The following is a 46,516-nucleotide window of genomic DNA, read 5'->3' as shown; positions in this document are numbered from 1 at the left end:
GCCTGAGGATGCGGCTGCCTTGTGGTTGGCCGACAACTGTGCCCGTTGGACTGGATGGGCTTCAGCCGATCAGGGTGTCTGCCCCGAGGCCCCGGTCGCTGCTGAAACGCTCTACGACTATGGGGTCACAGATGACACCATCCGGATCGGCGCTATTGCTGACCTCAGTGGAATTTTTGCCCCACTGGTCATCCAGATCATTGATGCCCAGACTTCCTACTGGGACATGGTCAACGATCACGGTGGTATTGACGGCAAGCAGGTCGAGTTCGTCGTACTGGATAACGGCTACGACGTGCCGACCCACCTTGAACGCTACGAAGCGATGAAGGACAAGGACTCTGGCGTGGTGTTCCTCAGCCAGTCGACCGGCTCGCCCCACACGGCGGCGATCGCCGAGGCGTTGGTTGAAGACGGCCTGGGAGCTATTCCGTTGTCGTGGTATTCGGGTTGGCCTGATCCGGCGTTTGGCCAGAACGTTTTCGAGTCATACACCAACTACTGCTATGAGTCGATGAACGCTGTGGACTGGTTGTCAAATAATGTCGTTGAGGGTGACACCAAGCTCGCCGTCATCTCCTACCCGGGTGAGTACGGGCAGGATGGCGCGACCGGTGCCAAGATGGCTGCTGAGGCCCTTGGTATTGAAGTCGTCTATGACGGAGAAGGAGCGGCCATCCCTGGTGCCGATCAGACGCCTGTCATTGCAGGCCTGATTGAGTCGGGGGCAAATCTGGTATGGGCAACTGTGGGGCCAGGGGTGTTCGCCGAGATCTTCGGCGGTGCCGCTGCTCAGGGGTTCATGCCGATCTGGTCGGGTAACTCGCCTACCTACAACTACGTGCTTCTGGCCACGCCGTTGGCACCGGCGCTCGACGCGGTCTACTACCAGTCGAGCTATGTGCCGACGTGGAACACCGGTGGTACATCAGGCATGGAGACGATGGTGGCAGAGCTTCAGGCACGAATCCCGGACAAGCCTCTTTCGGATGTCTACGCAGTGGGTTGGACTGAAGCCATGGCTACGCACCAGATCCTTGAGACCGCAGCTAACAACAAGGACATGACCCGAGCCGGCGTGATTGTGGCGGCCAATGAGACGGTCGTGGACTATCAGGGCCTTGCTCCCAACCAGGGTTACGGCGGCGAGGTGAATGACTTCATCGTGAGGGAGTCGTACATCTTTGACATCCAGGCCGACCTATTTGATGCTGAAGCCACTGTTGCCGGTGGCGGAAGCACAGGTTCGGTAATGCTGGGTGGCGGTCCGATCATGTCGGACCAGGCCCGCGATCACGTCTATGAGGGCGCCTGCTTCTCAGCTGGCTGATCCCCTGTAGAGGAACCGAATACTGATGGAACGAGGGGGTGGCCGACACACCGGCCACCCCCTCAGTCCACAGTGGCAATCGAAAGATCACCACTAGAGGCTCTTGATGCTTGAAGTCGCGAATTTGGAGGTCGTATACAACGAGGTGATCCTCGTCCTTCGCGGCCTGTCAATTGAAGTGCGAGATGGGCAGATTGTCGCTCTCCTGGGAGCCAACGGTGCCGGAAAGACCACGGCTACCAGAGCCATCACCGGATTGTTAGACGTTCATGAGGGCAAGGTCACCAAAGGAACCGTCACTCTTGATGGTGATCGCATCGACGGTCTAGAACCGGCACAAATTGTGCGATTGGGGATCTCGCAGGTGATGGAAGGTCGCCGTGTGTTCGCCGAATTGACGGTTGACGAAAATCTCGTGACCGGGGGCATTACCAGTAACGACCGCAAGGCAATTGCCGAGTCACACGAACGGGTGATGACAATGTTCCCCATTCTGGCCGAGCGCCGTAATTCGACGGCGGGGTATCTATCGGGTGGTGAACAGCAGATGCTGGCCATTGGTCGAGCCCTAATGTCCAACCCGCAGTTGCTGATCCTCGACGAACCATCCCTAGGCCTTGCTCCCAAGTTGGTGGCACAAATCCGTGACCACATCGTCGAGATCAACCAGTCTGGGACCAGCGTCCTTCTTATCGAACAGAACGCCAACATGGCCCTGTCGATCGCGGACTATGGCTACATCATGGAGACCGGAAAGGTTGTCATGGATGGCGAGGCGGCCAAGCTCCTAAAGGACGAGGACGTAAAAGAGTTTTATCTGGGCCTGCACGGAGACGAGGGTGAACGCAAGTCGTTCCGCGATGTGAAGCACTACAAGCGGCGTAAGCGGTGGCTGTCGTGACCGAATCCCGGCTGGCCGACCCGCTTCTGGAGGTTGACGGCATCAGCCTGTCGTTCAAGGGCGTCAAGGCCATTACCGACGTGTCCTTCCAGGTAGGCACGGGAGAGCTGTTCGCCATAATCGGTCCCAATGGGGCCGGCAAGACCTCGATCTTCAACAGCATTAGCCAGGTGTACCACCCTCAGACGGGCGACATCCGGTGGAAGGGCGAGTCGATTATGGGTAGCCGCCCGGACCGGGTGGCCGAACGGGGCATCGCCCGTACGTTCCAGAACATCGAGCTCTTCCCGCACATGACGGTGTTGGAGAACCTCCTACTGGGCCGTCACATTCGTATGGAGCGGTCGTGGTTGGCCGGAGCCCTGTGGTTCGGGCCGGCTAAGCGCGAAGAGATTGATAACCGGCGGGCCGTAGAGGACATCATCGATTTTCTAGAGATCGAGCAGTGGCGTAAGCACCCGGTGGCGCTGCTGCCGTACGGCTTCCAGAAGCGCGTGGAACTGGGTCGGGCACTGGCTATGGAGCCCGAGTTGCTCCTCCTGGACGAGCCTGTGGCCGGAATGAATCTGGAGGAGACCGAGGACATGGCCCGGTTCATCCTCGACATCCGGGAGGAGCTCGGTATCACGATCGTCCTGGTGGAGCACGACATGGGCCTGGTCATGGACATAGCCGACCGGGTACTGGTGCTGGACTTCGGACAACGGATTGCTGAGGGCTCGCCGGCTGATGTGCAGCGAGACCCTGCGGTGATCGCCGCCTATCTAGGCGACGAAGCAGGCCTGGCTGCAGCCGGCTCCTGACCAGGGCCAGCGGAGACTCAACGGTGACTGACGAGCTCCGCGCTGATCCGTTTCTGGAGCGGGCCACCGAGAAGGTGGCCGATGCGCTGCCCGATGTCGACCTCGACCTCTTCCGCCTCTCGTTCGTCCTCACTCGGGCCGCTAACCGGTTCAGTCGCCACGTCGAGTCCACCGTGCACCGTCCCCGGGGCTTGACCACTGCCGGCTTCCGGATCCTGTTCACCCTCTGGTCCAGCGGACCCCTTCCCGCTCACCGGATCGCCCTGTTGGCCGGCTTGTCGAGGGCGTCGGTATCCAGCGTGGTGAACACCTTGGAGCGAGACGGCCGGGTGGAGCGGACGCGCGGAGATGACGATCGGCGGGTGGTGACCGTGTCACTGACGCCGTCCGGTGAGACTGCTGTGCGTGAGACTTACGAAGGCCAGTACGCGCTTGAGCAGACTCAGTACGAAGGCCTGTCCCCGACCGAACGCGCTGCGCTGGCCGAGGCGTTGGCGACGCTGATCGCCACCCCGTTGGGTGGGGGCGTTGGGGAGTTGGCCTAGAGGCGCACCCGGCTGCTGTCTGGGTCGTAGAACGGGCGGAATGAGGCGGTTGCCGGAACTCGGGTGCCGTTCACGTCGACTTCGAAGGTGCCTTCGATTACCTGGGCGCGGGGGGTGTCGGGCTCACATCCCACGTAGCCCATGCCCAGGGCGCCGCCGATCGTGTGGCCGTACATGCCCGAGGTAATCCTCGAGACCAGGACGCCGTCGCGGTACACGGGTTCGTCGTGGTAGAGCAGCGGCGCTGGATCGTCGAGGCGGAACTGCACGAGGCGTCGATCCACCCCGGTTTCGCGCTGGGCCATCAAGGCATCGAGGCCGATGAAGCCACCCGGCTTGTCGAATGCGACGCCCCACGACAGGCCGGCGTGGAGGGGGGTGTCCTCCTCGGCAATGTCGTCGCCCCAGTGGCGGTAGGCCTTCTCCATGCGCAGTGAGTTCATGGCGTGGTAGCCGGCCGGCGTGAGACCCCGTGGTTCACCGGATTCCCAGAGTGCGTCGAAGGCCCCGAGGGCGAACTCGGTGGGTACGTACAGCTCCCAACCCAGCTCCCCCATGTAGGTGCGGCGCACGGCGATGGAACGGGCGTAGCCGAGGTCGATTTCCTGGAGGGTGCCGAACGGGAAGGCTTTGTTGGACAGGTCGGCGTCGGTCAGTGGCGCCACGATGTTGCGGGCCTCGGGTCCGAAGACGCCCAGGACGGCCCAGGCGGAGGTCACGTCGGTGACCGTCATGCGGGCGTCGTCGGGGGTATGGCGCGAGATCCAGTCAGCGTCTTTGATCTGGGTAGAGAAGGCGGTCACCACCAGGAAGCGGTGGTCGTCGAGGCGGTTGACGGTCAGGTCGGCTTCGATGCCGCCCCGGTCGTTCAGCCATGTGGTGTACACCGACGTGCCTGGTTCGACGTCCACGTCGGCCGACGAGATCCGGTTCAGCACGGCGCAGGCGTCCGGTCCCTGGACGAGCAGCTTGGCCAGCGAGGTCTGGTCGAACAGCGCCGCGCCCTCTCGGCACGCCCGATGCTCGTCGGCCGAGTACTCGAACCAGTTCTGGCGACCGAATGTGTACTCGTAGGTCGGCTCCACGCCCTCGGGGGCGTACCAGTTGGGTCGTTCCCAGCCGCCGCCTTCGCCATGGCAGGCACCGAGGTCGGCCAGACGGTCGTGGAACGGCGAGTGGCGTACACCGCGGGCCGTCTCGACCTGGCGGAATGGCCAGTGCATGGCGTACAGCAGGCCGAGGGCCTCCACAGAACGATCGTGGAGATAGCGCCGGTTGGTCTGGAAGGGTTGCATGCGTCGGACGTCGACGTCCCACAGGTCCATTGGTGGCCGACCGTGGACCATCCACTCGGCCAGTACCTTTCCGGCACCCCCGGCTGACTGCATCCCTATCGAGTTGAACCCGGTGGCCACCCAGTGGTTGCGAAGTTCAGGGGTCTCGCCGAGCAGGTAGCGGTCGTCGGGGGTAAACGACTCTGGGCCGTTGAAGAACAGTCGGATGCCCATGTTCTCGAGTACGGGAAGGCGTTCACAGGCCGCCTCATAGACCGGGGCGAGGTGGTCCCAGTCCTCGTCTAGCTGCATGAACGGACGGTCAGTGGGAATGCCGGCCATGCCGAACGGCTTAGCCACTGGTTCGAAGGCCCCGACCATGAGCCGACCGGCCTCTTCCTTGACGTAGATGCAGTTGTCGGTGTCGCGCAGCACCGGCAGGCCAGAGGGCAGATCGGGGATCGGTTCGGTCACCAGATAGAAGTGCTCACAGGCGTGCAGCGGAATGTTGACTCCCACGTCACGGCCCAATTGGTGGGACCACATGCCGGCCGCGGTGACCACGTGCTCGGCGTCGATGGGTCCCTGGTCGGTGTCGACGCCGACCGCCTGGCCATCGGTGGTGCGGATGTGTTCGACGGATACGCCCTCGAAGATCCGGGCGCCCCTCTCCTTGGCCACGTTGGCCATGGCCATGGTGGTGTCCACTGGCGAGGCCTGACCGTCGCCGGGTAGCCAGACACCTCCCACGATGCCGTCGGGGTTCAACAGCGGATAGCGGGCGCACAGGTCGTCAGCGGATATGACTTCCACCTCAACGTCGAACGTGTTGGCCATGCCGGCACCGCGCACCAACTCCTCCATGCGTTCCGGGTTGTCGGCGACGCTGAGCGATCCGACCTTCTTGAAGCCGGTTGCATGTCCCATGTCGCGCTCGAGGGACTCGTACAACTCGGCGGAGTAGGCGGCCAGTCGGGTCATGTTCTGGGTGGCCCGAAGGCAGCCCACGAGGCCAGCGGCGTGCCAGGTGGTGCCGCTGGTTAGCGTGTTGCGTTCCAGTAGGACGACGTCGGTCCAACCCAACTCGGTGAGGTGGTAGGCGATGCTGGCACCCACGATGCCACCACCGATGATGACGACCTGGGCCCGCTCGGGGATCTGTTTGGCCATGTGGAGGGACTCCGGGGATCTCGGGTTGCCGGTGTTTCCGCCCGGTTGGGGGGTCGTCGCTCCGGGCCCTTGCTGTTAGAAGACTTAGCGATTACGTTACAGGCTCTAACGTCAGTGACGCCAGTCACCTACGACCGGTCCGCGCAGTGTACGACCGCATCCCCAGCGGAGGATCCATGAGCACCCATCGAGAACTCGCCCAGAAGCATCTCGTACCCCACTTCACACCGAAGGCGGCATGGCAGAACGATGCCCTGCCCATCATCGAACGAGCTGAGGGCTGCTACCTCTACGACGCCGACGGAGTCGAGTACCTCGATGGCCTAGCCGGTCTGTTCTGCGTGAACATCGGTCACGGTCGGCCCGATCTATCGAACGCGGCGGCCAAGCAGATGAACAAGCTTGCCTACTCCACCAACTGGGGGTTCGCTCACCCGCCAGCCATTGAGGCCGCGGAGATGATCGCCGGCTTTGCCCCTGGGGATCTGAGCGAGACGTTCTTCGTGAGCTCGGGGTCCGAAGCTGTGGAGTCGGCCATCAAGTTCGCCCGCAACTATCACCTGGCCCGGGGAGACGAGGCTCGCTACAAGGTCATCTCTCGTAACTGGGCCTACCACGGCACGACGCTGGGGGCGCTTTCGGTCACCGGTATCCCCAAGTTCCGGGATCCGTATCTGCCGATGCTGTGGGACGGCACCCGCCATGTCTCCAATACCCGTGAGTGCACCTCTCCGGTCGGCACCCCGGCCGCAGAACTGTCCTGTGTGCAGGCCATCGAGGAGATGATTCTGGCCGAGGGCCCCGAGACCATCTCGATGGTTATCGGCGAACCGGTTCAGAACGGTGGTGGTGCCCTGGTGCCGCCCAACGGCTACTGGCAGGAGCTTCGTCGCATCTGCGACCGGTATGGCGTGTTGCTGGTGGCCGATGAGGTCATCTGCTCGTTCGGTCGGTTCGGCCACTGGTTCGCCAGCGAGCGTCTGGACGTGGTGCCCGACATGATCACCTTCGCCAAGGGCGTTACTTCTGCCTACCAGCCGCTCGGCGGGGTGGTCATCCGTGGCCAGCTGGTCGAGGAGCTGTTCGACTCGCCCATGGGTTCGTACGTGCACGGCTCGACGTTCGGTGGGCATCCGGTGGCCACTGCGGTGGCCGTGGCCAACATGACTGCCATGCGTGACGAGGGCGTGTTGCAGCATGTGCTGGACAACGAGGGCTACTTCACCGAGCAGTTGCAGGCGATGGGTGGTGCCCATCGGTCGGTCCGCGAGGTTCGGGGCACCGGCTACTTCTACGCCGTGGACCTTTGCGCTGACTCGGCTGACGACCGCGACCTCAGCCCCACCCAGGAGACCGGCCTGCGGGGCGGGGCGTTGGGCGGCTTCGTCCGCGAAGAGCGGATGACGGTGCGGCCCGATGATCGTGGCTACACCGGCCTGACCATCTCGCCACCGCTGGTCGCAGACCGTGCGATCATCGACGACCTGGTGGCCCGGATCGACCGGGTGATCGACCGGGTCGATGCATGGCTGGGCGACAACGACTAGACCGACAGGGATCGGTCGGGGAACGACACCGGTACTGAGGGGGACCGAAACGTGAAGAATCTTTCAGTCGAGGGGCTGGGCATGGTCTACGAGTTGCCGAAGGGTGGCTCGGTTCAGGCCTTGCACGACGTCTCGTTCGACCTCGAGGCCGGGCGGTTGCTGACGCTGCTTGGGCCCTCCGGGTGCGGCAAGACGACGTTGCTCAACATCATCGCCGGCTTCCTGGCTCCCACGTCGGGGTCGGTAACCCTCGGTGGCGACCCCATCAGGGGGCCCGGCCAAGAGCGGGGCATGGTCTTCCAGCAGGGCGCCCTGTTTGAGTGGCAGTCGGTGGCTCAGAACGTGGCCTTTGGACCCCGGATGAACCGAAAGAAGCGATCCGAGACCAACGAGTTGGTCCAGGACCTGCTGGCCACGGTGGGTCTGCAGGGCTTCGGCGACAAGGCGGTCTACGAACTCTCCGGTGGCATGCAGCAGCGGGTCGCCCTGGCCCGATGCCTCGCCAACGATCCTGAGATCATCCTCATGGACGAGCCGTTGGGTGCCCTCGATGCCCTCACCAGGGAGAAGATGCAGAGTCTCATCCTGAAGCTCTGGCAGGAGACGGGCAAGACGATCGTTCTGGTCACCCACAGCGTGGAGGAGGCCCTCTACCTGGGTGATCGCCTCTTCGTGATGGCTCCGCGTCCGGGTCGCGTGGAGCGCGAATACGAGTTGCCGTTCGCGGCCAAGGGGCTCCACGTCGATCCCCGTGAGATGAAAGCCTCGCCCGAGTTCATCGAGAAGCGCGAGGAGTTGCTGTCGCTCATCTGGGAGATGGAGGAGCAGATCATGGGCCACGATGGAGGTGTGTCGTGAGCATCCCCAGCAGGCTCGCCGGCCACGCGGGAGCGGTTCGCAAGGGGGCCAGTGGCCGCAAGACCGTGACCTTCGGCGATGCCTCGGAGGTCAAGGGTTCCCCGCTTTGGAGCGTCGCCTCACTGCTGTTCGTGGCCTTCATCTGGTGGTGGATCAAGAGCGGAACCGAACCGATGATCAACGACCGGACGTTCCCATCGATGCGTCAGACGTGGGACGCCTTCGTCGAGTTGGCGACCGACGGTTACCGCCGGGTCAGCCTGTGGGACCACACGTGGGCCAGTCTCTGGCGGGTCCTCAAGGGTCTCGTCTACGGGGTGATCGTGGGTGTGCCCGTCGGTTTCGCCATGGGCCTGTCCAACCGGCTACGGGGCATCTTCGACCCCATCGTCGAGTTGCTGCGTCCTGTGCCACCTCTGGCCCTGCTGCCGCTGTTCATCGTGTGGTTCGGCATCGGCGAGGGTTCCAAGGTCAACCTCTTGTTCTTCGCTGCGGTATGGATCATGGTCATCGCGGCTCGGGCCGGGGTACTCGGCGTGCGGGGCTCGAAGGTCCACGCCGCCTATTCCCTGGGTGCCAACAAGTGGCAGATCCTGCGGTACGTGATTCTCCCCAACGCGCTGCCAGACATATTCACCGGCATGCGGGTCGCCCTCGGTGTGTGCTGGGGAACCCTGGTGGCCGCCGAGTTGACCGGGACGACCACCGGCCTCGGAGCAATGATCTTTGCTGCCTCGAAGTTCTTCCGGATGGATGTCGTAGTCGTGTCGATCATCGTCATCGGGGTCATCGGTGTGGCCATGGACCTGGCCATGCGTTTCCTGGAGCGGCGCCTCATCCCTTGGCGTGGCAAGGGTTGAGCTCATCCGGAGATTCCCGCCCGGTGAGTTCCCCGGGGAGTTCAAACGTCCCGGCGGTTGTTTCCGGGTGGTACGAGCTGGCTGCGACAGATCCGGCGCGGGTGGTGCTGGCTGATCTAGGTGACCCCCGAGCCGACTTCGCGGCCATCCAGTTGGTGGACGAAGAGCTTGTGCAGCCCGTCCATCCGATCGTGGACCGTAGCGACGGTCAACAGGCCGAAGCGATCGCCAGGGCCGAGGATGCAGGCCTAGACGTGAGCGACCCGATCGTGGCGGCCACAGTGCTGGTGCGATCCGGAGCAGCTGACGCCGCGGTGGCCGGGGCCACCCGGTCGACGGCCGACGTCCTAAGGGCCGGACTCAAGGTTCTGGGGGTGGCCCCCGGAGTGGAGATGGTTTCGAGCTGCTTCCTGATGGTTCTGGCCGATGGCCGGTTGGTGGCCTACGGAGACTGCGGCGTGGTGCCCGACCCCGATGTGTCCCAGTTGGCCACCATCGCCTCCTCGACGGCCGACACCTGGACCGGGTTGGCCGGTCCAGTCTCCGGGGGCGGTTTACCCCGGGTGGCCATGCTCTCTTTTTCGACGAAGGGCAGTGCCGAACATCCCCGGGTGGACAAGGTGCGGGCCGCCACGGCACTGGTCGCCGACCGGCGGCCCGATCTGACCGTCGACGGAGAGCTGCAGTTCGACGCGGCGATCGTTCCCTCCGTGGCGGCCGTCAAGGCCCCTGGGTCACCGGTGGCCGGCGCGGCGGACGTCTTCGTGTTCCCCGACCTGGACAGCGGCAATATCGCCTACAAGGTCACCGAGCGCCTCGGCGGCGCCCGGGCCTATGGGCCGCTCCTCCAGGGGCTGGACGGGATCCTGCACGATCTGTCGCGGGGCTGTTCGGCGGCTGACATCGTCGACGTGGCGGTCATCGCCGGGCTGCAGGCGCGCTCAAGCGGCGCTATCGGCACCTGATTGACCGGAATACGGGAACAGGAGACGTACCGGTGTCGCTGTCTGCCGTCTTCCTCGTGCTGGCCTCGACGGTCCTCCACGCCGGTTGGAACGCCCGCCTGCATCGGGGGGGTGACCCAGAAGTGGTCATCGCGCTGGCCTACCTCTTCGTAGGGATCGTGCTGCTGCCCGCTGCGGTGGTCGACCCACCGGGCGAGGTGATGGGTTGGGTGCTGGCCTCGTCGTTGGCCCAAGGCCTGTACATGGGCCTGCTCGGTTCGGCCTACCGGGCGGGGAGCCTCAGTGTGGCCTACCCGATCGCGCGCGGCACGGCCCCTCTGCTGGTCGGCCTCGGGGGTTGGCTGCTCCTCGACGAGACCCCGTCGGCGTTCACGGCGATGGGTCTGGTCGTCCTGGTCGTCGGCCTGCTCTCGCTGGCCGGGGTGGGAACACAGCGTCAAGAGCTTCGGGCTGTAGTGCTGGCCGCGGCGACCGGGTTGTGCACGGTGGGCTACTCCCTGATCGATGCACGCTCTGTCGATCTCACCGGGGCCATGGGCTACATGTCGGTGATCATGATCATCAGTTCGGTAGGTGTCCTGACGGTGAGGCGTCCCGGCATGGACCGGGTTCGACCGGTGCTGGGCCATGCCGCGGTGGTGGGCGTCGGGCAGGGCGGGGCGTACGGCCTGATCCTGATGGCCTTCCAGCAGGCCCAGGCCGGGCAGGTGACCGGACTCCGTCAGGTTTCGGTGGTCCTAGGCGTGCTCATTGCCCGGGAATCCCTCGGCCCACGGGCCATGTGGGGTGCCGTGCTGGTGACCGTTGGTGCCGGGCTGGTGGTGTGGTGAGCAACATGAAGAGAGAGATGGTGTTGCAGTAAATGTGGCTCCCTCTAACTGGCACGTGAGAGTCTCTAACACTAGGGTTCGACCATGAGCCGCCGGACGTTGGACACCGATCAGGTCGTGGATTCGGCGGCTGCACTGGCCGACTCCGAAGGCCTTGATGCCGTGACCCTCACCCGGGTGGCCTTGCTGCTCGGGGTCCGTCAGCCTGCCCTGTACCGGCACATCGACAGCTACGACGCCCTCGTCCGGGCACTCGGACTCCGGGGCCGTGAGATCCTGGCAAGCCGACTCGGCGAGGCCGCCGTGGGTCTGGCTGGCGACGACGCGGTTCGGGCCATGGGTCGGGCCTGGCGGGCCATGGTCGGTGACCACCCGGGCCTCTACGCAGCCACCGACCGCTACCCGTGTGCCGGTGACGCGGAGCTGGAAGAGGCCGTTGAACGGGTCGTAGCCGTTCTGGGTCAGGCGCTGGTCGCCTATGGGCTGGCCGACGTCGACCGGGTGCACGCCGCCCGGTCGATGCGAAGCGCCCTCCACGGCTTCGCCCACCTCGAGTCCGGTGACGGCCACCCTCATCCCGTCGACCTCGACGAGAGCTTCGACCGCCTGGTCGACCTGTTGTGTGCCGGTATCCACCAGATGGTCCCAGGGGCCTCGTGACTCGCCTCGGATTCGTCCTCGACTCCAGCAGTTGCATCGGCTGCCATGCCTGCACGGTGGCCTGCAAGAGCGAGCACAACGTGCCGCTGGGTGTGAACCGCACGTGGCTCAAATACGTGGAGACGGGCACCCACCCCGACACCGACAGGCTGTTCTCGGTTATGCGGTGCAACCAGTGCGAAGACGCTCCGTGCATGACCATCTGTCCCACGTCGGCGCTGTATCGGGCCGACAACGGCGTGGTCGACTTCCAGGACGACGACTGCATTGGCTGCAAGGCATGCATGAACGCCTGCCCTTACGACGCCATCTATCTCAACCCCGAAACCAATACCGCCCACAAGTGCAACTTCTGTAACCACCGGATCGAGGACGGCCTCGAGCCGTCGTGCGTGATCGTGTGCCCCACCCAGGCCATCCGGGTGGGCGACCTCGACGATCCGGGCAGTGAGATCAGCCGGCTGCACGCCGACGGGGGCCTGGTGCGGTCGCCGGAGCAGAACACCCGGCCCAAAGTCATCTACAGGGGGGCCACCGCCTCGTCGTTGGACCCGCTCGCCTCAGCCATTTCCGACGACGGGTTGATCTGGGCCGACACCACCCCCGGTCACTCCACGCCCACACCGGTGGCTCTGACTGTCGCGCCCACCAGGGACGACGGCGAGCCCATGGCCCGAACCGCCTACACCACCCAGCACCCGCCGGTCTGGGGTTCGATGGTGTCGGGCTACCTGGTGACGAAGGCCATTGCGGCGGGCGTGATGCTGGTCGCCTCGCTGTTGGTGGTGCTAGGCCACGGTGACGAGCGATCGGTGGTCAGTGTGGTTCCGCCGCTGGTGGCCGGAGTCTTCCTGGTGCTGACCGGCGTCCTGCTGGTCGGTGACCTCAAGCAGCCGAAGCGGTTCTGGTACCTGCTGATGAAGGGCAACTGGACCTCGTGGCTGGTCAAGGGGGCGTGGGTGCTGGGCGCCTTCGCCGTCTGTCTGGCCGCGTGGTGGGTGGCCGGCCTGGCTGATGCCGGTGGTGTGCTCCCGGTGCTCGTGGTGCCAACCGTGCTGCTGGCACTGGGTACCGCGGGCTACACGGCCTTCCTCTTCGGTCAGTGCGAGGGTCGTGATCTCTGGCAGGAACCCCTGTTGTTGCCCATCCTGTTGGCCCAGGCCGTCATGGCCGGTGGGGCCTCGTGGTCGCTGTTCGATCAGTTCCTCGACGTGCCGTCCCACGAATCAGTCAAGTGGCTGTTTCTGGCTGGTCTGACGGCCAACGCCGCCCTTGTCGGCGCCGAGTTCCGCGGTGGCCACTCCCGACACGTGACCATGGCGCTCGCTGACCTGCGTCATGGGGACCAGAAGAAGCGGTGGCGCGAGTGGCTCTTCTGCACTGTGTTCGCGATGTTGTTCCTGAGTCTGGATATTTTGCTGGGCAATTTCGTGTTCGACTGGACCGGCCCAGTCCAGCCCATTGTTCCCCTGGCTGCGCTGTACGGCCTGTTCGCCTACGAGGACGCCTACGTCCGGGCCGGCCAGTCGGTCCCCCTCTCGTAGCTACCGCCTCCCTTGACCTCACCGGAGCCTGAGATGACCGAGACCCTGTCCGCCTACCCGCCCGAAGAGTCGTGGGACCACGTCGAGTCCCTCGACCCGACCGCCTGGCCCACCAAGGTGCGTCGCGCCCATCGTCTGGTGCCGACCACCTGCTTCAACTGTGAGGCCAACTGCGGATTGCTGGCATGGGTGGACAAGGACACCGGAAAGATCACCAAATTCGAGGGAAACCCCGTGCATCCGGCGAGCCGCGGCCGCAACTGCGCCAAGGGTCCGGCCACCATCAACCAGGCCGAGGACCCCGAGCGGATCCTGCATCCCATGAAGCGTGTGGGCGATCGGGGCGAAGGCCTCTGGGAACAGATCTCGTGGGATCAGGCGCTCGACGAGATCGGTGATCGGATCGGCACGGCATTACGCGAGGACCGCCACGACGAGATCATGTACCACGTTGGTCGGATGGGCGACGACAGCTACATGGAGCGGGTCCTCCACAGCTGGGGCATCGATGGCCACAACAGCCACACCAACATCTGTTCCAGCGGTGCCCGGGTGGGCTACGCGTCGTGGATGGGCTTCGACCGCCCTTCGGCCGACTTCGCCAACGCCGAGGTCATCTTCCTCATCTCGTCGCACCTCGAGGCCGGCCACTACTTCAACCCGCACGCCCAACGGATCATCGAGGGCCAGAAGAACGGCGCCACGGTCATCTGCGTCGATCCGCGACTCTCCAACACGGCGGCCAAGGCTGACCACTGGATGTCACCGTGGCCCGGCACCGAAGCGTTCATGCTGCTGGCCATTGCCCGGCTGCTGCTGGTCGACGACACCTGGGACGCCGACTTCTTCGAGCGGTGGGTCAACTGGGAGACCTTCCTCACCGAGGCCCGACCTGACCTGGAGCCCAACTTCGCCAACGTTCGCCAGGCCCTCATCGACCAGTATGCCGAGTACACCCCGGCCGAGGCGGCACGGGTGTGCGGCCTCCACGAGGACCAGATCCTCGAGGTGGCCAAGGTCATCGGCGACGGCCTTGGAAAGTTCGCGTCGCACACATGGAGGGCCTCGTCAGCCGGCAACGAGGGTGGCTGGATGGTGGCCCGCTGCCTGCAGTTCCTGAACGTGCTGACTGGATCGGTCGGCACCGAGGGTGGCACCAACGCCAACGGGTGGAACAAGTTCATCCCCGTCACCCCGATCCACCCCAAGCCCCAGGCCCGGTGGAATGAGATGCAGTGGCCGATCGAGTACCCGCTCAGCCACCATGAGCTGTCGATTCTGCTGCCCCATTTCCTGAAGGCCGGTCGGGGCCGCATCGATACCTACTTCACCCGGGTCTACAACCCGCTGTGGACCAACCCAGACGGGTTCACCTGGATGGAGGTGCTGCGCGACCCGGAGCTCGTCGGCTGCCACGTGGCGCTCACCCCGACATGGAACGAGTCAGCGTGGTTCGCCGACTACGTGCTGCCAATGGGCATAGCGTCCGAACGCCACGACGTATCCAGCTTTGAGACCCACAACGGGCGATGGATCGGTTTCCGCCAACCCGTGAACCGTCGCCATCGCGAACTAGAGGGCGAGACCTTCGAGCGCACGCATGAGGCCAACCCGGGCGAGGTGTGGGAGGAGCAGGAGTTCTGGATCGACCTGTCGTGGCGGATCGACCCCGACGGGGCGCTCGGCATCCGCCAGCAGTTCGAGAGCCAGACTGATCCGGGCGCCCCGCTCAGCCTCGACGAGTACTACTCGATGCTGTTCGAGGGTTCGGTCCCCGGGCTGCCCGAGGCAGCGGCCAAAGAGGGTCTGACCCCGCTGGAGTACATGCGACGCAAGGGATCGTTCGCCCTGCCAGGCGACCAGACGCAGGTCTACGAGCGGGAGGTGTCCGAGGACGACCTGAACGGAGCGGTACGCGATGCAGCTGGCGTGTGGCGACGCCCAGGCACCGCTGGCTCGCACAACTCGCTAGACGAGATCACCGGCCACATGCCATTCATCGGAGACGGCTCACCGGCCGTGGACATCGACGGGGAGGCGAAGTTCGGCTTCCCGACGCCGTCCAAGAAGTTGGAGTTCTTCTCAGAGACCATCCGGGACTGGGGTTGGCCCGAGTATTCGATGCCTGCGTTCATCCGTAGCCAGGTCCACTGGGAGGACCTGGACATGACGGCCGGAGAGCGGATCCTCGTGCCGACCTTCCGGATCCCGACGCTCATACACACCCGGTCCGCCAACAGCCAGTGGCTCAATGAGATCAGCCATCGACACCCGCTGTGGTTGCACCCGGGGGACGCCGAACAACTGGGCATTGACGAGAACGGCCTGGTGCGAATCACCACGCGGACCGGCCACTTCGTGATCCAGTCGTGGCGGACCGAGGGGATTCGTCCCGGAGTGGTGGCGGCCAGCCACCACATGGGCCGGTGGCGCCTCGAAGAGGATGAGGCCCGATCCTGGGGGGCCGGCAAGGCGTCCATCGGACAGGACGACGACGGTCGCTGGCGCCTGCGGCGCGAGCATGGAGCAGAGGCCTATGAGAGCGACGACCCGGACACCGGCCTGATCTGGTGGACCGACACCGGCGTGCACCAGAACCTGACCTTCCCCGTGCAGCCTGACCCGATCAGCGGGATGCACTGCTGGCTGCAGCGGGTCACCGTGGGTCCCGCTGAGGAAGGCGACGCCTACGGTGACGTCGTGGTCGACACCGCGGCCTCACATCGAATCTTTGAGGAGTGGTTGGCCAAGACCCGGCCCGGGCCCGGACCAGGGAACCTGCGGCGCCCACTATGGATGGCCCGTCCGGTCAAGCCACAGGCCACCGCGTACAACTACGACGCCTGAACGCCGGGTCGCTACAACGGGCTGGTCGCCCGGCGGTCAGCATCCCGTCGCTCTGCGACAAACGGGCGACCTGTAAGTGGGCCTAGAGGTAGGCGTTGGCTGAGAGGTCGGCGGGCACTACCGAGTCGACGACGGCTCGCAGGGTGGCCTCGAACAGGGAGGGTAGATCGGCCGGTTCGGCCAGCGCCTCGAGGGTGGACAGTTCGAGGCCAGTGGATTCCGCTCCCCCCAGCACTGACGTCCTCCGCAGGGACGAAGGCGTCCGGTCATCGATGAGGGTGGCCACGATGAACCCTCCGACGCAGGCTGTGATGGCCCGCATGGCGTCCCGGGCCGTCGGGCCGACCACACCCGCATCCTGAAGTTCGCGGGCCATGGCCAACTCCAGCTGGCGGGCGTGCAGTGACGAGGCACCGGCCGCCGCGGCTAGTCGGGTGACCTCCCGGTGGTCGACCGCGCTGCTCCAGATCATCCGGGCCACGGCCTGCACTCGGTCGCGGGCCGTTTCGCCCTCGATTTGTTGCTGGGCCAGACGCTCGCCGTGGCGTTCGACTAGCGCGGTGACCAGGTCGTCCCGGTTGCCGACGTGCCAGTAGATAGAAGTGGTGGCTACACCCAACTCAGCTGCCAGTCGACGCATGGTCAGGGCACTGGCGCCCTCGTCCTCCACCAGAGCAATGGCCCGGTCGAGGATCTCGCCGGCATCCAACCCGGCTCGACGGCCCGGACCGACATCGCTTCCGGAACTCTGGGGAACTGCTTGGTGAGGTGGCTGGGTGGCCATGAGATCTCCGTCGTCCGCCCGGGTTGCCATCGGACGTGTTCTCTGCGACAGTGTACAAGAGATCATGTGACGCTGTCCAAGGAGGGTGGTCGTCCATAGGCACGGGCAGGGCCCGGGGGAGTACACGATGGAACGGGAAGTCAGCACAGGAAGCGAGCCGTACGTCGTCGTCTCGTCGGACACCCATGCCGGTCTGCAGTGCGAGGAGTACCGGCCCTACCTCGAATCATCGCTGCATGAGGAGTTCGACGTCTACGTAGCCGAACGCCACCGGCATCGCCAGATTGCTGAAGAGGTTAACGCTGAGTTCATCGCCGAATGGGAGGGCGATAACGAGTGGGGTCTGCAGGGTGCCTACGACCCCGAGGTGCGTGATCCAGTGCTGGACGCCGACGGGGTGGCCGGGGAGATCATCTTCGCTGACGGTGATGCGGTGACCGGTCAGGAGTCGCCGCCCTTCGGTGCCGGTCTGGCCGCCGGCCAGATAACTGATGCCCGCCAGGCCTTCGGCGGCGCCCGCGCACACAACCGCTGGTTGGAGGAGTTCTGTGCCACCGACCCGGTACGTCGGGCCGGCGTAGCGCTGGTACCTGTGGTCCACGACGTGGACGAAGCAGTCAGAGAGGTCGAAGCACTGGCCGGCAAGCCCGGTATCCGCGGCGTAATGGTCCCGACCCTGTGGCATGGCCACCCGCCCTACGGCTCGGACCACTACGACCGCTTCTGGGCGGCGTGCGCCGATGCCGGCCTGGTGGTCCACACACATTCGGGGGAAGCCGACTTCGACGCCTACGGCGACAACGTGGCCATGTACATCAGCGAGGTCCCGTTCTGGACCCACCGGATCCTCTGGCAACTCCTCTTCTCGGGGAAGTTCGACAAGTTCCCGAACCTGCGGTATGCCGTGGTGGAGTGTGGGTCTTTCTGGGTAGGCGACCTGCTGTGGAAGGCCGACGTGAACTTCGGTGCCAGTTTCAAGATCAAGAAGATGGGTTCCCGGATGAAGGGCCTGATCTCCCGCCTGCCGTCGGAGTACTTCGGCGAAAACGTGTTCATCGGCGCCTCGACCATGTCACGCGAGGAGGTCCGTCGCCGCCACGTCAACGGTATCGATGCCCTCATGTGGGGGACCGACTACCCGCACCCCGAGGGGTCGTGGCCCAACACCCGGGCCCGCCTGAGGAACGACTTCCAGGATGCGACCATCGAGGACACCCGTCGTTTACTGGGCCTGAACGCGGTTGACTGCTACGGCCTCGACGAGGCCGGCCTGCAAGCCGTGGCCGACCGGATTGGTCCTACCCCCGCAGACCTGGGACAGTCGCCGAATGTGCGCACTGCTTCCGACGCCACCCGCACCGCCCGTTGGTGGCTGGACGAGTACGGCTGCGAGATGCAGTACGGCTGAGACCAGATTTCTGAGATTGGCGCCCTGGTACCGATACCCGGGCGAGTAGGGAAACGGAGGACGAACAGTGTCCGAGCAGAGCAATCAGGAGCCGAACAGGTCCGACCACCACGTGGTCATCTCGGCGGATACCCACTGCGGTGCCGCCCTGTGGGACTACAAGGAGTACCTCGAGAAGCGGTACCACGAGGACTTTGACGACTGGGCCCGCAGCATCGAGGAGGGTGAGCGGCGGACCGCTGAGGTGTTCAAGGACGCTGAGCGGTCACCCCTGAATGTGGGCGTCGACGGCGACCCGGCTGTCGACGGAAACCGCAACTACGACTCCGACCGTCGCCTGCGCGAGCAGGAGGCCGATGGGGTGGTGGCCGCGGTGCTGTTCCCTAACACCCAACCGCCCTTTGCTCCGGCGGCAGCCAGTCAGTTCGAGGCCCCCGCCTACAGCGACAACTACGGCCACCGGTGGGCCGGCCTGAGGGCTCACAACCGGTGGCTGCTGGATTTCGTATCCGAGGCACCGGAACGGAGGGCCGGTATCGGTCAAATTTTCTTGGGCGACGTCGAGGGGTCGGTGGCCGAGATCGAGTGGGCGGCAGAGAACGGCCTGCGAGGCGGCATCCTGCTTCCTGGCACGCCGCCTGATTCGCCGTTTGAGCCGCTCTACTCAAAGGCCTACCGACCTATCTGGGCTGCCGCCGAAGCGTGTGGTATGCCCTTGAACCATCACTCGGGTGGGGCCACCCCTAACTTCGGGAACCATTTCCCGGCTTCGTTGGCCATGTTCATGCTGGAGGTGACCTGGTGGAGCCAGCGGGCGCTATGGCACCTGATGTTCTCGGGCGTGTTCGAGCGCCATCCGGACTTGCAGTGGGTGAACACCGAGAGTGGGACGGCCTGGGTACCGGACACCCTGGCCCGTCTCGATGACTTCTACGACCGGATGAAGACCTCGAAGTACGGATCGGAGGCCATCTTTGGCGGTGCGGCCGTCGCCGAGATGTCGCTCACCCCGTCGGAGTACTGGCAGCGCCAGTGCCACGTGGGTGCCAGCTTCCTGCGACCCACCGAGGCCGCCGTGGTGCGCCAGATCGGTGTCGACAAGGTCATGTGGGGATCGGACTACCCCCATATCGAGGGCTCGCATCCCAATACCGATGAGCACTTGCGGCTCACATTCGGAGAGATGACCGCTGACGAGGCCACGCAGATCCTGACCACCAATGTGGCGAGGCTGTACCGGTTCGACGTTGCGGCCCTGCAGGCCCTGGCCGACCAGCACTGTCCGACCAAGGCCCACGTGGCGTCAGGCATCGCCTACGGCAATATCCCCGAGACCGCCAAGGGCTGCCCTGGCATGGCGCCCCAGAATCAGGTGCAGGTGGCATGAGTGGCCTGACGCCGTTGGAGGTTGCTGACTCGGTCGCCGTGGTCACCGGTGGAGCTAATGGCATCGGGCGGGGCATCGTCCGGGGTCTATTGGAGGCCGGTGCCACCGTGGTGGTGGCTGACATCGAACAGGACGTGCTGGACACGACGGTGGCCGCCCTCTCAGCCAGCCACCCCGGTCGGATCACCGGTGTGGTCACCGACGTCATCAATGACGCGTCCACCGACGCACTGGCCGACCACGTCTACGCCACCCACGGTCGCTGCAACCTGCTGTTCAACAACGCTGGCGTGGGTTCAGGCGGTGGTGGACGGATGTGGACTCACGAGCCCAACGATTGGCGTTGGTGCTACTCGGTGAACGTGTTCGGCGTGGCCAATGGCGTCATGTCGTTTGTGGGACGGATGCTCGAGTCGGGTGAACCTGGCCACGTGGTGAACACGTCGTCCGGCGACGGGGGTTTTGCCCCGGTTCCCAACGCCGCGGTATACGCCTCATCCAAGGCAGCAGTCAGTTGTCTGACCGAGGCTCTTGCTCACCAGTTGGCCGAGGACTCCGAAGTGGTCGGTGCGTCGGTTTTCTACCCGTCAGGGGGCCTAATGGACACGGGTCTGTTTACCTCCTACCGGAACCGTCCGACGGAACTGGAACGGGTGCGGGGAGGTACCGGTCGGGCATCGATGACCTTCACTCAGATGAAAGATCTTCTAGAGAAGGCGGGCCGGGAGATCAAGGTCGCCGACCTTGACGAGATGGGTCGGTGGGTCGTGGAGTGCGCGTCACAACGTCAGTACGTGATCGCCCGGGATCTCGATACCACCATCGACCTGCTCCACCGGCGGGCCGACGCTATCGACCGTCGGGACCTCCCACCCCACCACCAGATGGGACTCTGATCCCCCGACACGTGGACTGGGAAGACCCCTCTCAACTCAGCTGGCGTTGGAGCCCCCCAGTGGGTTGACCAAGCCCTCGTCGTTGGCCGGACGGCTACGGGACAGGAACGCCCCGGCATCAGCCAGCACGAACTGTCCAGTGATGCACCGGGCCAGGTCGCTGGTGAGGAATACGGCCAGTCTGGCCAACTCATCGTGTTCGACCATGCGCCGCAGAGGTGTCGAGGCCACCAGAGCGGTCACTCGTTCCTTGGTGAACGCGGGGGCCACCATTTCGGTGAGTGTGGTCCCGGGGGCCATGGCATTCACCCGGATCCCATTCGGACCCAACTCGACCGCCATGGTGGTCACCAAGTGGTTGATGGCGGCCTTCGCCGCGGCGTAGACCGCGTTGTAGGGCGCCGGCCGGGTGGTCTCACCCGATGTCACGAACAGGATCGACCCGTTGGTGCTGGCCTGCAGCATGGCCTCGGCCTCGGCACGGGCGCACAGGGCAGCCACGACCAGGTTCTGGTCGACGATGTCGCGCCAGTCGTCGGCCCGGTTGGCCACGAAGGGCTGTGGTCGTCGCCCTGGGGGCAGCATTCCGACGTTGTTGACCGCGAGGTCCAGTCCGCCGAGGTGGTCGACGGTGGCGGTAACCAGAGATTCCACGGCCTCATCGTCCCGGCAGTCGGCGGGCACAGCCACTGCTCGACCCGAACCGTCTGACGTTCCGGCCTCGGTGTTGATCTCCGCGACGACGGCCTCGGCCCGCTCGGGCACCAGGTCGTTGACGGCCACGTCGGCCCCAGCGCGAGCCAGCCAGCGGGCGATCTCTCGTCCGATGCCGGCACCGGCACCGGTGACCAGTGCACGTCGGCCACCATGGTCAATGGTGATGGTCATGGGTTACCTCCCGTGGTGACGGTGAGCAGCGTCAGTACCTCGTCGACCACGCCATCGGCCCGCCGCCGGATCTCGTCAGGGTCGACGCCCCCGATCGGATGAGCCACCGAGACCACCCGCAGGTCAGCCAGGCCCAGGTCGTAGGCCGTCTGGTCAGCCAGTTCCCGCAGGGCCCCAGTCGCCACCAGGACGGTGGGCCGGCCAGCTGCTTCGAGCTTCACAGAGTCGTGGACACTCCACGACGTACAACTTCCTCAATCAGCGGTGCCGGTGAGGATCACGTCGACCTCCTCAGCTAGTAGGTCGAGAACCTGATCCCCACAGGGAATGGCAGCGTTCTTGGTTGCCGTGTGGACCACGGTGGCTCCGGTGCGCTCAGCGAGCCGCTTGGCTAGCTGCTCGAGCAGGACGTCGGCGTTGGGCTTGCGGTTGTCCAGGATGCCAATACGGCATCCGGCCAGCACCGTCGGCGAAGGAGCCCGCTGGGCTGGGGGCGTGGCAACGTCGCCGTCAGGCCGGTGGATCAACATGAGTCGAGACCTGCTTCTGGACAGGTGGTCTTCGAAAGGATGGGCAGGGTCACGCTTTGGGTCATGCCCCAACTGGGAATCACCGAACTGTGTTTGCCGGGTCCACCAACCACGAGGATCCGGATGTTGTCCGGGTGGGCGGTCATTGGAGCGGGGTCGTGGTCGCCAAGCCGTTCCATCCATGGTTCCCAGGCTCGGAGGGTGAATGCCCGCTTGAGTTCGGCGGCCGGAAGGCGGGCCTTCTGAAACAGGTAGGACACCACGTCACGACGCGACCAACCGGCATCGGCACATGTGGCGGCATGCTCCGGGCAGAGCGCCACCAGGTACTCGCCCTGGCTGATGCAGGCGTTGTTCTGGGCTGTGGTGGCCATGGCCGAGGCCACCTTGTCGAGGATGCGTGCCGGGTCGTCGGATTCCATGTCATGCACGTTGTGGGGCGCCTCACCGCAGTGCACGGTCACCGCCGAGGCCGTATCCACGCCGATGGTTGTCGGGTAGGCGGGCCACGGAGAGGCGTCGACATTTTCTGCCACGCAGTAGCCGTATTTGGCTGGGCTGCCCTGAGTGGAGGCGTCGCCGTCCCCGGGCGTGGCTCCAGCCACATGGAGGAGCACCAAGCGCATGGCTCGACCGGTAGCGGCGTTGGCCCGGTTGCCGGGACCGAAGGCTCCGAGGCCGCCGTGGTAGCCGGCGGTGCGGGCTATTTCGCCGTGGACGATCAGCAGTGGCGCCACGCAGTGGGTCGTCGCGTTCACCCCCCGTAGGTTCAGCTCGGGTTGGGACAGTGCCCTGACGGCGGCTTCCAGGACGGGGAGGTGCGCTGGGAGGCAGCCGGCCATCACCGCGTTGATGGCCAGGGTTCGTCGGGTGGCCTCGCCGAAGCGGGGGGGAAGTACGGCGATGACAGCGTCGCCGGGGTTCCCGGCCAGCATGGCATCGACCCGCTCGGGGGTGGGGGCGATCACGGGGAGGCCGTCCCCCCAGCCGTGTTCAGCTAGTGCATTCACTAGGTCGGCACCGTCGTCGACTTGAAGCAGGACGGAGGTTGGGTCGTTTAGACTGTCTACATTCATCAGACTCAAGTCTGACAGATGTTGACAGAGTCGGCAACAGGGGGTTGAATCGACGGCTATGGCGGCGCGCCGGGGAGTCACGTCAGAACAGGTGGCCGAGGCCGCACTGGCGATGCTGGACGAAGCTGGTCGTCTCGAAGCGGTTCGACCTTCTGCTGTGGCAGATCGACTGGGCATTCGCAGCCAGTCTCTCTACGCCCACGTAGACGGGACCGCTGGACTGCGTCGCCTGCTAGCACTGTTGTGCCTCGACGAGTTGGCTGGTCTGGTCACGACAGCGGCAGTTGGCCGCTCGGGACGAGACGCGGTCGAGGCCATTGTCCGAACGCAGTTGGACCACGCGTTGGCGCACCCGGGCCGGTCCGAGGCCACGGTCCACCCACCAGGCAACGATCCGGAACTGGTGGCGTCAATCGAACGGGCTGGCGGACCACTTCAGACCGTGCTGACCTCGCTAGGCCTTGATACCGAGAATCGAGTCCACTGGGTCCGTCTGCAACTAGCCATCACGACCGGGTACGCCGCACTAGTGCGCGACGGCCGACTGACCTTGTCGCCGGAACCGTCGACCACTGTCGACCATCTAGTGGGTGTGCTCCTTGACCGATTGGAAAGCGTTGCGTGAGTCAGCTGGACGGGTCGGTGTCGATGATGAACCATGGGACGACCTGACGGCCGAGCGTATGGCGGCTCGATCCCTGTTCGAGTCGACGGAAGGACTCAGCCCCAGGAAGACCACCCGCGCCCGCCTTTCTCCTAACTACCTCCCGGGGAGAGTTCACTGAGCGGGTCCTTGGGATGGCAGCACCACTCCCAAGCGCCTACGGTTTGACAATGGATGGCGTCCCAGTGGGTCGTCGGCAGACGAGGACCAAGTCTGGGGGGACCATGGCCAAAGGAAATCCGCACCGTTGGACGCTCGCCGTGTTGGTGGCATTGGCCTTGATGGCGGGGGCCTGCGGTGGAGGCGGCACTGACGGGGCGGAACCGGCACCAACCACTGCTGGAGCAACGACGACGATTGCGTCGACTACGACGGCCGTTCCGGCGACCACAGATCCACCGGATGAGCCGCTAGACGCAACGACGACGATTGCGTCGACTACGACGGCCGTTCCGGCAACCACAGATCCACCGGATGAGCCGCTAGACGCAACGACCACCACTGAGGCCCCGGCGGGAACGACCACGACGACTACTGAGGCGCCGATCGTCCTCACCGATTCGTTCCGGGGTGTGACCGCCGAGACCATCAAGGTCGGGTTTGCCTCGATCGACTTCGAGAAGTTCACGGAGACCTACGGGATCCCGCTGCCGTATGCCAACTATGACGACATGGTGGACGCCTATGTAGCCCACATCAATTCCACCGGTGGCATTCACGGTCGCATGATCGAACTAGTCCACAGCCATTTCCTACCGGTGGGTCCGGTTTCGGCCGAGACGACGTGCGTCGAGTTAGCCGAGGACCACAGGGTGTTCGTTGTCCTCAATGGCTTTGCTGGACCTGGCGCCGAGAGCACGAACCTTTGTTTTCCTGGGACCTACGACACGATCCTGATCGGGGGTAAGCCAACACCCGAACAACTTGCGGAATCAACTGCACCATGGATCTCCTACGACATGAGTCTTGGAAGGAGGGGTAGGGCATTCGTCAACCTTCTTCGTGAGACCGGGCGCCTCGACGGTCTAGGACCGATCATGATCTTCGGCGCCAATGCCGAGTACGAAGCGATCATGGCCGACACCAAGGCAGCACTGATCGAAGTGGACATGCAGGTGCCGATCAGTGTTGCAAACACGAATACCGGCGACGAGACGGCCACTATTGCCTTTCTCGAGGTTCTGCTTGAGCGAGCTCGCTCAGAGGCTGTATCCACGATCATGTTTGTTGGAGAAGCCAACTATGCGATGGAATACCTGTTCCGGCTGGGTGACGAGTTCACCGTGCTCATCTTGAACGGTGACTCAACCAATAGCTGGATGGATAGTCCGCCGGAAGGTATCGAGAGCGCCGGCCAGTTGCTGACCAACAGGGCGTTCGAATCATCAGAGGATCCGGACACTGCCGAGTGCATGTCGATCATCGAACCTGCTCTCGGCTTGGAGGTTCTCTCCCCTAACCTCCTTGAGCCAGGCCAGACGAACTACTGGGCCGGATCCATGAACGTCTGCAAGTCCTTCGAACTGTTCCGCTACATCGCAACGGCAGCAGGTCCGGACCTCACCAATGACTCATTTAGGGAAGCGGCCGAATCTCTCGGGACATTTTCGGTCACCGCTCAGCCCTACAACTCGATTGGTCCTGGAAAGGCTGATGCCCGCGACACGCTCAGTTTGGCCGAGTGGTCCCATGAAGAAGCGATCTGGATTGCCCTTTCCGATCCCACCAACGTCCGCTGACCCGGTCCGGCATCGGTCCCGGCGGCGTGAACGGGAAAGTGAACGGGAAAAGAGCCGATGCCCGGGCCGTGAGACCCGGGCATCGTGCAGGTGGCGGAAGGTGTGGGATTTGAACCCACGGTGACCCGGAGGCCACAACGGCTTTCGAGGCCGCCCCATTCGTCCGCTCTGGCAACCTTCCACCGGCGAGGCTACTGATGCGCTGGAGGCCGGCCAACCGGCGGGTTCAGCGTCGTTCGGTGAAGAAGTCCACCAGCAGGGCCGAACACTCATCGGCCCGTACCCCGGCGGTGACCAGATGCTCGTGGTTCAGTCGGGGGTCGGCGGCGAGGTTGTAGAGGCTGCCCATAGCACCGGCGTCATCGTTGGCTGCGCCCCAGACCACGTGGCCGACTCGGGCCGCCCACGCCGCGCCGGCACACATCGGGCAGGGTTCCATCGTGACTACCAGAGTGGCTTCGGAAAGGCGCCATGTCCCGGCGTGGGCCGCTGCGTCCCGCAACGCCAGGACCTCGGCGTGGGCCGTCGGATCACCTGTGGCCTCACGTTTGTTGTGTCGTCGGGACACCACCTCGCCGTCGATCACCACCACAGCACCGATCGGCACCTCGCCCTCGGTCCCTGCCGCCTCGGCTTCGGCCAGGGCGAGGCCCATCCACTCGTGCAGCTGGTCAGCGGATTCGAACTTGGTGGAGGTCATGTGGTGACGATAGGGGTCGACGATTAGCGGCAGACGACCGGTGGTCAATGCCGGGTTGTGGAAATGGGCAACACCCGTTCTCGAGCGTGGCGGCCAGGTGACCTGCGGCACCTCAGAGGTTCCGCTGAGAGCTGCTGCCTTCCGGCCCTGACTCGATTCACAGGCTCCGATCGCACAGGACCCGACCGCCACACTCCAGAACGGGTGTCCGGCAACGATACCCTTAGCGCCCGGATCCCGGCCCCGGCCGGTTCCCGGAGGGATGCGAGAGCGGACGATTCGGCACGCCTGGAACGCGTGTGTGGCTTCACCGTCACCGTGGGTTCGAATCCCACTCCCTCCGCCGAATCCCCTCCTGTCTGACCCTGGTGTGGAGCTAGCGCGGCCTTCCAGAGTGTCCCGTCACCGCCCGGTTGTAGGGTCGGCGCGTGGCCTACACCTCCCTCTACCGCCGGTATCGACCGCAGCGGTTCGCTGAGATGCGGGGCCAGGAACACGTGGTGGCCGCCCTGCGAAATGCGGTGGCCGGGGAGCGGGTGCTACATGCCTATCTGCTGAGCGGGCCCCGAGGCACTGGGAAGACAACAGCTGCCCGGATCCTGGCCAAGGCACTGAACTGCACCCAGCCCGAGGCTGGTGAGCCGTGTTGTGCGTGTGCCTCTTGTGAGGCTGTGAACGCCGGGACGTCGTTCGACCTCCACGAGTTGGACGCTGCGTCCAACAACAAGGTCGATGACATGCGCGAACTGCTGGCCAAGGTGGCTTTGGGAACTCCGGGACGCACCAAGGTGTACCTGCTGGACGAGGTACACATGCTCACCTCGGGTGCCGAGAACGCACTCCTCAAGACCCTGGAGGAACCGCCCGACCACGTGGTGTTCGTACTGGCTACCACCGAACCCCACAAGGTGGTCGAGACCATCCGCAGTCGTTCCCAGCACCTCGAGTTGAACCTCCTCCCGGCCGAACAGCTCGAGGCACTGGCCCGTGACGTGGTGGCCGACGCCGGCCTCGACGTGGACGAAGCGGGTATCTCCCATGCCGTGCGTTCCGGGCGAGGCTCGGCGCGAGACACCTTGTCGGCACTGGACCGCGTGGTGGCGGGCGGGGTCACCGACGACGACAGCACCACCGATGCCCTGCTGGCTGCGCTGGCTGCCGGTGACGCTGGTGCGGCCCTCGGGGCACTCGCCGCAGGTATTGCACGGGGGCGAGAGCCCCGGGTCACCGGTGAGGCGCTGCTGGCGGCCCTCCGGGAGGCCTTCCTGGTCTCGATGGGGGTGCCGGCCACGCAGTTGGCCGAGGCCGACCGTGTTCGCGCCGAGGCGTTCGCCGAGCAGGTCACCCCGGTGGTCATTACCCGTTCGCTCGAAGCCCTCGGCTCGGCGCTAGTGGCCATGCGCCGTTCGCCGGACCCCCGGGTTGACTTGGAGGTGGCCCTTGTCCGTCTGACTGCCGGCGCGGCCACTGGCGCGGGCGCGGTTCCCACCACGGCCCAGGGAGCAGACGATGCTTCCGCGACCATCGCCGCTCTCACTCGTCGGATTGAACGGCTCGAGTCGACCCTGGAGTCGGCGCTGAAGTCGACAGGTGGGTTGCCGCCGGAGACCTCAGCGCCGACGTCAGGTTCTGCGTCGCCTCCACCCCCAGCACCCCCAGGACGACCTGCACCGCCAGAACCACCGGCAACTCCGTCTCTACCGCCTCTGCCGGCATCGCGATCGGTGTCGGGTCCGGCTGCTGAGGGACGGGCTCGGCTCGCTGAGGCGCGGCCGAGCGCGTCGCCCCCTCCTCCGCCCACCGATGAACCTGCCCCTGTCGCGGCTCCCGCCGTGGCCTCCGTGGGCGGCGGGTCTGTTCCACCCCTCGAGGAACTTGCTGGGGCATGGGCTGGCGACCTCCTTGAGCAGATGAGCCGTAAGGGTCGGGCACGCTTCTCCGCTGGCCGGTTCATCGCGGTTGAGGACGGCACCGCGGTGATGGGGCTACCCAACGAGCCACATCGGAAGCGCTGCGAGGACCTCCGTGGCGAGTTGGAGGCTGTTTTGGCGGACCGGTTCCAGACGACGCTTTCCGTCCGGCTGGTGGTCGATGACGGCTCTTCTGATGGGATGCCGACCGGTGGAAAGACGGCGACTCCTGAAGCCCGGACCCCCCAGGCTGATGATGAGGTCGACCTGTCCGCCCTTGTGGATGCGGACGCGGCTGAGGGTTCGGCCGTGGAACGACTCACCGAGGCGTTCCCGGGGGCTGCCCTGGTCGAGCCGGACTGACCGGACCGGGGTCGTCGAGGTGTACGCAGATGCCGTCCAGGCGGTGATCGACGAGTTGGGACGTCTGCCCGGCGTCGGACCCAAGTCGGCTCAACGTCTGGCCTTCCACCTGATGAAGCTCTCGGTCGAGGACACCACCCGACTCACGGTGGCCATCGACGAGATGAAGGATCGGGTGCGATTTTGTGATCGGTGCTTCAACATCGCTGAGGCTGAACTCTGCCCGGTGTGCGCGGACGATCGCCGCGACGGATCGATCTTGTGCGTGGTCGAGGAGCCTCGGGACATCGTTGCCGTGGAACGAACGGGCGAGTTCGGTGGTCGTTACCACGTACTCGGCGGAGCCATCAGCCCCATCGAGGGGATCGGCCCCGACCAGCTTCGGATCCGGGAACTGCTGGCCAGGCTGGACTCGGAGGGCGTAGCTGAGGTGATCCTGGCCACTAACCCGAACATCGAAGGGGAGGCCACCGCGATGTACCTGGCCCGTCTCGTGGGGCCATTGGGCTTGGTGGTCACCAAGATCGCCAGTGGGCTGCCAGTGGGGGGCGATCTGGAGTACGCCGACGAACTCACGTTGGGCCGGGCGCTTGAGGGTCGTCGTCGGCTGGACGGGGTTTGAGCCGGTGTTGTGTCGTGAACCCAGCTATCTGGACCAGTCGACGCCGTATCAGATCCCCGATTGGATGCCCTGTGGACACCTGGTGGATGACGGGGCCGGCATACGACCTTCGACACGGAAACGCCCCCCCGGGGGCCTTTGCCACGCCGAGGGGCCGTCTCCGAGTTGGGTGGAGGGGTGGTTCCCAACTATTGCAGTTACGTTACAACATTGACAAGATTGTGACAAGTCAGGCCAAAATGCCCCGCAGATCGTCACAAAACAGCCAGATTGAGGCCGATCGGAGGGTCCGAGGCCCGGCCGCTGGGAGGGGGAAGTTATCCACAGTCCTGTCCACAGGACGGAGTACAGCGCTGTGGATTACCACGGTCGGGGTTGCTGTTTCGACCCTCGGCACCTGAGGACGAACCGGAAACCGAACCAGACAGGAGGCACCTCGTGCTGCTAACCCAGATCGACCATGTGGCCATTGCCGTTCATGACCTTGAGGCGGCCATCGACTACCACCAGCGGGCCTTCGGCGCCGAGGTCCACCACCGGGAGGTGGTCGAGATTGATGGTGTCGAGGAAGCGCTCCTCAAGATCGGCGAGTCCTATCTCCAACTAACCACTGGGACCCGACCCGGTTCGGCCATCACCACATTCTTGGCCAAGCGGGGTGAGGGCATCCACCATGTCGGCTACCGGGTGGACGACTGCGCTGAGGCGTTGGCTGCCATCGTGGCCGCCGGCGGCCGCGCAATCGATCCTGAACCCCGACCGGGGTCCCGAGGAACGACAGTGGCCTTCGTCCATCCCAAGGGATCGTTCGGCACCCTGATCGAACTGGTCCAGGAAGGGATTCAGGAGTAGGGGGGTGACGGTGAACGATCCCGGCCGCATCCCGGTCGTCCATCTCGTAGACGGCACCTACGAGCTCTTCCGGTACCACTTCGCCGTGCCGTCCCACATAACGACCGAGGGCGTCGAGGTAGCGGCCACCCGGGGGGTGCTGGGATCGATGCTTGGTCTGCTGGCTGACGGCGCTACTCACGTGGGAGTGGCGACCGACCGGGTGGTCGAGTCGTTCCGCAACGACCTGTTCGACGGCTACAAGACGGGCGAGGGAACGCCTCCCGAGCTGTTTGCTCAGTTCCCGCTATTGGAGGCTGTGCTGGAGGCGGCGGGCTTCACTGTCTTCGCCATGGTGGCTCACGAGGCCGACGACGCGATGGGTGCCGCGGCGGTACGGGCCGGCGCCGACCCTCGGGTCAGTGCCGTGCACATCTGCACGCCGGACAAGGACCTCGCCCAGGTGGTTGACGATGCGGCGGGCATTGCCCAACTGGACCGTCGACGGGAGGTCCTCTACGACCAGGCGGGCGTCGTCGAAAAGTTCGGCGTCGAACCGACCTCGATACCCGACTGGCTGGCCCTGGTCGGCGATACCGCTGACGGCATCCCCGGTCTTCCTGGCTGGGGTGCCAAGTCCTCTTCGGTCGTGCTGGCCCGGTACGGCCACCTCGAATCGATCCCGGCTGACGCCGAGGACTGGGATGTCACGGTGCGGAGCGCCGCCAAGCTGGCTGCCACGTTGGTCGAGCGGCGCGACGACGCCGAGCTCTACCGGCATCTGGCCACCCTGGACCTCGATGCCCCGGTCATGGACGACGTGGAGGACCTCCGGTGGACCGGCCCAGCCGACCACCTTGAGGCGGTGTGCGCCCACATCGACGCCCCCCGTGTTGCCGAACGGGCCCGTCGGCTGGCCGCCGAACGCACCTGACCAGTAGCAACTGGTTTAGTCGAGCCCGGCCAGCACCCGTCTCAGTCCAGCAGCGAGAGAACCTCGGCCACCGTTTCCACCCGCTTGACGATGCCGCGGTTCTCAGGCTTTGCGTAACCCGCATCCACCATGGCGTCCAGGAACGCCTCGAGGAGGGACCAGTAGCCGGGTGATCCGGGTGCGCCTCCGTCTAACAGGGCAACCGGCTTGTGCCGATCGTGGAGGCCCAGCTGGGTCCAGGTGGCTGCTTCGAACAACTCCTCGAGGGTGCCGTACCCGCCGGGCAGGCAGCAGAAAGCGTCGGATCGGGCGTACATGATGCGCTTTCGCTCATGCATGTCCGCCACCTCGATGCGCTCGGTGAGGCGACAATGTGGCATCTCATCGCCGAACAGGCCCGACGGGATCACACCGATGATCCGGCCACCGGCATCCAACACGGCCTCGGCCAACGCACCCATCACCCCAATCCGCGAACCCCCGTAGACGAGGTCGATTCCGGTTGCGGCCATGGCCCCACCCAGCTCTCGGGCGAGGTCGGTCGCCGAGTCGTCGGTGCCGGAACGGGAACCGCAGAAAACGCCGAGAGCTCGCCTCCCAGATGGGGGCCTACCGGTTGTCGTCGTGGCGTCATTGTCGAGGGCCATGACCGGACCGTACCGGTCTGCTTTCGGACAGGACGACCGCGTTCTGTACCCTGTGGCGACCATGGCCGATCACACGATGTCCGAACGTCTCGACGGTTTGAACGAACGCCGCGAGTCGGCGATCCACGCCGGCCCCGAGCGGGCCGTTCAGCGCCAGCACGACAAGGGCAAGATGTTGGCCCGCGAGCGGATCGAGTACCTGCTTGACCCGGGGTCCTTCCACGAGCTCGACATGCTGGCCCGCCATCGGGCGCATGAGAGCGGCATCGAGGAGCGGCCCTACACCGACGGGGTGATTACCGGGTGGGGCACCATCGACGGCCGCAAAGTCTTCCTGTTCTCCCAGGATTTTACGGTGTTCGGCGGGGCGCTCGGCGAGGTGTTCGCCGAGAAGATCCACAAGGTCATGGACCTGGCACTCAGCGTCGGCGCGCCGTTCGTCGGCCTCAACGACGGGGCTGGGGCCCGTATCCAGGAGGGCGTGGTAAGCCTCGACGGTTACGGCGGGATCTTCTGGCGAAACGTCCAGGCCTCGGGGGTCATCCCGCAGATCAGCGTGGTCCTCGGCCCGTGCGCCGGAGGAGCCGTGTATAGCCCGGCCATGACTGACTTCATCTTCATGGTCCGTGAGAAGTCCCACATGTTCATCACCGGTCCCGACGTGGTCAAGACGGTCACCGGCGAGGAGGTCACCCTCGAGGAACTTGGGGGTGCCGGCAGTCACTCGACGAAGTCCGGCGTGGCCACCTTCGTGTGTGAAGACGAACATGAAGTGCTCGACGAGGTCAAGGCCCTACTGGCCCAACTGCCGTCCAATAACCTCGAGGAGGCCCCGCTCGTCGAGACTGATGACCCCGGTGACCGCCTGTGTCCCGAGCTGAACGACCTCATGCCGGACAGCGCCAACGTCCCCTACGACATGCGGACCGTTATTGAGACGGTGCTCGACGACGGCTACTTCCTCGAGTACCACTCGGCCTGGGCCGGCAACATCGTGTGCGGCTTCGGGCGACTCGACGGTCGCAGCGTCGGCGTGGTGGGAAACCAGCCCATGCATTTCGCCGGGGTGCTCGATATCGAGGCCTCAGAGAAGGCGGCCCGATTCGTTCGCACGTGTGACGCGTTCAACGTGCCGATCATCACCTTCGTAGACGTACCCGGCTTCCTCCCCGGGGTCGATCAGGAGTACGGAGGAATCATTCGCCACGGGGCCAAGTTGCTCTACGCCTACTGCGAGGCCACCGTGCCCCGCATCCAGGTCATCACCCGCAAGGCCTACGGCGGCGCCTACGTGGTCATGGACTCCAAGTCAGTGGGTTCGGACCTGTCGCTGGCCTGGCCGAGTGCCGAGCTGGCTGTCATGGGCCCGCAGGGAGCCGTGGAGATCGTCCACCGCCGGGAACTCCAGGATGCCGCCGACCCCGACACCCGCCGGGCTGAGCTCATTGACGAGTACACGGAGAAGTTCGCCAATCCATACGTGGCCGCGGAACGGGGTTACGTAGACGACGTGATCGACCCGGCCGACACTCGGGTCAAGCTGGTGGCCGGACTCCGGATGTTGGTGACCAAACAGGAGGAGTCTCCTCGCCGCAAGCACGGAAACGTGCCCCTCTAGCGGGCGGCGATCGAGGAATAGGTCATGGAATCTGAGCAGTCCGCGCAGTCAGGCATCCGGGTTACCGCGGAGGGTGCGACCCCTCAGGAGTTGGCGGCCATCCTGGCGGCCGTCGAGGCGCTGTGGCCGAAGTCGGGTGTCGATGCGCGAACGCCGCCCGATCCTGGGGTCTGGCGCTTCTCGGGTCGGTGGTGGCGAGCTGGCGACTTGCCGATTCGCCGGTCCCGTACCGGGCTGGGCTCCTAGATCGGTTCACCCGGCCAGCAAGGGCCGGGCACGGTGACCAGGTCGGCGAGCCGCTCCAGGTAGCGATCCCTGTCCATCTCGCTGGCCCCCATTCGTGCCAAGTGCGGCGTGCACCACTGCACGTCGATCAGGCGATGGGTTTCGGTTCCCATGAGATCGACGAGGTGGTGTAGGGCGACCTTGGAGGCGTCGGTGCGTCGGTGGAACATCGACTCGCCGGCAAATAGGCCGCCGACCGCCACCCCGTAGAGCCCACCGGCCAGGCCGCAGTCGTCCCAGGCCTCGACCGAGTGAGCCCAGCCCAGACGGTGGAGCTCGGTGTAGGCCCCAGCGATGCGTTCATCGATCCAGCCCCGGTCGCGTGTCGGATCAGCGCACGCCACCACCACGTCGGCAAACGCCGTGTCGACACGCACCTCGTAGCGGCCTAGCGAACGCCTCAGCGATCGGGACACCCGCAGGTCGTTGATCTCGAGCACGCCCCGGGGATCGGGCGACCACCAGGCCATGGGGCCATCCGGTTCCACGGGCATGGGAAACAGGCCCGACCGGTAGGCCGTCAGCAGAGTGCCGGGGTCTACGTCGGCACCTACGCCGACCACCCCGTTCTCATCAGCCGTATCGGCCCGGGGGAACGTCCAGGTACTGGCAGGCGGCTCGACGGGCGGACGCGTCCCGGGCATCGGCACGATCCGGCCTCGTAGTGTCGGGTGGGGTCAGACCGGTCAGTCGGCTTCGATGGTGACCGAGCGGACGACCACGTCCCGACTCGGGCCACCGCCGTACTGCGAGGTCTCGTCCACCTCGTAGAGGCCCATCATCGCTTGTAGCACTGCCGTGCCGGCCTCATCGGCGTGGCCGAAGACGATGTAGGTGCCCTGGGCGTCCAGCAGCGAAGTCCGGGATCCGGTGGCGAAGAAGAACTGGGCGCCCGAGCTGTCTGGGCCGGCCGAGCGGGCCATCACCAGATCGCCGGCCTGATAGGTGAACGGGCCTAAGAGTTGGCCCGAAGTGGTGGCGTAGTATGCGCCGCCTTCATCGGGGATGGTGTAGCCGGGGCCCCTGTCGGACCAGTCATTGGTGGTCGGTGCGCCGCCCTGGATGATGTCGATCGACGGGTCGAACCGGAACAGCATCGTGGCGTCGTAGTAGCCGAACCGTGTCAGGACCACGAAGTTGTTAACCGTCTCCGGGGTGCGGGCCTTGTCAAGGGCGACCCGGATTTCACCCTCGGTGGTGTCGAAGACCGCGGTGTAGGAGACACCGGGGGACAGACACCAGGAGGGGCGACTGGTGAACGCCAGTCGCGGGGCGTCGGACTTGTCGTCTGCCGGGCAGTCGTCAGGAACCGGCAGGGCCACTGGGTCATCGCCCCCTGACCCGGCGGTGCCCACGACGACGAAGGCCAGGCTGCCCACCATCATCAGGGCCAGCACGCCGGCCACCACCCGGACGGTGGTCGAGCGCTGTTGCCCAGAACCTCGAGAGCTGGGACGTCGGGACTTCTGGACCATGGATCGGCACCCTACCGACGAAGACCGGGAGCGGATCGATCGGACCGGTGCCCACCAGGAACCTGCAACAGACGGCGCATGGGGCGCCGGTAGCGTGGAGCCCCGTGGCACTCATCGTCCAGAAGTTCGGAGGCACCTCGGTCGCGGATGCGGATCGCATGCGCGAGGTAGCCGATCACGTTGCCCGAACCGTGCGGCGTGGCGACCAGGTGGTCCTCGTGGTCTCGGCTATGGGCAAGGAGACCGACGAGTTGCTGCGGCTGGCCGGCGAGGTGTCGGTTACCCACCCGGGCCGTGAGATGGACATGCTCATCACGGCCGGTGAACGCAAGGCCATGGCGCTCGTATGCATGGCCCTGCACCACATCGGGGTGGACTCCGAGTCGTTCACCGGCAGCCAGGCTGGCTTCCTGACCGACACCAACCATCAGAACGCCAAGATCGTCGATGTCCGGCCCGATCGTGTCCGTGCGTCGCTGGATGCCGGCCGGGTGCCGGTGCTCGGTGGGTCGCAGGGCGTGTCGACCGACAATGACGTGACCTTTCTGGGGCGTGGCGGATCCGACACAACGGCAGTGGCCATCGCCCACGCCCTAGGCGCTGATGCCTGTGAGCTCTACACCGACGTGACCGGGGTGTTCACCACCGATCCCCGGGTCGTGCCCACGGCTCGACGCATGTCCGCCATCTCCTTTGACGAGTTGTTGGAGATGACGGCGACAGGTTGTCCCAAGCCGGCCATGCGGTCGGTTGAATACGCGCGCACCCACGGGGTGCGCCTCCACGTCCGTTCCGCCTTCACCTGGCAGGAGGGGACGTGGGTCGACGAGGAGGTACCCGAAATGGAACAGGCCATCGTCTCGGCGGTCACCCACGACACGTCTGAGGCCAAGATGACGTTGGCCGGCGTGCCCGATCAGCCCGGGGTGGCAGCCACGGTGTTCCGTGCGCTGGCCGACCTCGAGGTGAACGTGGACATGATTGTGCAGAACGTGTCCGCTCAGGGCGTGACCGACATCTCGTTCACCGTGCCCCACGCCGATCTGGCACGGGCCATGGAACATACGAAGCGTCTGGCCACCGAGGTTGGGGCCGGCGGCGTGACGTCGGATGACTCGATCGCCCGAGTAAGCGTGGTCGGTGCCGGTATGCGGTCCAACCCCGGCGTGGCCGCCACCATGTTTGAGACGTTGGCAGCCGCCGAAGTCAACATTCAGATGATCTCGACGTCGGCCATCCGCGTGAGCTGTGTGGTCGATGGCGAGCGGGTGGAGGATGCGGTGAGGACCCTCCACGATGCCTTCGGCTTGGCTGAGGCCTAAGTCCCGTCTCTCCGATCCCTCCCTTCACCTAATGGGCGATCACCTTCCCTGGTGCACACACGATCTTGAGGGCGTTCCCATGAGGACCAATCCACGATCGGCGCTAGTCGGTCTCCTGTTTAGCGCGCTGTTCGTGATCTCGGCCTGTGGTTCGGGAGCCACTCACGGCGGTACGGTCGCGGCCGATGCCGACCCCGGGACCACCGAGGCGGTCTCGACCACGATGCTGTCGGTGTCGACCACCACGGTTTCATCGGACGACGCCCGTAGCGGGTTTGTGTCCGATGTGTCGGCTGCCGCACCGATTCTCGAGGGTCTCACCGAGGCCGACTTGGGGTGCGTGGCTGACCGTCTGCTGGTCGAGGTGGATCCGGCTGAGGTAGTGGCCCTAACCCGAAATGGTCCCCGTCCCGACCAAGCGTCCCTAGCGGTGGCCGCCCTTCGGGACTGTGACCTAGTGGTCGCCGTGGTGGGCCTGGGCATCGGCCAGTCGCTCGCCGCCGATCCCGATGCACCGCCCATCGAACCCGCGTGCATGCTCAAGGGGGTTACGGCCGATGACCTCGTTCCCTACCTGGAGGAGCGGTTCGAGACCGGTGTGGTGAACCTCGACGACGACGAGGCCATGGACCTTTTGTTGGACACCCCGGTGATGGCCAACATGATTCGATGCTCGGCCGAGGCCATGTTGGACATATCGACCGATGCCCCGGCGGTTTGTGCCGGTCTGGCCGAACACCTCGGGCTGATGATGGCCACCCTCATGGAAATGGAACCAGAGCCGGGGGCCGAGCCGGATCCGTTCGCACTGGTGGGCGTCTTCCGGGTGACCGACGAGGTCTTTGCCTGGCTGGTCGACGAGGTCCCTCCGGATCTGCGGGATGACGCCAAACTGGTACGGGAGACCACCGGCCGGATCGGGACCCTCATGGCTGAGGCTCTCGGGGACCTGGCTGAAGCTTCCGAGGACGACCTAGCGGCCGATTCCGCAGCGAACGAGGCACGGATGGCGGCCTTCCTGGGGATGATGGCCCGTGTCGCGGCGGACCTTGAGGCAGACATGGACGAGGTGGACCCGGCAGCCGCACGCCTTCGTGACTGGACGATCGCTACCTGTGGTGATTCCTCGTCGATGTTGTTCGAGTTCCTGACCGGCATGTGGGGCTGATGTCGGAAGGTGGCGCGGCGGTGATCAGATCCGTCTTACGAACTGTGGTGCCGGTCTTGATCGCGCTAACCAGTCTGGTGGTATCGGCGTGTGGTGGGGGGTCGACACTGACAGCCCCACCCCCTACGACTATCGGAGAGACCCCGGCTACCACGTCGGCGCCCGCGACCACTGAGGCCCCCCCGATGACGGTGACTCCGAGCACCACCGTGCCTGCCTCGACGTCGATGGCGCCGTCGACCAGCGTTGCCCCGACCACCTCGTTGGCTGGCGGACCGATTCCCGAGGCGGCCGCTGGTTTCTGCGCTGAGTTGGCCGTCGAGTCCGGCGAGTTGATCCTCGAGGTGGAGCGGGTGCTGCCCGACGACGGCCTCTTGGATCCACGCAGCCAACACGCCCTGTTGCTGGCCACCCGGAACCTCCTGGCGTGGACCAACAACCGGGTGCCCGCCGAGCTCCGAGCCGACGTGGGCCTGTTGAACCGGGTCTACGCCGATCTGGGAATCCAACTGGACCGCCTGAACCCCGAGACGGTTACCATGCCGCGCCTTCAGGCCCTGGTCTTCACCTACGTGCTCGACTCCCAGATGGTCGAAGCCGGGGACCTGGATCTGTCGGCCCAACGTCTGGGGGCCTTCGTCGATCAGGCCTGTGGCCGCGGCTTTCCGATCATGGAGTCGATGCCAGACCTTTTCGCACCCGTTTCCAAATAGACGAGGATCCGTCTGGCCTCGGCCTGCGAATCTCGGGCAGGCACGAGACGGACGGTGGATAGCCTTATTTCCATGGACATCGCCATTGTCGGCGCCACCGGTCAGGTCGGGGGCGTCATGCGCACCCTGCTCGCCGAACGCGCCTTTCCGGTCGGAACCCTCCGGTTCTTCGCCTCAGCCCGATCGGCGGGTTCCACAATTGCCTGGAGCGATCGCGAGATCGTTGTAGAGGACACGGCGACCGCCGACTGGTCGGGCATCGACGTAGCCCTGGTGAGCGCCGGGAAGACGGCGTCGATGGAGTTTTCGCCGCAGATGGCCGCGGCAGGCGCCACGGTGATCGACAACTCGTCGGGTTGGCGAATGGACCCCGACGTGCCCCTCGTGGTTCCCGAGGTCAACGCCCACGAACTCGACGACATCCCCAAGGGGATTGTCGCCAACCCGAACTGCACGACCATGGCCGCCATGCCGGTGTTGGCCCCGCTGCATGCCGAGGCGGGCCTGCGGTCCCTGACCATCGCCACCTACCAGGCGGTCTCCGGTGCCGGTCTCGCCGGTGTCGCTGAACTGGCCTCCCAGGTCAGCGCGGTGATCGACGGCGCGTCGGGTTTGGCCCATGACGGTCGGGCGGTGGCGTTCCCCGAGCCGTCGTCATTCCCCTCGACCATTGCGTTCAACGTATTGGCCCACGCCGGGTCGTTCGTGGAAGACGGACGAGGTGAGACCGACGAGGAGCAGAAGCTCCGTAATGAGAGCCGAAAGATCCTGGGCATCCCGGACCTCGCGGTGTCGGGGACATGCGTGCGGGTGCCGGTCTTCACCGGGCACTCGTTGACCGTGCACGCTGAGTTCGATCGCCCCATTTCACCGGAGCGGGCCACCGAGCTGCTGACTGGGGCTCCGGGCGTCGTCTTGTCCGCCGTGCCCACACCGTTGGATGCGGCCGGAGTGGATCCCACCATCGTGGGTCGCATCCGGGCCGACGAAACCCGCACCAATGGTCTGGCACTCTTCCTATCCAGTGACAACCTTCGCAAGGGTGCGGCGTTGAACACCATCCAAATCGCCGAGGAACTCCACCGCCGACGAGCCTGAACCCGATTCCGGCCTATTGCCGGGGCCGGTCTATGGAGGGTCCGTCACATAGCGGGCCATCGCCTCGTCCAGCGACAAGCCCAATTGGTTGGCCAAGCTGGCCAACCAAGCCATCACGTCGCCCAACTCGTGGAGCTGCTGCTCGGTCGTGCCCTTACGGGTGGCCTGAGCCAGCTCGCCGAGTTCCTCGCAGAGCCAGGCCACGGAGGCCGGGATTCCCCGAGCCCGGTCGACCTCGCCGTAAAGATCTTCCACCAGCGTCTGCACTTCGGCAAGTTCCACAAGGCGGACGGTACCGGTCGCCGGGCAGATCAGCGGGCATCCACCGATCGCGCGTGTGTTCGATCCACACTCAACGGGTGTCGACCGATGATTTGGAATCTGAAGGCCTCCTCCCAAGAGGTCAGGCGACCCAGGTCATGCGGGCCCTCGACGCGCTCGACGAGTTAGAGGCCGCGGCGATCAAGTTGGTTCGGGCCGAGTTGGCGGCCGGCCCGGCGATCGACGGTCTGATCGCGGACCCGCTCACCGAAGGCACCCGGCTGGACAGTCTGTGCATCGTGGACATCATGGCCGCCGACCTGCTGGCAGCACTCGGGCGGGGCGACACCGTGCGCCACCTGGTCGACGAGGCGCCTCCGGGCAGCGCCCGTGACGCACTGGCCCGACACCTGACGCGTTCCTAAGACTGCGTTCCGACCCGGTCGGTCGGGCTAATCCGGACTACCGGTGATCAGACCTCGGGCTAGGGCTGCGGAGGGACGAGGCGTGCCAGGTCGTTGACCGCCTCGGCTCCCGGAAGGGCCAGCAGCCCGACCGGAGGAAGCAGCAGCTTGCGGTCGCGCGAGCCGCCACCGACCACTACCCGGTTCCGGGCCATCACATCGGCATCGATCCAGATAGGAACGGTGCAGCCGTCGGGCAGCCCGAACGGCGTGACGCCACCGATCTGCATGCCAGTCAGGGTCGCCGTCTCGTCGGCTCCGGCGAACGAGGCCTTACGGGAGCCCAGCCGCCGGCGGACGGTGCCGTTGACGTCGAGGCGGTGTGTGGCCAGCACCAGGCAGAGGGCGAAGGGCCTTTCCTCGCCTTCGCGGGCCTTGCCGGCCACCAGGATGGCGTTGGCTGAATCTGCGGGGTCGATGTTGTAGGCGGCACAGAAGTCGGCCGTGTCGGCCAGGGCGGGATCGCACGCCATCACCTCGTGTTCGATATCCAGTGCTGCCAACTGGTTGAGCACCGGATCTGACGCGTTGTGGGGTGGGGTCATGCTTGCCTCGGGGGTTCAGGGTCGACCTCGCGGGCCGGACCGGTCAGTCCGTAGAACACAGATGCCACCACGATGACGCCGCCGATGAACGTCGGGGTAGCCGGTACTTCGTCGAACCACAGCCAAACCCACAGCGAAGCGGCGACCGTCTCCACGGGTGTGAAGAGGCTGACCTCGGCAGGTGGGGCGTGGCGGGTGGCCGTCGACATGCACAGCCGGGCGATCGGTCCGAAGAGCCCGCCCATGGCCAGCGTGGCTAGCAGAGCCCGACGGTCCAGAAGGTTCGTATCAGCCGGGACGGCGGTGAGCAGGAAGGTACAGGTGGCGGTGACGGCGACCACCAGGGTACGGGGCAGGTTGGGATACTTACGCCAGAGCACGAGGTTGACGGCGAAGACCATGATGGCTAGCAGGGCTATCAGGTCGCCGGCGATGCCCCCGCTTGCCATCGACCCTCCGACGATCACCACGATGCCGATCAGGGTCAGGCCAATTGCCCGCCAGGTTCGCATCGAGGTGCGCTCATGGAGGGCTATCCGGGCCAGGACGGCAGCGAAAATGGGCCCCGAGGCGATAATGGCCACCACGTTGGATGTGGCAGTCAGGGTCACCGCGGTCAGGAATGACGTGGTGCCGACCGCGCCCAGCAGCCCGGTCGCCAGGAGTGGGCGTCGCCACCGGACCAGCTCATGTCCAAAATCGCGACCGATGTTCCGGACGGCCAGACTCCAGGCCACCGGCGAGGAGAAGAGGCCGACCATGCAGGCGATAGTCCAGCCGTCGACCGCAGAGTCGCGTTCTGCCACCCGAACCAATAGGGCGTCGGTGGAGACCAGGAACATCCCGGTGAAGGCCAGCAGCAGGCCGAGGGGTCGTCCGGATCGGGGGATCCGGTCCCTGAGGGACCGCACGGTTGGTGACCTAGTCATCGCCGGACGTTAGTGGCGGTCGCGTTCGCCACCTGCTGTCCGGGAGTCGGCGGGGCTGGCAGTATGCGAGACGATGCGACGACCAAACGTTCTGCTGGTGACCCTGGACCAGTGGCGTGGTGACTGCCTTTCGGCGGCTGGCCACCCATCGGTGTCCACCCCGAACCTGGACCGTCTTGCCGCGGAGGGGGTGCGGTTCGCTTCGCACTTCGCGCAGGCAGCGCCGTGCGGACCCAGTCGGGCCAGCTTGCTTACCGGCACCTACCAGCACGTGCACCGGTCGGTTCTGAACGGCACCCCGCTGGACGCCCGCTTCACCAACGTGGCCCTGGCCATGCGGTCCGCGGGGTACGACCCGGTGCTGTTCGGCCACACCGACACCACGGTCGACCCGCGCACCGTGCCCGCGGGGGATCCGAGGCTCGGGGACTACGAGGGTCCGCTGCCCGGGTTTCGGGTGGGGCTTGACCTACCCGAACATCGGGAACCCTGGTACCGGTGGCTGGAGGCCCGGGGTCACGACGTGTCGGATCGCGAGCGGTTTCTGCGCCCCCGAGACGACGTGGCCATCCCGGTGGGTCGGGGGGCGTCGTGGCCGCCGCCACCGTTTGCCGCCGAGGAGACCGAGACGGCGTTCCTGGTCGGGGAGGTGATCGACGAACTGGCTCGGCTGGAGGGCGTCGGCGACCCGTGGTTTGTCCACGCGTCGATCTACCGGCCTCACCCACCGTTCACGGCGCCAGCGCCTTACCACGATCTCGTTGATCCAGCGACAGTGCCCGATCCTCTCGTGGACGGCGGAGTCGATACCCATCCGTTCGTGGCCGCCGCGCGCGCCTTCGGTGCCTATCGGCCGCCGGGTGACGACCTTGACCTCCGGCAGGTGCGGGCCACCTACTACGGGATGATGGCCGAGGTCGACGCCCAGGTGGGCCGCCTCCTCACGGCTCTGGACGATCTGGGGGCCACCGACGAAACCGTGGTGGTTGTGACCTCGGACCATGGCGAGATGCTCGGGGACCACGGCCTCATGTCAAAGTTGGGGTTCCACGATCAGGCGTTCTACATCCCGTTGATCGTCCGCGCTCCTGGAGGCACCGGAATCGAAACGGCCTGTATCGGTGGGGCGGGCCAGGTGGTGAAGGACTTCACCGAGAACATCGACGTGATGCCCACGGTGCTCGACCTGGCCGGTGTCGAGGTGCCCCGGCAGTGTCAGGGCCGGTCACTGCGGCCCTTCCTCAACGGATCGGTTGCCGACGGTGGTCTGCCGGACGGCTGGCGTACCGCTGCGCATTGGGAATTCGACTTCCGGGCGTGGGCTGGTTCCAGGGAGTTGGATGGACTGGACGGTCACCTGTGCAACCTTGCGGTGCACCGGGACCACCGAGGCAAGTACGTGCACTTCGCCGGGATGGCGCCGATCTTCTTCGACCTTGAGGGTGATCCGGATGAGTGCGAACCCCTTAGCGACCATCCGTTGATGGCCGGGTACGCGGCGGCTCTCCTGGACTGGCGGATGGCCACCGACGAGCAGGAACTCTCGGACCATCTGGCACTGCCCGGAGGAATGATCGTCCTCGGCACCTGACCGTCGGATAGCCACGGTCGGTTGCCCAGTAACGGGGTGCGACCGGGGTCACCTGTGACCACAGTCGCCGTGGATTCGCGTGACCCATGCCCCAGAATCTATGCAGCGATCTACCGATGGGTAACTTCCAAATGGAGGGGCCATCGGAGCAGGTCAGACACAACAACAGCTTCGACGAGCCCTCCGGCCGAATCCGGACGACGGCCGTCGGACCACAGTGAAACAGAGCAAGCCATGCGTTCCAACAAGCTGCGTTCCAGCAACCGTTCATTCCACAACCTCCGGCACCCACAGCAGGACCTCTTTCTGGCCCTGAACCAGGCTGCCGGCTACGGCCACTTCGCCGGTTTCAACGACCGGGCCGTGCGGACGATCATGTCCCTCGGACAGCAGATGGTGGCTGACCGGCAGCGTCCGGTTCCGCCCGTTCACAAGGCGGCCGACACCGAGGCCAACCGGGACATCGCCGATTTGGATCTCGCTGCCTGATCGGGCGCCTTTCGGGGCGAACCAACACGCGAATCGGAGTCGGGGCCAATGCCCCGGCTCCGTCGCGTTCCGGGGAGGCAAGTGGTGCGTTTCCGAAAGCTCGGAGGCCTTGTGCTACTCCGAGCCCTCGGATAGATCTTTCACCCTCCCTCCTGTGGGGGGGTCCATGGGCTCAATGATCAATTCGAGGGGGAGGTGGAGTAGATGGGTGACGGCGATTTCGACCTGGCTGATGCCTACGCGGTCGAGACTCCGGACGACAACCGAAACCTGTACGCCCGGTGGGCCGACAGCTACGAATCGGGGTTCATCAAGGAGAACGCCTACCAATACCACCTCGGGGTAGCAGGGGCCTTTCTCGCCTCGGCGACTCCTGACGACGGGCCGGTGCTCGATGTCGGTTGCGGCACCGGTCTGGTCGGTGAGGCGTTGCGGCTCGACCACCGCTGCCCGTCACTACTCGACGGCCTCGACTTGTCGCCGGAGATGTTGGAGCAGGCTGGCACCAAGTCGACAGCGTCGGGCGAGGCCGTCTACTCGAGTCTCCACGTGGGCGACCTGACAGCCGTGCTGCCCCTGGTCGGCAATTCCTACGGGGCCGTTGTCAGTTGTGGCACGTTCACCCATGGCCATGTGGGGCCCGACGCGTTCGACGAGCTGTATCGCATTGCCCGGCCAGGGGCGCTGTTCGCCATCGGAATCAACCCCGACCACTTCACGGCCCACGGCTTCGAGGCCCGGTTCGCCACTGATGTGGCCGCCGGAACCATCATCGAGCCGACCATCCATCGGGTGGTCACCTACGGTGCCGGACCCAACGTTGACCAGACGTCGCCGGTCGCCGTATTCCGTCTTCGCTGACCTGTCAGAACGTCCGGACCCGTCAGGTCCGGATCAGGAGTCTGTTCAGAAAGCGCACGCCATGTCGGCGCCACAACACAGTGGGGACTTGATCTTTCCGTGGTCGTTCGGGCACTTGGAGACCTGCACGGTCGAACCGTCGTCCTTGGTCAGGGTCGTGGTAGTCGGTGGAGGTTTAAGGGGCCTTCGCTCCAAGAGTTTGCAGGAGCTTTTCGGGCATGTCGGCGGGCCAGTGCTCGGAGTCGACGCCGAGTCTGAAGGTGAAGTAGGCGCCGAGGATCATTGCTGACGCGTAGTTGACGGACATGTTGTCCGGCAGGACTCCTGCGGCAACAGCCTGCTTGAGTGCTGGGCGGAGAAGTTCCATATGGCGGTTACGGGCCATGTCGTCGCGGATCAGATCCCGGACCTCGTTGGCCTCCTCGGTGCCCATGAGCGCCAGGGCCGGGATTGTGAAGGCGTGTTCCCAGGAGACCGAAGTATGCGTCTCGCGAGTGGCGTACAGAAGGTTCTCGTAGGGGTCGTCGCCGGGGAGGTTTCGTATCCGTTCCGCCCGAAGGGTTGAGACATGTTCGAGGATGGCTCGTAACACATCGCGTTTGTCCCGGAAACGGGTGTAGACGGCACCGGGGCGGACACCGGCCCGGACGGCAATCGACCCCAGGCTCATGGAGCCATAGCCGACGGCGTGGAACTCCTCGGTTGCCGCCTCGATGATCTTGGCGTCGAGTTCCGGGTCTCGGGGGCGGGACACGGTCAGCCCCGGGGCTGCGCGACGACGCGGAGGAACGGGCGTTGGGTGTCCCATCCGTCGGGGAAGCGGATCGCCCCGTTGGTAGTCGAAACTGCAAAGTCCGGTGCTAGGTCAACAAGCTCTAGTGCCATCTGGATACCTCCATCCTCTGGGAGACACCTTATACGCCAACGGATATAGACGCAAAACAATAACGAAAAAGATAACCGAAAATAGTGTTGACAAACATGATTACCGTCATATAATAACGGTATGAGTTATCGTAAACGACTTCCCGCCAAGCGACTTGGCCTCGGCCTGGTGGCCACCGCCCTCCTCGTCAGCTCCTTTTCCGGTGCGCTTCTCTCGCAAGATTCGCCGACACCCGACCAGGGCGACCACGAGTTGCACGACCGGGCCAACAACGAGGCCTACGCCTGGGCCAACAACCCGGCTGACCGGAAATGGCGAGTCGAGCTTCCGGTGTCCGTGCGCAACCTCCTTACCCTCACCGGGGCTGGCACCACCCGCCGCGCCGACCGGGTCGACAACGATCCAGCCTCCGGACTCGCCCTTGCAGGGAGCACGGCGATGTTCGCCGATGAGACCGGTTCCGCCCTGTGGCCCAACTGCACGCCGATCCGAGTCACGGTCGACACCGTCGAATCTTCGGCAGATAGCACAGCTGCCGCCCTGGCCACCCGGGATGCCATCACCGAACTTGGCGAACTCACCGGCCTGGAGTTCACCCCGACAACTGACTCAACTCACACCGTCGGAGACAATCCGGCACCCCAGCCCAACACCATCCAGATCATCTGGGTCAACCGTGACACCGGCCTACTCGAAGACCACGAACTCGGTGCAGCCGAGGTCTGGCACCGGAAGGTCGTAGACCGCCTCATCGTCTTCCAGGCGATCGTCCTGCTCTCCGACGAGATCCTCACCAAGCACGATCTCGACACGAACACAGGTGGAGACTTCATCCGGACCACCCTCATCCATGAACTCGGCCACGCAGTCGGCATTGGCCACAGCGTCGATGACGGCTCGGTCATGTATCCCAGGCTCAATAGGAAGGCTTCGGTAACCACCGCCGACCGGGCTGCGTTCGCCTATGCGGGCAGTCGGGGCTGCTGAGCAGCCAACCCCAGAACCGGAGTCCCAGTTTCACCAGGTCAATCGAGGACCGGAAGCGCCACCGGTTCAGTGCATAAACCACCACATGCGGTCACCATCACGATTCTCGGCGTCGTTTGAGTTGGTGGTGGTCGCCGTCGGGGTTGTCGGCACATTCGTAGCTGTCGTCTTGGTCGACGAGGATGCCTTCCTTCACCGTGGTCAAGTCGAAGGAGACCACTTTGGGTGGTTGAAACCTGCCGAGCCGTTTTCAATAACCTGCCGAGACCCCCTGGTCGGGTAGGCGGGATTTGAACCCACGACCTCCTCGT

General features: G+C 65.2%; 47 protein-coding genes, 2 tRNA genes and 1 other RNA gene. 33 read left to right on the top strand and 17 right to left on the bottom strand.

The features are described 5' to 3' along the window. From QF777_10605 to QF777_10590, 4 genes are all read left to right on the top strand, one after another. The coding region (locus tag QF777_10605; GenBank protein ID MDP6911995.1) for an ABC transporter substrate-binding protein at positions 1 to 1,330 on the top strand (1,330 nt) is incomplete at its 5' end. Between the two features lie 106 nt (positions 1,331 to 1,436). After that, positions 1,437 to 2,231, top strand: coding sequence for an ABC transporter ATP-binding protein (locus QF777_10600; protein MDP6911994.1), 795 nt, complete (start codon positions 1,437 to 1,439; stop codon positions 2,229 to 2,231). After that, positions 2,228 to 3,034 carry an ABC transporter ATP-binding protein gene (locus tag QF777_10595; GenBank protein MDP6911993.1) on the top strand — a complete coding sequence of 269 codons (807 nt, stop codon included), beginning with the start codon at positions 2,228 to 2,230 and terminating at the stop codon, positions 3,032 to 3,034. The genes QF777_10600 and QF777_10595 overlap by 4 nt, the downstream gene beginning before the upstream one ends. Before the next feature lie 23 nt (positions 3,035 to 3,057). Beyond that, the gene (locus QF777_10590; protein ID MDP6911992.1) at positions 3,058 to 3,579 is read left to right on the top strand and encodes a MarR family transcriptional regulator; all 522 of its coding nucleotides are present in this window, start codon (positions 3,058 to 3,060) and stop codon (positions 3,577 to 3,579) included. On the opposite strand, the gene QF777_10585 is transcribed toward QF777_10590, so the two are convergent. Next, positions 3,576 to 6,023, bottom strand: coding sequence for an FAD-dependent oxidoreductase (locus QF777_10585; GenBank protein ID MDP6911991.1), 2,448 nt, complete (start codon positions 6,021 to 6,023; stop codon positions 3,576 to 3,578). The genes QF777_10590 and QF777_10585 overlap by 4 nt on opposite strands. A 176-nt stretch (positions 6,024 to 6,199) precedes the next feature. Between QF777_10585 and QF777_10580 the strand changes: the two genes are divergently transcribed. The 8 genes from QF777_10580 to QF777_10545 all read left to right on the top strand — a co-directional run bounded on the left by QF777_10580 (position 6,200) and on the right by QF777_10545 (position 16,134). Then, positions 6,200 to 7,570: an aminotransferase class III-fold pyridoxal phosphate-dependent enzyme gene (locus QF777_10580; GenBank protein ID MDP6911990.1), complete on the top strand. Its 1,371-nt coding sequence runs from the start codon at positions 6,200 to 6,202 to the stop codon at positions 7,568 to 7,570. A 51-nt stretch (positions 7,571 to 7,621) separates the two neighbouring features. Continuing rightward, a complete protein-coding gene (locus tag QF777_10575) occupies positions 7,622 to 8,428 on the top strand; it encodes an ABC transporter ATP-binding protein (protein MDP6911989.1) in 807 nt (268 codons plus the stop codon). Next, positions 8,425 to 9,288, top strand: a complete 864-nt coding sequence (locus QF777_10570) for an ABC transporter permease subunit (protein ID MDP6911988.1) — start codon at positions 8,425 to 8,427, stop codon at positions 9,286 to 9,288. Before QF777_10575 ends, QF777_10570 begins: the two co-directional genes overlap by 4 nt. 23 nt (positions 9,289 to 9,311) lie before the next feature. Beyond that, positions 9,312 to 10,253: a phosphate acyltransferase gene (locus QF777_10565; protein MDP6911987.1), complete on the top strand. Its 942-nt coding sequence runs from the start codon at positions 9,312 to 9,314 to the stop codon at positions 10,251 to 10,253. Positions 10,254 to 10,285: 32 nt separating this feature from the next. After that, positions 10,286 to 11,083, top strand: coding sequence for a hypothetical protein (locus QF777_10560; GenBank protein MDP6911986.1), 798 nt, complete (start codon positions 10,286 to 10,288; stop codon positions 11,081 to 11,083). A gap of 84 nt (positions 11,084 to 11,167) precedes the next feature. Then, positions 11,168 to 11,743, top strand: a complete 576-nt coding sequence (locus tag QF777_10555; GenBank protein MDP6911985.1) for a WHG domain-containing protein — start codon at positions 11,168 to 11,170, stop codon at positions 11,741 to 11,743. Continuing rightward, on the top strand, positions 11,740 to 13,287 hold the full coding sequence (nrfD, locus tag QF777_10550; GenBank protein ID MDP6911984.1) for a polysulfide reductase NrfD: 1,548 nt from the start codon (positions 11,740 to 11,742) through the stop codon (positions 13,285 to 13,287). The genes QF777_10555 and nrfD overlap by 4 nt, the downstream gene beginning before the upstream one ends. A 33-nt stretch (positions 13,288 to 13,320) precedes the next feature. Continuing rightward, positions 13,321 to 16,134, top strand: a complete 2,814-nt coding sequence (locus tag QF777_10545) for a molybdopterin-dependent oxidoreductase (protein ID MDP6911983.1) — start codon at positions 13,321 to 13,323, stop codon at positions 16,132 to 16,134. An 82-nt stretch (positions 16,135 to 16,216) separates the two neighbouring features. Here QF777_10545 and QF777_10540 read toward each other — a convergent pair whose 3' ends face one another. Then, positions 16,217 to 16,948 (bottom strand): helix-turn-helix domain-containing protein, encoded by a 732-nt coding sequence (locus tag QF777_10540; protein MDP6911982.1) that lies wholly within the window; start codon positions 16,946 to 16,948, stop codon positions 16,217 to 16,219. 97 nt (positions 16,949 to 17,045) lie between these two features. Between QF777_10540 and QF777_10535 the strand changes: the two genes are divergently transcribed. The 3 genes from QF777_10535 (at position 17,046) to QF777_10525 (ending at position 20,609) form a co-directional block, all read left to right on the top strand. Continuing rightward, on the top strand, positions 17,046 to 18,326 hold the full coding sequence (locus QF777_10535; GenBank protein MDP6911981.1) for an amidohydrolase family protein: 1,281 nt from the start codon (positions 17,046 to 17,048) through the stop codon (positions 18,324 to 18,326). A gap of 67 nt (positions 18,327 to 18,393) precedes the next feature. Further along, entirely contained in the window at positions 18,394 to 19,713 is a 1,320-nt protein-coding gene (locus QF777_10530; protein MDP6911980.1) for an amidohydrolase family protein, read from the top strand. Then, positions 19,710 to 20,609, top strand: coding sequence for an SDR family NAD(P)-dependent oxidoreductase (locus QF777_10525; GenBank protein MDP6911979.1), 900 nt, complete (start codon positions 19,710 to 19,712; stop codon positions 20,607 to 20,609). The genes QF777_10530 and QF777_10525 overlap by 4 nt, the downstream gene beginning before the upstream one ends. A gap of 36 nt (positions 20,610 to 20,645) precedes the next feature. On the opposite strand, the gene QF777_10520 is transcribed toward QF777_10525, so the two are convergent. From QF777_10520 to QF777_10505, 4 genes are read right to left on the bottom strand one after another with little or no spacing between them, the layout of a single operon-like run. Further along, on the bottom strand, positions 20,646 to 21,497 hold the full coding sequence (locus QF777_10520) for an SDR family oxidoreductase (GenBank protein MDP6911978.1): 852 nt from the start codon (positions 21,495 to 21,497) through the stop codon (positions 20,646 to 20,648). Continuing rightward, positions 21,494 to 21,718: a hypothetical protein gene (locus tag QF777_10515; GenBank protein ID MDP6911977.1), complete on the bottom strand. Its 225-nt coding sequence runs from the start codon at positions 21,716 to 21,718 to the stop codon at positions 21,494 to 21,496. Before QF777_10515 ends, QF777_10520 begins: the two co-directional genes overlap by 4 nt. Positions 21,719 to 21,751: 33 nt before the next feature. Beyond that, positions 21,752 to 22,027 (bottom strand): hypothetical protein, encoded by a 276-nt coding sequence (locus QF777_10510; GenBank protein ID MDP6911976.1) that lies wholly within the window; start codon positions 22,025 to 22,027, stop codon positions 21,752 to 21,754. Further along, the gene (locus QF777_10505) at positions 22,021 to 23,103 is read right to left on the bottom strand and encodes a hypothetical protein (protein MDP6911975.1); all 1,083 of its coding nucleotides are present in this window, start codon (positions 23,101 to 23,103) and stop codon (positions 22,021 to 22,023) included. The genes QF777_10510 and QF777_10505 overlap by 7 nt, the downstream gene beginning before the upstream one ends. Before the next feature lie 58 nt (positions 23,104 to 23,161). On the opposite strand from QF777_10505, the gene QF777_10500 reads away from it, so the two are divergent. After that, positions 23,162 to 23,728 (top strand): TetR-like C-terminal domain-containing protein, encoded by a 567-nt coding sequence (locus tag QF777_10500; GenBank protein MDP6911974.1) that lies wholly within the window; start codon positions 23,162 to 23,164, stop codon positions 23,726 to 23,728. A gap of 209 nt (positions 23,729 to 23,937) precedes the next feature. Next, the gene (locus QF777_10495) at positions 23,938 to 25,506 is read left to right on the top strand and encodes a hypothetical protein (protein ID MDP6911973.1); all 1,569 of its coding nucleotides are present in this window, start codon (positions 23,938 to 23,940) and stop codon (positions 25,504 to 25,506) included. A gap of 91 nt (positions 25,507 to 25,597) precedes the next feature. On the opposite strand, the gene QF777_10490 is transcribed toward QF777_10495, so the two are convergent. The 3 genes from QF777_10490 to ffs all read right to left on the bottom strand — a co-directional run bounded on the left by QF777_10490 (position 25,598) and on the right by ffs (position 26,393). Further along, positions 25,598 to 25,687, bottom strand: a tRNA-Ser gene (locus QF777_10490). Between the two features lie 45 nt (positions 25,688 to 25,732). Continuing rightward, positions 25,733 to 26,206 carry a nucleoside deaminase gene (locus tag QF777_10485; protein MDP6911972.1) on the bottom strand — a complete coding sequence of 158 codons (474 nt, stop codon included), beginning with the start codon at positions 26,204 to 26,206 and terminating at the stop codon, positions 25,733 to 25,735. Positions 26,207 to 26,294: 88 nt separating this feature from the next. Beyond that, an RNA gene (gene ffs / locus QF777_10480) (signal recognition particle sRNA small type) lies at positions 26,295 to 26,393 on the bottom strand. A 69-nt stretch (positions 26,394 to 26,462) separates the two neighbouring features. Between ffs and QF777_10475 the strand changes: the two genes are divergently transcribed. The 5 genes from QF777_10475 to QF777_10455 all read left to right on the top strand — a co-directional run bounded on the left by QF777_10475 (position 26,463) and on the right by QF777_10455 (position 30,866). Then, a tRNA-Ser gene (locus tag QF777_10475) sits at positions 26,463 to 26,549 on the top strand. 85 nt (positions 26,550 to 26,634) lie between these two features. Further along, the gene (gene dnaX / locus QF777_10470; GenBank protein ID MDP6911971.1) at positions 26,635 to 28,479 is read left to right on the top strand and encodes a DNA polymerase III subunit gamma/tau; all 1,845 of its coding nucleotides are present in this window, start codon (positions 26,635 to 26,637) and stop codon (positions 28,477 to 28,479) included. Between the two features lie 19 nt (positions 28,480 to 28,498). After that, the gene (gene recR, locus QF777_10465; protein ID MDP6911970.1) at positions 28,499 to 29,101 is read left to right on the top strand and encodes a recombination mediator RecR; all 603 of its coding nucleotides are present in this window, start codon (positions 28,499 to 28,501) and stop codon (positions 29,099 to 29,101) included. A 438-nt stretch (positions 29,102 to 29,539) separates the two neighbouring features. Further along, positions 29,540 to 29,953 (top strand): methylmalonyl-CoA epimerase, encoded by a 414-nt coding sequence (gene mce / locus QF777_10460; protein MDP6911969.1) that lies wholly within the window; start codon positions 29,540 to 29,542, stop codon positions 29,951 to 29,953. Between the two features lie 10 nt (positions 29,954 to 29,963). Next, on the top strand, positions 29,964 to 30,866 hold the full coding sequence (locus QF777_10455) for a 5'-3' exonuclease H3TH domain-containing protein (GenBank protein MDP6911968.1): 903 nt from the start codon (positions 29,964 to 29,966) through the stop codon (positions 30,864 to 30,866). A gap of 41 nt (positions 30,867 to 30,907) precedes the next feature. Here QF777_10455 and QF777_10450 read toward each other — a convergent pair whose 3' ends face one another. Further along, positions 30,908 to 31,513 (bottom strand): TIGR00730 family Rossman fold protein, encoded by a 606-nt coding sequence (locus QF777_10450; GenBank protein ID MDP6911967.1) that lies wholly within the window; start codon positions 31,511 to 31,513, stop codon positions 30,908 to 30,910. A gap of 61 nt (positions 31,514 to 31,574) precedes the next feature. On the opposite strand from QF777_10450, the gene QF777_10445 reads away from it, so the two are divergent. Further along, a complete protein-coding gene (locus tag QF777_10445; GenBank protein ID MDP6911966.1) occupies positions 31,575 to 33,131 on the top strand; it encodes an acyl-CoA carboxylase subunit beta in 1,557 nt (518 codons plus the stop codon). 24 nt (positions 33,132 to 33,155) lie between these two features. Beyond that, entirely contained in the window at positions 33,156 to 33,377 is a 222-nt protein-coding gene (locus QF777_10440) for a hypothetical protein (GenBank protein ID MDP6911965.1), read from the top strand. Here the strand turns inward: QF777_10440 and aat are convergent. After that, positions 33,374 to 34,060: a leucyl/phenylalanyl-tRNA--protein transferase gene (gene aat, locus QF777_10435; GenBank protein ID MDP6911964.1), complete on the bottom strand. Its 687-nt coding sequence runs from the start codon at positions 34,058 to 34,060 to the stop codon at positions 33,374 to 33,376. The two genes, QF777_10440 and aat, sit on opposite strands and share 4 nt — an antisense overlap. Before the next feature lie 42 nt (positions 34,061 to 34,102). Further along, positions 34,103 to 34,891 carry a peptidylprolyl isomerase gene (locus QF777_10430; protein ID MDP6911963.1) on the bottom strand — a complete coding sequence of 263 codons (789 nt, stop codon included), beginning with the start codon at positions 34,889 to 34,891 and terminating at the stop codon, positions 34,103 to 34,105. 104 nt (positions 34,892 to 34,995) lie between these two features. On the opposite strand from QF777_10430, the gene QF777_10425 reads away from it, so the two are divergent. The 4 genes from QF777_10425 to QF777_10410 all read left to right on the top strand — a co-directional run bounded on the left by QF777_10425 (position 34,996) and on the right by QF777_10410 (position 39,192). Next, the gene (locus QF777_10425; GenBank protein MDP6911962.1) at positions 34,996 to 36,213 is read left to right on the top strand and encodes an aspartate kinase; all 1,218 of its coding nucleotides are present in this window, start codon (positions 34,996 to 34,998) and stop codon (positions 36,211 to 36,213) included. Positions 36,214 to 36,292: 79 nt separating this feature from the next. After that, positions 36,293 to 37,381, top strand: a complete 1,089-nt coding sequence (locus QF777_10420; GenBank protein ID MDP6911961.1) for a hypothetical protein — start codon at positions 36,293 to 36,295, stop codon at positions 37,379 to 37,381. Between the two features lie 185 nt (positions 37,382 to 37,566). Then, positions 37,567 to 38,094, top strand: coding sequence for a hypothetical protein (locus tag QF777_10415; GenBank protein ID MDP6911960.1), 528 nt, complete (start codon positions 37,567 to 37,569; stop codon positions 38,092 to 38,094). A 72-nt stretch (positions 38,095 to 38,166) separates the two neighbouring features. Further along, positions 38,167 to 39,192, top strand: coding sequence for an aspartate-semialdehyde dehydrogenase (locus QF777_10410; protein ID MDP6911959.1), 1,026 nt, complete (start codon positions 38,167 to 38,169; stop codon positions 39,190 to 39,192). 30 nt (positions 39,193 to 39,222) lie between these two features. Here the strand turns inward: QF777_10410 and QF777_10405 are convergent, their stop codons facing one another. Continuing rightward, a complete protein-coding gene (locus QF777_10405) occupies positions 39,223 to 39,474 on the bottom strand; it encodes a MazG nucleotide pyrophosphohydrolase domain-containing protein (protein ID MDP6911958.1) in 252 nt (83 codons plus the stop codon). A gap of 77 nt (positions 39,475 to 39,551) precedes the next feature. Between QF777_10405 and QF777_10400 the strand changes: the two genes are divergently transcribed. Further along, positions 39,552 to 39,878 (top strand): hypothetical protein, encoded by a 327-nt coding sequence (locus tag QF777_10400; protein MDP6911957.1) that lies wholly within the window; start codon positions 39,552 to 39,554, stop codon positions 39,876 to 39,878. Between the two features lie 59 nt (positions 39,879 to 39,937). On the opposite strand, the gene QF777_10395 is transcribed toward QF777_10400, so the two are convergent. Continuing rightward, entirely contained in the window at positions 39,938 to 40,462 is a 525-nt protein-coding gene (locus QF777_10395) for a YbaK/EbsC family protein (GenBank protein MDP6911956.1), read from the bottom strand. Then, positions 40,459 to 41,391 carry a DMT family transporter gene (locus QF777_10390; protein ID MDP6911955.1) on the bottom strand — a complete coding sequence of 311 codons (933 nt, stop codon included), beginning with the start codon at positions 41,389 to 41,391 and terminating at the stop codon, positions 40,459 to 40,461. Before QF777_10390 ends, QF777_10395 begins: the two co-directional genes overlap by 4 nt. A gap of 73 nt (positions 41,392 to 41,464) precedes the next feature. On the opposite strand from QF777_10390, the gene QF777_10385 reads away from it, so the two are divergent. The 3 genes from QF777_10385 (at position 41,465) to QF777_10375 (ending at position 44,332) form a co-directional block, all read left to right on the top strand. Beyond that, positions 41,465 to 42,982 (top strand): sulfatase-like hydrolase/transferase, encoded by a 1,518-nt coding sequence (locus QF777_10385; protein ID MDP6911954.1) that lies wholly within the window; start codon positions 41,465 to 41,467, stop codon positions 42,980 to 42,982. 234 nt (positions 42,983 to 43,216) lie between these two features. Next, positions 43,217 to 43,471, top strand: a complete 255-nt coding sequence (locus QF777_10380) for a hypothetical protein (protein ID MDP6911953.1) — start codon at positions 43,217 to 43,219, stop codon at positions 43,469 to 43,471. Between the two features lie 204 nt (positions 43,472 to 43,675). After that, the gene (locus tag QF777_10375) at positions 43,676 to 44,332 is read left to right on the top strand and encodes a class I SAM-dependent methyltransferase (protein MDP6911952.1); all 657 of its coding nucleotides are present in this window, start codon (positions 43,676 to 43,678) and stop codon (positions 44,330 to 44,332) included. 175 nt (positions 44,333 to 44,507) lie between these two features. Here QF777_10375 and QF777_10370 read toward each other — a convergent pair whose 3' ends face one another. Beyond that, a complete protein-coding gene (locus QF777_10370; protein ID MDP6911951.1) occupies positions 44,508 to 45,086 on the bottom strand; it encodes a TetR/AcrR family transcriptional regulator in 579 nt (192 codons plus the stop codon). Positions 45,087 to 45,338: 252 nt separating this feature from the next. On the opposite strand from QF777_10370, the gene QF777_10365 reads away from it, so the two are divergent. Then, entirely contained in the window at positions 45,339 to 46,205 is an 867-nt protein-coding gene (locus QF777_10365) for a matrixin family metalloprotease (protein MDP6911950.1), read from the top strand. A 97-nt stretch (positions 46,206 to 46,302) separates the two neighbouring features. Here QF777_10365 and QF777_10360 read toward each other — a convergent pair whose 3' ends face one another. Continuing rightward, positions 46,303 to 46,425 (bottom strand): hypothetical protein, encoded by a 123-nt coding sequence (locus tag QF777_10360; protein ID MDP6911949.1) that lies wholly within the window; start codon positions 46,423 to 46,425, stop codon positions 46,303 to 46,305. Positions 46,426 to 46,516 lie beyond the last annotated feature (91 nt).

This window comes from Acidimicrobiales bacterium (assembly GCA_030747595.1).
Classification (GTDB): domain Bacteria; phylum Actinomycetota; class Acidimicrobiia; order Acidimicrobiales; family MedAcidi-G1; genus UBA9410.
The sequence above is the reverse complement of the archived record's forward strand: the minus strand, read 5'-3'. Positions and strand labels throughout refer to the sequence as shown.

Bases quoted from the DNA above. Each gene is read 5' to 3' on its own strand.
- QF777_10600 (MDP6911994.1), top strand. From the start codon at position 1,437: ATGCTTGAAGTCGCGAATTTGGAGGTCGTATACAACGAGGTGATCCTC.
- QF777_10585 (MDP6911991.1), bottom strand. From the start codon at position 6,023: ATGGCCAAACAGATCCCCGAGCGGGCCCAGGTCGTCATCATCGGTGGT.
- QF777_10580 (MDP6911990.1), top strand. From the start codon at position 6,200: ATGAGCACCCATCGAGAACTCGCCCAGAAGCATCTCGTACCCCACTTC.
- QF777_10555 (MDP6911985.1), top strand. From the start codon at position 11,168: ATGAGCCGCCGGACGTTGGACACCGATCAGGTCGTGGATTCGGCGGCT.
- QF777_10545 (MDP6911983.1), top strand. From the start codon at position 13,321: ATGACCGAGACCCTGTCCGCCTACCCGCCCGAAGAGTCGTGGGACCAC.
- QF777_10540 (MDP6911982.1), bottom strand. From the start codon at position 16,948: ATGGCAACCCGGGCGGACGACGGAGATCTCATGGCCACCCAGCCACCT.
- QF777_10535 (MDP6911981.1), top strand. From the start codon at position 17,046: ATGGAACGGGAAGTCAGCACAGGAAGCGAGCCGTACGTCGTCGTCTCG.
- QF777_10525 (MDP6911979.1), top strand. From the start codon at position 19,710: ATGAGTGGCCTGACGCCGTTGGAGGTTGCTGACTCGGTCGCCGTGGTC.
- QF777_10520 (MDP6911978.1), bottom strand. From the start codon at position 21,497: ATGACCATCACCATTGACCATGGTGGCCGACGTGCACTGGTCACCGGT.
- QF777_10510 (MDP6911976.1), bottom strand. From the start codon at position 22,027: ATGTTGATCCACCGGCCTGACGGCGACGTTGCCACGCCCCCAGCCCAG.
- QF777_10505 (MDP6911975.1), bottom strand. From the start codon at position 23,103: ATGAATGTAGACAGTCTAAACGACCCAACCTCCGTCCTGCTTCAAGTC.
- QF777_10500 (MDP6911974.1), top strand. From the start codon at position 23,162: ATGGCGGCGCGCCGGGGAGTCACGTCAGAACAGGTGGCCGAGGCCGCA.
- QF777_10495 (MDP6911973.1), top strand. From the start codon at position 23,938: ATGGATGGCGTCCCAGTGGGTCGTCGGCAGACGAGGACCAAGTCTGGG.
- QF777_10485 (MDP6911972.1), bottom strand. From the start codon at position 26,206: ATGACCTCCACCAAGTTCGAATCCGCTGACCAGCTGCACGAGTGGATG.
- QF777_10450 (MDP6911967.1), bottom strand. From the start codon at position 31,513: ATGGCCCTCGACAATGACGCCACGACGACAACCGGTAGGCCCCCATCT.
- QF777_10445 (MDP6911966.1), top strand. From the start codon at position 31,575: ATGGCCGATCACACGATGTCCGAACGTCTCGACGGTTTGAACGAACGC.
- QF777_10440 (MDP6911965.1), top strand. From the start codon at position 33,156: ATGGAATCTGAGCAGTCCGCGCAGTCAGGCATCCGGGTTACCGCGGAG.
- aat (MDP6911964.1), bottom strand. From the start codon at position 34,060: ATGCCCGGGACGCGTCCGCCCGTCGAGCCGCCTGCCAGTACCTGGACG.
- QF777_10430 (MDP6911963.1), bottom strand. From the start codon at position 34,891: ATGGTCCAGAAGTCCCGACGTCCCAGCTCTCGAGGTTCTGGGCAACAG.
- QF777_10420 (MDP6911961.1), top strand. From the start codon at position 36,293: ATGAGGACCAATCCACGATCGGCGCTAGTCGGTCTCCTGTTTAGCGCG.
- QF777_10415 (MDP6911960.1), top strand. From the start codon at position 37,567: ATGACGGTGACTCCGAGCACCACCGTGCCTGCCTCGACGTCGATGGCG.
- QF777_10410 (MDP6911959.1), top strand. From the start codon at position 38,167: ATGGACATCGCCATTGTCGGCGCCACCGGTCAGGTCGGGGGCGTCATG.
- QF777_10395 (MDP6911956.1), bottom strand. From the start codon at position 40,462: ATGACCCCACCCCACAACGCGTCAGATCCGGTGCTCAACCAGTTGGCA.
- QF777_10390 (MDP6911955.1), bottom strand. From the start codon at position 41,391: ATGACTAGGTCACCAACCGTGCGGTCCCTCAGGGACCGGATCCCCCGA.
- QF777_10385 (MDP6911954.1), top strand. From the start codon at position 41,465: ATGCGACGACCAAACGTTCTGCTGGTGACCCTGGACCAGTGGCGTGGT.
- QF777_10380 (MDP6911953.1), top strand. From the start codon at position 43,217: ATGCGTTCCAACAAGCTGCGTTCCAGCAACCGTTCATTCCACAACCTC.
- QF777_10375 (MDP6911952.1), top strand. From the start codon at position 43,676: ATGGGTGACGGCGATTTCGACCTGGCTGATGCCTACGCGGTCGAGACT.
- QF777_10365 (MDP6911950.1), top strand. From the start codon at position 45,339: ATGAGTTATCGTAAACGACTTCCCGCCAAGCGACTTGGCCTCGGCCTG.